This is a genomic window from Frankia sp. AgB1.9 (genome assembly GCF_016786355.1).
Taxonomy (GTDB): Bacteria; Actinomycetota; Actinomycetes; order Frankiales; family Frankiaceae; genus Pseudofrankia.
Genome location: NZ_JADWYX010000054.1, coordinates 2294 through 59477, shown reverse-complemented (window position 1 = coordinate 59477; position 57184 = coordinate 2294). Strand labels below are relative to the sequence as shown.

Genomic DNA, 57184 nt, shown 5'->3' with positions numbered 1-57184 from the left:
CTGCGCAAGGCCCTGGCCGGGAAGGAGCGGCTCGAGTTCTCCGGGTCGATCTACCAGGTTCCCTACACCGGCCCCGGGGGCCCCCCCCCCGGGGGCCCCCCGGGCCCCCCCCCCCCCGCCCCCCCCCCCCCCACGCAGGTTGCCCCACTCGGCGAGCTGGTCGAGCACACCCGGCATCGACTCGGCCGAGACGGCGCCCTGGACGTCCGCGCTGACGTCCTCGGGGCGCAGATGGACGATGAAGCGGTCGCGCGCACGGACGAAGGCGGTCAGCACGTCCCGATACAACGTGGCGTTGGGCGCGCTGAGATGCGCGAACGGCGCGGGCTCGGAGGACGGGTTCTGCGCGCCAGGGCCACCGGCAACCCGCCCACCAGGTTCGTCCTGGTCGACCATGGGACCAGTATCCCGACAACGTCCGACACTCGGTGGGCAGACCAGTCATCAGCCGGTCACCGCCTGCTGGGTGCGCGGGCGGCGCGCGGTCAACCCGTCACGTGGCGCGCGGTCGCTGACCGCGCGACGTCAAAGCCGGTTGAGGCGCTGACCCAGGTGCTGACAGCCGACCACACGTCCGCCATCGGGGCCGCCGTGGCGGCCTGACTGCGACGAGGCGAACGCGCCGACGCCCGGCCTCTCGAACCGACACCCGCACTGACGGCGCCCGCCCACCCCGGCTGCCCGGCCCGGCGGACCGTTCGTGCGGACGCACCGACCAGCCAGCCGGGCTGATCCGCTCGCGCGAGAACCTGCGCGTCCCGGGCCGCGGCCCCGGACGGCTACGCCGCGGCGGCGTAGCCGTCCGGGTGGTTATGTCCTCGCGGACAGCGACGGTGCCCCGGAGGTCGTCCTGGTCGCGGCCGGATCACGGTTCCCGGCGGTGCGTCGGAGTCGCGTTATCCGGGTGGGAACACGTTGGGGCCGAGTGCGAGCCAGTCTGTCCACTGGCCTGGCCGGTTGGGGTCGGGGAAGAATTTGGTCCAGACCTGGCTGCCGTGGTTGCCTGCGTGATCGTCGGCGGTGGGTAGTCCCATGACGTAGAGGCTTGTTTCGCCGGGGCCTGTGCTTAGTGCGGTGACGGTGGAGCTGGGTGGGAAGACGTTGGGTCCGAGTGCGAACCAGTCTGTCCACTGGCCTGGCCGGTTGGGGTCGGGGAAGAATTTGGTCCAGACCTGGCTGCCGTGGTTGCCTGCGCCGTCGTCGGCGGTGGGTAGTCCCGTCACATAGAGGCTCGTTTCGCCAGGACCCGTGCTCAACGCGGTAGCCGTCGAGCGCAGCGCCCTCAGCGGAAATGGGTTGTCGAGATTCCCGCCGGTGATGGTCGAGGTACCGGGGAAGTAGGTGTCGATCAGGTTCTTGAAAGCCGGAAAAGGATCAGCCGTGTCGCCGGTGAGGTTCCGGTAGACCCCACCGAGGGTCGGAGCCCCGGCCGCGACGATGGCCTCGACGGTGAAGCCGAGCTGGGAGAAGAGATAGTAGATGAAAAGCAGGCTGCAACCGGTCACCTCGTCGGGTCCGTCGTCCGAGCCGCTGATGTGGTTCACAAAATCGGCGCGGGCGCCTGCCAGCCACACATTGCTGTTGCTGTAGCCATCCGGCGTATCTCCGAGGCTGTTGGTGGCCAGGAACTGGGCGGCGAGGAAGCGGGAGAGCCCCTCGCCTTCACTCCCTTCGGTGTCTGACCCGAACCAGCCCCGCTGTTGAGCTCGCATGAACTGCTCGACCATCTCCGATACCAGAAGGTAACGGATCAGCGTGGAGTCACCCCCGCCGGGTTTTATGGTGATGGTAAGATCCTTGCCGGAGAGGCTCCAGCCCGCGCCGCCGTCGTTCTGGGTGACGTTGACCGGTATCGGTGTGATGACGTCGAGCTCGATGTCGCGGAACCACTTGCTCAGCTGGTCGAAGTCGCGTTCGCAGGCGTCCACGACCTCCTTCGTCCGTGCCGGTTCGAGCCCGCCCTGGAGCGAATCGTCGTACTGAAACCGATAGTGGATGGTCTGGCCGCTGTTCGGCAGATCCTTCGAGGTTAGTGTCATTTATTCCACTTCTTTCGAAGACAGAAACGGCCCGCCCTGAAGGGGGCAGGTCGCCTCTCGGCGCCAAGGGAATGGACACCTTGGTTGGGGTGTCTAAGGCCGTATTGCTGGCCCGGTAGACAACTATCACGCCGGTCTGCCAGGCGGGCGCGTCACCGCCGAACGCGGGCCGGAGTCGTTTTTCTGACAGGCAAGGCGTATCCGAGACCAGCGGTCGTCATCAGGCGTTGGGCGTCCGCGCCTGACGATGGTCAGGCGCTGGGGACCGGGAGGACGAGCCGGGAGCCGCCGAGCTGGACGACGCGCGGTGACGGTCGAAGGGCGATGCTCGTGGCCGGGTCGGCTTCGGTGCCGAGATTGCGTTCCCAATGTGGGAAGGACCCACCCGCGACGAGAAGTCGAATGCGGCTGCCCGCGGCGAACCGATGGTCCATCGGGTCGAGCGTCACGCGAACCGTTCCGGTCGTCTCGCCGGGGGAGAGCCGGACGAACCCGTCGCTGACGTTGCGCGAGCGGCCCTTGCGGTCGACCTCGCTCACCCGGACGAACAGGTCCGCGTGCGGATTGTCGCAGGCGTGCGTCAGCTCGACGACCGGAAGGCCCGCCACCGCCAGCGGCTCGGTCAGGGCGGGACCGGTGAAGGTGAGCACGTCGGCGCGCCGGCCGAGCTCGGTGTCGTCCTGGTAGCCGGCGGAGCGAGGCGAGCTGCCCCGGCCGCCGCGGGTCGGCGTCGGGTCCGCCGGATCGTAGGTGAACGACGCCGTGGCGCCGTCGCCGGCCGCGTGGCTGCCGAGGCTCCCGTCGGGCTGGGGGTACAGGACGTGGTCCCGCGCGGGCGGCGGCCAGGCGGGCAGGTCGCGCCACTGCCCGCTTCCGGTGGTGACGACGTGTACCGGCTGCGGCCGGCCGCGCGGGGCGTCCTTGGCGAGGTGCTCGGCCAGCCAGTCGAGGGACTCGGGCTGCACGATCCGGGAGCCGCGGGTCGCGATCCCGAGGTGCGTCCACGGCCCGACGGTGAGCGCGACGTCGAGGCCCCGGCGACGCAGATGCTCGTACTGCTCGATGGTCTGCTGGAGGAACATGTCCTGCCAGCCGGTCTGCAGCAGCACGGGTACCTGGACGCGGTCGAGGGCGGCGGACAGCCGCATCGGAGCCCAGAACGGGTCGTCCAGGTCGCGGCGGGCCGCCCAGTCCTGGAACCAGGGCGCACGTCCGTCGCAGATCTCGTCCGAGCAGCTCGCCACCGGGAGCCGAGCCACCGCCTCGGTCGCCCGCCGGTCCGCCGTCGCCCGCCGTCGCAGCGACGTGACGTAGCCCTTCTCCTCCTGGTGCGCGACGCTGTCGCTCCAGCTCAGGAAGTCGAACAGGGTGAAGGCGCCGCCCAGGTACGCCACCCGGCTGAAGTCGTGCGGCGCGACCTGGATCAGGGCGGCCGCGAGCTCCGGGGGCGGGTCCATGAGCAGCGCCCACTGGGTGAAGCCGAGGTAGGAGCCGCCCGCGGTCGCGAACCGGCCGCCGAACCAGGGCTGCTCCCGCAGCCAGGCGACCGTGTCGGCCGCGTCGTCGATCTCCGTGATCATCGGGTCGAACGTGCCGCCGGACCCGAACGTGCCCCGGCAGCGGACCAGCAGCACGTCGAAGCCGCGCGACGCGTAGAGCCCACCGGTCAGGGCGGTCACCACGGCGCCGAAGCCATACGGGCCACGGACGAGGACGGTGCCGCGGCTCGTGCCGACGGGCGCGAGGTGGTCGGCCAGCAGCACGACACCGTCCCGCATCGGGATTCGCAGTTCGCTGGTGACGCGGTAGTCGGTCGTGACCGCTTGTGGCCCCTTTAATCGGCCGTGGGTCAGGCTGTCGAGGAGCCGCTGGCCTCGGGAGCGGCGCCGGGACTGCGCGGCCGTGGCCGCGGGCCTGGTCTTCGGCATGGCGGGCTCCTCAGGCGTGCCGTCCGCGACGGACCAGAGAGGTCCGGGCGTCCGCGGAGCCTAGAAGCGATCAGCTTCGATCGGGAAGAGCTGAATTCCGCTGAGTGAAATCCCGGCCGCGACCCAGCAGCGCCAGGGAACGTGGCCGGTCAGCCGCGTGGGACGGTCAGGCGGAAGGTCGCGCCCCCGCCGGGCGTCGGTTCGTGGGCCACGCTGCCGCCATGGGCGGCGGCGACGGCGGCGACGATGGACAGGCCCAGCCCGGAGCCACCGGCATCGCGGGATCGCCCCGCGTCGGCCCGGTAGAAGCGTTCGAAGACGTGGTCCGCGGCCTCCTGCGGGATTCCGGGGCCATGATCGATGACCGCGATGACGACCTCGCCGAGACCGGCGGTCGACGCGTCCGGATGGTTGCCGCCCGCTGCCGTCGGTCCGGGGTCCGCGGCGGTGGCGGTCTGGTCCGCCGACGTGGTCCTCACGGGCTGCCGGGCAGGCTCGACGGTGATGATCGCTACGGAGACGGGCGTGTCCGCCGGCGTGTGCACGAGCGCGTTGCGGACGAGGTTGCCGATCGCCTGGCGCAGCCCACTCCGATCGCCCGTGATCTCCAGGAACGGTGGGATGTCCACCAGGACAGAGCGGTTCGGGGCGACCGCCCGGGCGTCAGTGACGACATCGCGAACCATCGCCGCGAGGTCGACGGGCTCCCGTTCGGTCGCCGGCCCCTGGTCCAGCCGCGCCAGCAGCAGCAGATCGTCGACCAGTTCGGACATGCGCGCGGACTCGCCCTCGATGCGGCGCATCACCATGGCCAGATCCTCGGGCCGGTTGGCGGCGCCACGGTGGAACATCTCGGCGTAGCCGCGGATCGAGGTCAGCGGGGTGCGCAGCTCATGGCTGGCGTCCGCGACGAAGCGGCGCAGGTGCTGCTCGGAGGCCTCCCGCGCCCGGAAGGCGGCCTCGATCTGGCTGAGCATCGCGTTGAAGGCCAGGCCCAGCCGCCCGACCTCGGTGCGCCGGTTCGTATCGGTGACCCGCTTCGTCAGGTCGCCCCAGGCGATCTCGTCCGCTGTCTGCTCGATACGAGTGAGCGGTCGCAGCCCCAGCCTGATGATGACGTAGGCCACTGCCGCCAGGGCCGCCATGATGACGGAGCTCGCGATGATCTCGATTCTGGCGACCCGATCCAGCGTGGCGTCCATCTCCGTGAAGGGGACCGCGACGACAAGCACGTCTCCGCTGGTGAAGCGTTCGGCCAGCACCCGGAAGCGGTCGTCCTGGCCGTCGGCCGCCGGAACGGTCCACAGCGCGACGGTCGCCAGATTCGGGTGAACCTCGGCGGTGGCGAGCTGACCCGCCGTGACGAGCGGCCGCTCGGTCGGCGTGTGTTCACCGCCCGGTCCAGGGCTGGATTCAAGCAGCCGGTGTCCTGCGTGGTCATACAGCGCGCCGTAGGTCCCCACGAGGTAGGAGCTACCGAACCGCGGGTTCTGGTCGTCGGCGTCCGAATGACCATTCGAGCTGGTGCCGCGGCTGGGACCGTCATTGTCGCCGTACGGCGTACCGCGCAGCAGCGTCTGTTCCATCACCGGATGGGCGTCGCGCACCTGCTGGTCCAGCCGGCCCATCAGGTACGACCTCAGCGCGTCGTGCGTGCCGACGGCTCCCAGGGACAGGCCAACCGCGAGCAGCCCGATCAGGGCCAGGAGCAGGCGAGCACGCAGCGACACGACGGTTGTCCCAGCTCAGCGCGGCAGGCGGAGCACGTAGCCGACCCCGCGCACGGTGTGGATCAACGGCGGGTCGACGTTGTCGGTCTTGCGGCGTAGATAGCTGATGTAGGTCTCCAGGACGCCGCCGTCGCCGCCGAAGTCGTGGCCCCAGACGTGGTCGAGGAGCTGGGCCCGGGTCAGCACGGTGCGTGCATTGGTCATCAGGTAATGGAGCAGGCGGTATTCGGTGACGGTCAGCTCGATCATCCGTCCCGCTCGACGGACCTCCCGCGTTCGTGGGTCGAGCTCCAGGTCGGCGAAACGCAGCGGAGCCGGACCTTCGTCGCAGACCGCCCCGGTTCCGGTCCGCCGAAGGATGGCACGGACCCGCGCGACCAGCTCGGACACGGCGAACGGCTTGGTCACGTAGTCGTCGCCACCGAGCGTCAGACCCCGGACCTTGTCCTGGGTGGTGTCACGAGCGGTGAGAAACAACGTCGGAACGTCATGGCCGGCACTCCGCAGCCGCTCGCAGACCGCGAAGCCGTCAATGTCGGCGAGCATGACGTCGAGTACCAGAAGGTCCGGCGGAGCGAGCGCGACCTTGGTCAACGCGGCCTGGCCCGACTGCACGGTGTCCACCTTGAATCCCTCATATCGAAGGGCCATCGCGACAAGATCGGTGATGGCCTCCTCGTCGTCGACGACCAGAACCCGTGCTCGCTCGTCCGCCGCGTCCCCCGGCGAAGCCGGAGTGGTCGGCGAAATGTCCGTCACCCGCGCCATCACCTGCCCAGTGTCGCTCCCGCACCTGACGACGGGCGGTGCTCAGCGGGGGCCTCGGCGAAGCTGGCCACGACGAGGCCGTCCGCGTGCCGCCTGAAGCCGGCCGAGTAGGTCAGCTTCCCCGAGTCCTCGACGGCAAGCCACTCCCATCCGTCGCGGGCAAGGTCCCTGAGCAGGCCCGTCGCGTCCCTCCCCGCGGCGACGGCCGCGGTGGCGTAGGCGTCGGCCACAGCCAGGTCCGGCCCCACGACGGTGACCGAGGCGAGACCCGAAGCGGCCGCGCCGGTGCGCGGGTTCACGATGTGATCTCCCTGCTCCGCGGTGCCGGACGTGGCGACGGCCAGCTCCGTTCCTTCGACGACGGCCACGAACCGCCCGCGGTGGAGGGGGTCCGCGATGCCGACTCGCCACGGTCTCCTCGGGCCCGGCCGCCCCCGGACCCGGAGGTCGCCCGCCGCGTTGACGCAGTGGGTCGTCAGGCCGGCAGCCGTCAGCGCGGCTGACGCCGTGTCCGCGGCCCAGCCCTTGACGAGGCCCGTCGGATCGAGCGTGCCGTCGGCGCGCCACCCAGGGTCGAAGTAGCCGCTGGTCCGGTCCCGGCAGGTGGCAGCGAGCCGAAACACCTCCTGGACCTGCCTCGGGCAGTCGTCGAGGCTGATCTCGTCGCGCCGAAGCCTCGACACCCAGGACGTCGGCTTGAAGGTGCTGAAGTCCTCGTCCGCCCGGTGCAGCGCGCCGACCGCGGCCGCCATGGCCACGTCCACGGCGGCCGGCCCTCGCACCCGTGCCCAGGTCCGGCCCGAGGACGCCGGCCCCACCGGGAAGCGGACGTCGATGCTGACGAGCGTCCCCATCACGGGCTCGGCTCGGACCAGGCCCAGCCGCTCCTCGTCGACGGGCCCCGCTGTCGGGTGGCCGCTCACGGCTAGAGCCCGGCCTTGTCGATGGCGGACTGCACCGACCACGCGTACCCGCTGCTGGTGAAGGAGGCACCGGACACGGCGTCGATCTTGGCGCTCTGCGCGGAGAGCACCTCCTGGCGCAGGATCGGCACCGCCTGGTCGTTGATCTCGATGTCGCGCCTTTCCCGGTTCGGCACCTGTAGGGCGATGACATCGGTGATGGTCCGCCCGGAGAGCACCAGCTCGACCTGCACCGCTCCATATCGGGTGTCCTCCACGTCTCCGACGACCGTCCGCTTGCCGGCCGATCCCGAGGAGCCCGCGCCGGACGACGCGCTCATCGTGGCCGACCCTGCTGCGGGCGTGGCGGTGCTGGCGGACGTGGACGTCGGACCCGTGGTGGCCGCTGCGACGGGACTCGGGCTGCCGCTCGGCGCCGGTTGCCCCGCCCGCGTCGTGGCGGCCGGCATGGAGACCGCCGCGGCGCTCTGCTCGCCGTGCCCTGCCGCGGCCTTTCCCGCCACGACCACGACGACGGCACCCAGCAGACTGGCAAGACCAAGGCGAGCCCGGTGGGCCTTCCCGGCGTTGAGGTTCATACGAGGTCGCGGCGTCAGGTCCGGCCATTGGTGGCCGGCATGAGGCGCCGCTCACCTCCTTCCGACAGATGAAGAAGATCGATCCGACCAGCCGACAGCGACGGGCACGAACGAGATTCCAGGAGGGCGGTTGTCACCGAAGGGAGAAGTCCTCCGTGTGGATCTGCTCGTCCGGCAGGCCGAGAAGCCGAAGCGAGCGGACCAGTCCCCGGGTCAGACCGGCCGGGCCGCAGATGAAGACGTCCCGTTCGATGACGTCGGGCACCGACGCCTCGACCAGATCGGCGGCAAGAGGGTCGTAGCCGAGGTCCTTCCGGGAGCCGACGACGCCGTGCACGAGCAGGCGTCGTTCCTGGGCCATCTTCCTGAGCTCGGGCCAGAGCGCGAGGTCCCGTACGTCACGCGCCCGGTGGACGACGATGACGTCGTCGCCACGGGCGGCGAGTTCCTCGGCGAGCGCCCGCACCGGCCCGATCCCGCTGCCGCCGGCGATGAGAAGCGCCTTGCCGCGAGTCGCCCGCTCGGCGGTGAAATGGCCGAACGGACCCTCGGCGACGACAAACGTGCCAGGGCGAAGCTGGGCGATCGAGGCGGAATGGTCGCCGGCAGCCTTGACCGTGATCCGTACCTGGCGCGCCCGCGGCGGGGCGGACAGGGAATACGGATGGGCCGTCAGCCAGTGGCCCGGCGCGAGGAACCGCCAGAGCAGGAACTGGCCCGACTGGACTCCCAGCCGGTCCAGGTGCCGCCCCCGAATCCAGACCGAGACGACGCCGGGCGCCTCCTCGACCACCCGCTCCACCCGCATCCCGTGGCGGGCGATCTTGGCGAGTGGCAGGGCGAGCCGCCAGATCACCAGGCAGGCCGCGACCGCGACGTACATGAGCTGCCACAGCGTGCGGTTCACCGGATGACCGACGAACTCCGCGCCGTTCGCCGTCTGGTGGCCATAAACCAACAGGACCGATGCGTACACCGTCAGGTGGAGCAGGTACCAGACCTCGTAGGAGACACGTGGGCGCAGGCGCCGGGCGCTGGCCACCCCGACGGCGACGAAGAGCAGGGTGCCGATCGTCGCCTTCCACATGTCCGGGTAGGTCGTGAGGACGGTGACCAGCTCGGAGACCGGCTGGTGATGGTCCGTCAGCCCGTAGCCCCAGACGATCAACAGCACGTGGCTGACCATCAGCACGACGATGTTCGTTCCCAGGCCCCGGTGCCAGCCGGCCAGCCGGTCCAGCCCGACGGCCCGTTCAAGAACTGGCACGCGCGCCATGAGCAGCAGCTCGACCAGCATCAGATAGGCCGCGAGCAGGCCGCAGACCCGGCCGAGGTCGGTCAGGATCGCGGCGCCGCCGTGCACGCTGCTCGCCGCGGTGCCCGTCCACCACAGCGCCACGACGACAAGCCCCCAGGCCACGAGTCCCGCCCGCACCGCGAGCCGCCCTCGCCAGCCCGCCGACCGCCGGGCAACCCAGACCGACGGCGCCCCGCCGGTCCCGCCCAGGGCTGGACGACCTTCCGGCCGTCGCGACGGCCTGGTCGCCGCCGCGGCGTCGACACGTTGGCTCGGCATCGTCGGTGAGGGCATCGTCGGCGAGGGCATCGTCGGCGACCGATCGGCCGACCGACCGCGGGTCGGCCCGGACGTCGTCGTTCTCCCGGAAGGCGTCATCGTCTCGTCCGGCGGGACCCGGCTGGCGCTCATGACACCGACGATGGCGGCGGAAGCTGGGAATTCCCTGGGAAGAATCTAGGAGAAGGCCGGGAGTCACCGCTCGCTCGGGCCGATCGGACCCCTGGTGGGCGGGACGAACGCTCCGTCACGGGTGGCCGGGTGACAGAGGTTCACCGACTGGCCGCGGTGGGACATTCATACCGAGTCGATCTCCGTTAGCTGTCGACGGCAGCCGCGATCGACGACGCCGCGTCCCCGCGTCGAGGCGACGACGAGAGAAACGGCGGATACCGGACGGACCTGGAGTGTGGGACATGGACAGCTCGGTGCGCATTCTCGTCGGGGTCGACGGATCTGCCGGCTCTGAGGCCGCGTTGCGGTGGGCGCTTCGGGAGGCGGGGCTGTGGGCCTCCGGCGCGGCAGGGAGCCCGGCGCCGACGGTGACGGCGCTGCTGGCCTGGAGCGGCGACGGCCTGCCCGCCGGAGTGCTGGACGCGGCGACGCGAGCTGACCGGGACGGGCTCGCCGAGGCAGCCGGGGAGATGCTGGAGCGCAGCATCAAGCGGGTTGACGCGCCGACGGCCGGGATCGAGCTGCGCCGGCTCGTCGTCCGGGGCGACCCGGTGCCGGCGGTGACGGCGGCGGCCCGGAACTATGACCTGCTGGTCGTCGGCGAACGCGGCCACGGCCCCGTCCACCGGCTGACCGCCGGCTCCGTCAGCCAGGGCATCGTGCACCACGCGCCGGTTCCCGTCGTCGTCGTCCGCTCCCGCGCCGCGGCCGTCGAGCCCGACGGCCGTCCGGTCGTCGTCGGTATCGACGGGTCGGATCTCTCGCTGGCCGCGCTGCGCTGGGCGGCACACGCCGCGGCGATCCGCGGCGTGCCACTGCGGGTGGTGAATGCCTGGGGTGGCTACGACCCGATGTACGCCGAGGTGCTCGTCGACGCGCAGGGCGCCCTGGCCCGCCAGGCGGCCGGCATCCTCGACCAGGCGGTCAAGCAGGGCCTGGCGGGGGCGCCGGACGTCACGGTCGACACCGTCGTCTCGCCCGACTCGGCGGTGCGCGCCCTGACCCGGGAGGCGCGCGAGGCCCAGCTACTCGTCGTGGGCACCCGAGGGCACGGCGGTTTCGCGCGGCTGTTGCTCGGCTCCGTGAGCCACCAGTGCGTCCTGCACGCGGCCAGCGACGTCGCCGTTGTGCGCCCCGAGAAGGTCCCCGTCCGTTCCGAAACCGACGAGCGCGTCGTGGCCGAGGGCATCGGGTCGCTCGCGGTGGTCGACGCCGGCACCCCCTGACTCCTCCGTCCCGCCGATGAGGCCAACCCGGCGTCGGCCTGTGGCGGATGTCCTCGAACACCTCATCGGCGGCGACCGCGGCACGACCTGCTGCGGTCGCAGCCCAAAGCACCCTCCGGGCGCGGACTTTCGCCCGTCGGTGACGATGACGGACATGCGCATGGTCGCCCATTCCGCCCTCGGTGCCGTCGTCGCCTCGTCTCTGGCAGGCAGGGCGGGCGGCCGGCTGCCGGTCGTGGTTGCCTCGGGCAACTGGGCGACTCCGACGGTCGCCCTGGGAGCAGTCGACGCCGTCGTGCCGTCCTACCGGCTGTTCGTGCTCAACGGTCAGCCGGGACTGCCAGCCCGGTCCGGGGTCATCCCGGTGACGCCGTTCGTAGGACCGGGCATGCGCGGCCAGCCGGACCTGGAATACGTGCCTGCCCGGCTGAGTCTGGTACCTCGGCTGCTGGCCGGGCCGTACCGGCCGGACGTGGTCGTCGTACACACCAGCCCGCCGGTCGAGGGGAAGGTGTCGCTCGGCACGGAGGTCAACATCCTGCCGGCCGCGATCGAAGCGGCACGCAGAGCCGGCGGGATAGTCGTCGCGCAGGTGAACGCCCGCATGCCCTACACCCTGGGTGACGGCGAGCTGCCGGTCGACGCGGTCGACGTCGCCATCGAGGTCGACCTTCCGCTGCCGAGCCCTCCGGCCGCGCGGCCGGACGCCACCACGAGCGCCCGCGGGGAACGCGTCGCCGGCCTCGTGCACGACGGTGCCACCGTGCAGTTGGGAATCGGCGCGGTTCCCAACGCCACGGCGGCGGCGCTGACCGGTCGCCGCGGCCTGCGAGTGTGGACCGAGACCTTCTCGGACGGCGTGCTCGGCCTGGAGCGGTCGGGCGCTCTGGCGGCAACGAGCAACCTCGTCACCAGCTTCGTCCTGGGCTCACAGGAGCTTTACAGCTGGCTACACCGCAACCCGCGCGTCCGGATGCTCCGCACGGAAACGGTCAACGATCCCGCCATGATCGCGCGGCAGCCCGGCATGACGTCGATCAACACCGCGTTGCAGGTCGACCTGCACGCCCAGGCCAACGCCTCCTACGTCCGCGGGCGTGTCTGGTCAGGCTTCGGAGGACAGCCGGACTTCGTCGCGGGATCGCTGCATGCTCCACGCGGATGCGCGGTGATCGCGCTGCCGAGCTGGCATGCGAAGTCGGACACGTCGACGGTGGTGCCCGCGCTGGCGGAACCTACTACGAGCTTTCAACACAGCTACGTCGTCAGCGAGCACGGGACAGCCCCGCTATGGGGAGCCAGCCACCGCCAGCAGGCCGAAGCGATTGTCAGCCACGTCGCCCACCCCAAGGCGCGGGCGGAGCTGGCTGGCGCGCTGGCCAGCGCGCCCTAGAGCCCGGCGGCACACACCACGGGACTCCAGTTGCCCCGTCGGGTCTCGCCATCGCCGGGTCGGTCAGTACCACCGGTGTAGTGGCCGAACGGGCGGAGTACCGCTGCCGTGGTAGCGGCAGTTGACGGCGTCAGGCGAATGCGGAGATCCACCCTTCGGAGGAGATTACGAGCGAAGCGGGACGCGCCGACGAACCGGGCGCTGACGAAGGTGGGGTGAGCGGCGCACGATGATCGCGGACAGCGATACGACCGGGCAGCGGGGGAGCCTGACGGGCGTGGGTTCGGCGACAGCTCCCTCGTTCACCGCGGGCGAGCCGCTGGCGCCGTATGAGCCGACCTCCGTCGGACCCTACGTCCTCCTCGGCAGGCTGGGCGCGGGCGGTATGGGCACGGTCTATTTCGCGCAGGGTCCCGGCGGCCGCCCGGTCGCGGTGAAGGTTATTCGGGCCGACCTCGCCAGCGACCAGGAGTTCCGGCGCCGGTTCCGGCAGGAGGTCGACGCGGCGCGCAGCGTCGCGCCCTTCTGCACGGCCGAGGTTCTCGACGCCGACCCGGAGGCCGCCGCGCCGTACATGGTGACCGAGTTCATCGCCGGCGAGCGGCTGGACGAGGCCGTCGCGAGCAGGGGAGCGCTCGGCTCGTCCACGCTTACCGGCCTTGCTATCGGGGTGGCGACCGCGTTGGTCGCCATCCACCGGGCCGGGCTGGTGCACCGGGATCTCAAGCCGGGCAATGTGATTCTCTCGCTGTCCGGTCCTCGGGTCATCGACTTCGGGATCGCTCAGGTGCTGGACGGTGCGTTCGCGCGGCCGACCGGCTGGGGATTCGGCTCGGCGGGCTGGATGGCGCCCGAGCAGCTGACCGGCCAGCCCATCGGGCCGGCGACCGACGTCTTCGCCTGGGGAATGCTCGTCGCCTACGCGGGCACCGGGCGCCACCCGTTCGGCGGTGAGACCGACCCCGATCTCGCGCACCGGATCACCGGTCTCGACGCGGATCTGGTGGGGCTTCCCCGCGAGCTGGCGGACCTCGTTCGCGCTGCTCTGTCGAAGGATCCGGCGAGCCGCCCGGCGGCGCGGGAGCTGCTGCTGGACCTGGTCGAACGCCAGCCGGGCGCCGGGAGGACCGCGCCGGTCGCCCAGGCGCTCGGTCTTGCCGAGAGCCCGCCGAGCCCGCCACCGACTCTGCCGACTCCGCCGTCGACGAAGGCCGTTCGACGGAGGTTCGGCGGACCCAGATCCTGGCGGCCCGCTGTACTCGCCGTGGGTCTGCTGCTGGCCGCACTCCTGACGATCTGGTCGGTGACGGCGTTGCGCGGCGAGGCGCCGCCGCCAGCGGCAACCGGCGCTTCGACGCCCGCCGTGTCTACCGACGCGTCGACGTCGACCGCGTCACCGACCCGCAGTGCCGCTCCGAGCGTCTCGCCGACCGCGGGCGGTTTTCGGGACGGGTCGCTGCGGTTTGTGGTCGACGACGTCGAGTGCGGCGTCGAACAACTCGGACCAGGCTTTCTGGCCCTGCGCCCGGGCGGCCAGTTCTGCCTCGTGACCATGACGGTCCGCAACACGGGCTCGACGGCGCGCCAGCTGGAGAGCACCAGCCAGTACGCCTACGACTCGGCGGGCGGTCTCCACTCGGCCGACTACCTCGCCCGTTTCTACCTGATCGACGACACGATCTGGCAGCAGGTGGGCCCTGGCTCATCGGTCCACGGCCGCCTGGTCTTCGACATCCCGACGGGAAGGACGCTGAAGAACCTCCAGCTGCACGACAGCGCGAGCAGCGGCGGCGTCTCGATACCGCTGTGACATCGGCCTGAAACCGACCTCCGGGGCCTGATCGAGCGCAGCCTCCGGCCGCCTGCCCGTTCCGAACCTCGCCCATGATCGCCGTTTTGGCCCTCGAATGGTCGCGAGAAGGCCCGATTCACGACCACGTGAGGGCCAAAACAGCGATCACTCCGCCGGGCGGTTCCGTCAGGCGACGACCCCGCGCACCTTCAGGTCCACGATGGCGTCCCAGTCCAGGCCGAGGCCGGTGAGGATCTCCTCGCCGTGCTCGTTGAACTCCGGTGCGCGGCGCGGGACCGCCGGCTGGCTGTCGTACTGCACGGGCACGGCCACAAGATGGAACGGCGTGCCGTCCGCGGCCTGGCATTCCTGCAGGTAGCCGTTCGCGACGGTCTGCGGATCCTCGGCCGCCTCCAGCGTGTGCTGGACGGCCGCCCATTGGCCGGTGAACGGCTCCAGGCGCTGGCGCCACTGGTCGAGGGTCGCCTCTGCGAAGACCTGCTCGAGAATCGCGACGGCCTCGGTCGTGTGGGTGATCAGTGCCTCGTGGCTGGCGAAGCGCGGGTCGGCCGTGAGCTCGGGCCTGCCGATGATCTCGCAGAGCGGCGCCCAGTACGCGCCGGCCTGCAGGCAGGTGAGCATGAGCTGGCGGCCGTCCTGGGTCTCGTACGTCCGGACCAGCGGATTGTTGGTGATCTGGTCCGCGGGTGGCACCGTCCACGGTGTCTTCATCAGCAGCGACAGCGCGATGGCCTGGCCCATCGCCCACAGCCCGGTCCCGAGCAGGGAGATGTCGACGGTCGTCGGCTCGCCGGTGCGTTCCCGGTGGAAAAGCGCCCCCATGATGCCGCCGGCGATGGTCATACCGCCGAGCGAGTCGCCGTAGCCGGGGCCGGGCGGGTTCGGCACGAGGTCGTACTCGGGCCGCCTGACACCCAGGGCGGTGCCGGAGCGGGCCCAGAACGCGAGCGAGTCGTAGGACCCCTTGTCGGCGTCCGGCCCGCGTTCTCCCTGCCCCGTCCCGGAGACATAGATGATTTTCGGGTTGGCCTTCCGGATCTGGTCGACGTCGAAGCGGAGCTTCGCGCGGACCCGGGGCAGCTTGTTGGTCAGGAACACGTCCGAGGCCGCTGCCAGCTTGTAGAGGATCTCCTGGCCGTCGGCCGATGTCAGGTCGAGGCCCAGGCTGCGCTTTCCACGGTTGGAGTGTTCGAGCAGCGCGTGGACGGAGCCCGTGGTCGCCATCATCCCGGTGGACGCCAGGCCGCGCATCGCGTCACCGCGTTCTACGTGCTCGATCTTGATCACGTCCGCGCCGAGGTCGGCGAGCACGGCGGACGCGGCCGGGACGAAGGTGTGCTCGGCGACCTCGAGAATGCGGACACCGTGCAGGATCGCGGTCATTTGCTCACCGTGGCCGGCAGGCGGTCCCAGCCGCGGGTGGTCGAGGTGTGGGCGAGTTTCGCGTGGGCCCAGTCGATCTCCCAGTCGGTCCACCGCTTCAGGATCTCGTCGAGCGCCACCCGGCCCTCCAGCCGGGCGAGCGCCGCACCGAGGCAGAAATGGATGCCATAGCCGAAGCTCAGGTGACGGTCGATCCTGCGGTGGATGTCGAACCGGTCGGCGTCGGGGAAGTGCCGGTCGTCGCGGTTCGCGGACGCGTTGAGAAGGGTCATGACGCTGCCGGCCGGAACGGTCTCGCCGTAGAGCTCGACGTCGCGCGCCACGTACCGGGCCTGGATCGGCGAGGGCGCCTCGTACCGCAGGATCTCCTCGACGGCGTTCGGGACCAGCGACCGGTCCGCCGCGAGCTCCCGGCGCTGGTCCGGGTGCTCGGCGAGCAGCTTGCCGGTCCAGCCGATCAGGCGAGTGGTCGTCTCGTTCCCCGCGCCGGAAAGCAGCGTGACGTAGGTGAGGACCTCCTCGCGGGACAGCCTTCGCACGGTCCCGGTCTCGTCGGTGAACTCGGCGGCGAGCAGTTCGGTCATCAGGTCGTCGGACGGGTTGTTCGCGCGCCAGTCGATGTAGTCGGCGAACATCGAGCCGTCCATGAACCCGTCCTGGTAGAACTCCTCGGACGACTCCAGGTTCAGGCCCTTGTCGAGCTGGTCGCGGATGGCCTCCTGGTCGCTTTCCGGAATGCCGAGCAGGAAGCCGATGGTGCGCATCGGCATCTCGGCACCCAGCTGCCGGACGAAGTCCAGCTCACCGGACCCCACGAGGGGGTCCAGGCACCGCGCGGTGAACTCGCGGACCTTCGATTCCAGGGCGAGCATCTTCTTCGGCGTGAAGACGCGGGCGAGCAGCGCGCGGTGCAGGTCGTGGCGCGGCGGGTCCTCGAAGAGGATGACGCCCGGGGGAACCTCGATGTTGGCCTTGATGATCTCAAGGACGGAACCCCTGCCGGACTGGTACGTCTCCCAGTCGGTAAGAGCCGGCGAGACGTCCTCATAGCGGCTCAGGGCGAAGAACTCGTGCCGCTCGTTGTAGTACAGCGGCTTCTCGTCCCGTAACCGCCGCCAGACCGGGTAGGGGTCGCTGTCGATCTCGAAGTCGAACGGGTCGTAGTACACGTCGCTGTCGCTGGTGACTGTCACCGGACCTGCCTTCTCGTTCACGCCTTCGGCCACGCGACGGCCTTGGTCTCCAGGTACTGCTCGAATCCGTACGCGCCGTTCTGGCGGCCCAGGCCGCTGTGCTTGTAGCCGCCGAACGGAACGTCGGGGCCGAACGCGTAGCCGCCGTTGACGTTCACGGCGCCGGCCCGGATCCGCCGGGCGACGTTCAGGGACCGTTCGAGCGAGCCGGAGGTCACCGCTCCGGCGAGCCCGTACCTGCTCTCGTTGGCGATGCGGACCGCGTCGTCGTCGTCCTCGAACGGAATCACGACGAGGACCGGCCCGAAGATCTCCTCCTGCGCGATCGCCATCGTGTTGTCGACGTCCGTGAACAGCGTCGGCTCGACGTACCAGCCCCTGGGCAGGTGGTCGGGGCGGCCACCGCCGAGCGCCAGCGTGGCGCCCTCGTCGACGCCGGTGCGGATGAGCCCTTGCACCCGGTCGCGCTGTTTCGCCGAGACCAGCGGGCCCATCAGGACGTCGGGGCGCTGCGGGTCGCCGTAGGGCACGTTCGCCAGGGCCGCCGCCACGATCTCGACGCCCTCGTCGTAACGCGACCTGGGCAGCAGCAGCCTGGTGGGGATGGCGCAGCCCTGGCCGGCGTGGAAGCAGACGGTCAGGCCGGCCATCGCCGCCGACGACAGGTCGGCGTCGTCCAGGAAGATCGTGGCGGACTTGCCGCCGAGCTCCAGGAACAGCCGCTTCATCGTCGCCGCGCCCTTCTCGGCGATGCGCTTGCCGACCGCGGTCGAGCCGGTGAACGAGATGAGGTCGACCTTCGGGGAGAGCGTCAGCTCCTCACCGACGAGATGGTCGGACGACGTCACCACGTTCAGGACGCCGGCGGGAATGTCCGTTCGTTCGGCGACGAGCCGGCCGAGTCGGGTCGCGTTCCAGGGTGTGTCGGGCGCCGGCTTGAGGACGACGGTGTTTCCGGTCGCCAGCGCCTGGCCCAGCTTGTTGAGGATCACCTCGAACGGGAAGTTCCACGGCGTGATCGCTCCGACGACGCCGACGGCCTCCTTCCAGACCTGCCGGGTGCCGGGCTGGCCCATGGGGTCGGTGGCCTCGGGGAGTTCGGCCGTCCAGGCGAACTCGTCGATGTACTTGGCCGGCCAGCGGATCGAGTCCGCCAGCGGATCGTCCAGCTGCGGGCCCTGGGTCAACATCCGGGGCGCGCCGGCCTCCAGGATCAGCTCCTCCCGGAGGGCCTCACGTTCCGTCTCCAGGGCCTCCTGAAGCTGCTCCAGACACCGCGTGCGGAAACGGTGGTTGGTCGACCAGTCGGTCTCGTCGAAAGCCCGCCGGGCCGCGTCGATCGCGCGGTGCATGTCGCCTGCCGCCGCGTCGGCGACATCGCCGAGGACTTCCTCGGTGGCCGGGTTGATGTTCGCGAACGTCTTTCCCGAGGCGGCGAGGGTGAGCTCGCCGTCGATGAGCATCCTGCGCTCGCCTTGCGCCATTCCTGGACGTCCCTTCGTCGCTGGGGTTTCGTCACGCTGTCAGGTGTGGTCAGGAGGCGCCGTAGCGGCTCATCACGTCCGCTCCCCAGGCCTCGAACGTGCGCGGCAGCTCGCCCGTGGGGGCGGTGGGAATGACGGTGAGGTTCTCGTACTGGTATCCGCGCGGCAGGGTGATCGCGGCGACCATCGCGTCGGCGACCATGTCGGGCGTCATCGTGCCGCCGTGCCGCAGCAGGCCCCGGCGGAACCACAGCTCGAAGGCGGGCATCGCCCGGCCGCTCGCGTCCTCGACGGTGTTGAAGTCCGTGCCCAGAGTGTCGCCACAGCGCAGCGCCGTGACCCGGATTCCGGTGCCCTCGAGCTCCAAGCGCAGGATGCGGGCGGCATGCTCCACCCCCGCGTTCGCCGCGGCGTACGGCAGGTGGTGCAGCCACTGCGTGCCCGCGCTCAACGACGTGATGAAAAGGATGTCGCCGGGCTTCTCGGCCGCGAGCAGCGCGCGGACACCCCGGCGGGCCATGTAGAGCCCGCCGACGAGCTTCGTCGTGATCTCGGTGTGGATCTGCTCGGGAGAAAAGCTCTCCAGCGGTCCATAGCGGCCCGTGGCCGCGTTGTTGATGACCGCGGTGACAGTCCCGAACCTGTCCTCGGCCGCGTCGAAGAAACCGTCCACGGACTCCGCGTCGGTGACGTCGAGCGGGTGCGCGAGGCACTCGCCGCCGGCCTTCTCTACGAGCGCCACCGTCTCGGCGAGCTTCTCGGCCCGGCGACCGCCGACGACGACGCGCCAACCTAACTCGCCGAATTTCTGCGCCGTCGCCTGCCCGATTCCGGTTCCCGCGCCGGAGATGGCGACGACGCCGGCGGGTTGCTCCCTGGGCTCGCTCACTGACTGCTCCCTACTGCTACGCAACGTGGGTGAAGAAGGGGGTTGCTGCGCCGCCGAGATCGGGCCGGCGAGGCGCGCGACACGCGCGCGCGGCAGGCTCGCCGGCCCGATCTCGGCTTGGGGGCGGTCAGGAGGCCGCGGCGACCGTCTTGCCGGGGACCAGATCTCCGCACATGGGGGTGGCGCCCGGGACCAGCTTGAAGGTCGATCCCTCAAGCTTCGTGATCCAGCTGCAGTTGTTGGCGCCGCCGACGATGTTCTCGCGGTCGTTGATGTCGACCTTGTGGCCGCCGAACAGGCCCATGGCGTCCCAGTCGTGGATGCCGGACAGGGCGGTGATCAGCGACGACTGGGACGGGTTCGCGCCGGCCGCCTTCAGCGCGCGGACGAGCAGGCCGGTGGACACATAGCCGTTGTACGAGGCGTAGGTGGCCGCGGTGGTGACGCCGCCGGCCTTCAGGTCGGACTCGAAGGCCTTGGTCGCGGCCGTCTGCATCTCGATGGGCTCGTAGTAGAGGGTGAAGTAGACCCCCTGCGCCTCGTTGAGCGCGCCCTGGCCGGCCTGGAGCAGGTCACCGCCGTAGCCGGTGGGCAGCAGCGCCGCCTTGAGGCTCACGCCCTGGTCGCGCAGGCCGCTGATCAGCGCGAAGGCCGTGTCCGGGTCGACCGTCGGGTACAGGCCGTCGATCCCGGCGGACTTCATCGCCAGCACCTCGGGCCCGACATTGGTGCTGCCGAACGCGAACTTGGCGTTCAGGTACCCGACCTTGAGCCCGGCCACCTCCGCCGAGAGGGCTCCCGAGCCGGCGGCCTCCGAGGACACCGGCGAGGACCCGTAGCCCAGCGCGGCCAGGTTGGAGACGCCCAGCAGCTTGAAGATCTTGCCGTACGTCGTGGCGACCTTCGTCTGCTGCAGCGGGCCGGTCACCGAGAACATGTTCTTGCTCGCGGCCCACTCGGGACCGTCCTGGCTGATGCCGATGACCGGGACGTTGTGCGCGGTCAGGTAGTTCGACGCGGTGAACATCAGCGCCGACTCGCCGAGGACGGCGAGCACGTGGTCCTGGGTGACGAGCTTCTGCGCGGCCGTCAGCGCGGTCGTCGGGTTGGACGCCGTGTCCGCGACGACGTACTTGATCGTGTAGCCGTTGCGGGAGGCGTAGACCGTCCCGGCCTTGACGCCCTCGACGAAGGTCTTGTTGCCCGACGCCGCCGGTCCCGTGACGTCGGTCAGCACGCCGACGGTGATCGTCTTGTTCGCGGCTCCCGCGGTCGAGGCCGCGCCACTCGGCTGGGACGAGCCGCCGCAGCCGGCGGCTAAGAGCATCGCGGCGGCGCAGGTGACGCCGGCTAACCAGCTGGTTCGCTTCCGAATCATCGTGTCTCCGTAGCTTTCGTTGTTGCTGAGGCCGCACGCCGTCGGCGTCGCCGGCTATCTCGAATCAGGTGCTGGCTCGGGCGTCACGCCGCCGGGCGGGGCGGCGTTGCACGTCCACCACCTGCGTCTCCTCCATGTGGGCCAGCGAGGTGTCGCGACGATAAAATAGATGGAGTGTCCAGTCAATGCCTGCACTGTCGCGTTGCCGGTCAGACCGTCGGCGCGCGGGACATGGACCCCCGGGGCGTCACCGGGCGCGACGACATCGGCCGCAGGGGTCGCCGAAGCCACCCGTCCGAGCGGGGATCCGTGATCCCTCGGACGGGTGCGGTCGGTTGGGAAGGCAGCTCTAGAGCAAGGCTGGCGCGACGGTGGACCTTGGGTCGGCCGTCGCCAAGCGGGAAGTCAGACCGCCACGGTGGCGGCTACGCGTGCTGCGAGCCCGCGTCTCGGATCACGGAGATCCAGGCGGAGGTCAGCACGGCGATCATCCGCTCGGGGTCCTCGAGCTGGCCCCGGACGTAGCGTTCGAAGAAGCGCCGCAGCGTCGTGAGCAGGATGTCGGCGGTGAGCTCGGCGTCGTCCGGCCGCAGGTCCTCGCGCGCCGCGAGCAGCGCCTCCGAAAGAATGCGGACCTGCTGCTCGTAGCCCTGCTCGACCACGACGCGGATGTCCTGGTCGATGGCCGCGCCGTCCCACAGCGGCGCGACGAGATGACGAGCCCGCGGCCAGACCTCCACCTGCCGGTGGAACCAGCCCTGCATGGCGGCCGGCGTGGGATCGCGCGCGATGGTCCCCAGCTCGCCGAACATGCCGTCGAAGATGGCCAGGGTCCGCTCGTTCAGCTCGACGAGGATGTCCGCCTTCGTGCGGAAGTGCAGGTAGAACGTGGCCCGGGTGGCGCCGGCGCGGGAGACGATGTCGTCGACCGTGGTCCGCGCGTAGCCCCGCTCGGCGAACTCCAGGACGGCCGAGTCGATGAACCTGGCACGGGTGAACGCGCGCTGAGCGGCTCGTAGACCGCCTTTGCGAGCAGGGCGTGCGTCGGCTGGCGCCGCGGTGTCATCCGCCGATGCGTCCGGATCCGCTGGCCGATCGTCAGCCGGCGGACGTGCGGAGGTCGACCTGGGCATCGCACACCTCCGCCTCGTCGCTGTCTGCTGACTGGACACCATATTTATCATCCGGACAGCCTGCCGCCTCCCGCCGGTGCGATCCGGACCCGGCGACGACTCCCAGCCCACGTCGGTCGGAGGCGGCCCGATCGGCCTGTCGCCTCGGCCACGCAGACCGGACGAGCGGGTCGGTCTCGCACCGGTCTCTTCGTCCGCCTACGGACGCTTGCGCGCGCTAGTCGGCGATGGTAGCTTCCGTCCAGCGTGCTAGCACGTGATAGTGCGCCGGGCCGAACCTACATCCCTACCACCGCGACAGGAGAGCCGGTGATTCGTCGTTCCTTCAACGAGGGCTGGCTTTTCCGCCCCAAGGCTGATGCTTTCCTGGACATTCTTGGCCGGGCCGACGCGCCCTGGGAGCCGGTCACGCTGCCGCATGACGCGATGGTGGCGCAGGAACGCGACGGGTCCGACGCGACCTCGAGCCAGCGCGGGTACTTTCCGGCCGGGGCCTACGAGTACCGGAAGACCTTCTTCGTCCCGGAAAGCTACCGTGACCAACGGGTCCTGGTCGAGTTCGAAGGGGTATACCGCTACGCCCGGGTCTTTGTGAACGGTGATTTCGCGGGCTGGTGCGCGAACGGCTACACCAATTTCCACGTCCAGCTCGACCGTTTCCTCAGGTATGGCGCGGACAACGAGATCCGGGTCGAGGCGCGCAGCCAGGAGGACACCCGCTGGTACTCCGGCGGTGGGATCTACCGGAACGTCAAGCTGATCGTGGGCGGGCTCGTCCACGTAGCGGCCGACGGGGTGCGGATCACGACCCCGGAGATCGACGCCGAGCTGGCGGTGGTCTCGGTGGCCACCGAGATCCGGAACGTGTCGGCCGCCGGCCGCACCGTCGAGGTCACCACCGAGATCGTGGACGCCGACGGCGCGGTGGTCGCGAGGAGCGTCGCCCCGGTGACGGTCCACGCCGGCGAGCCGGCGGTGCTGCGCCAGCGCCTGGCGGTCACCCGGCCGCGGCTGTGGGATGTCGACAGCCCCACCTTGTACTCCTGCCGGACCTCGGTGGCCGCGGGGGACGAGGTTCTGGACACGGAGACCAGCCGGTTCGGGATCCGCACGGTGAGCGTGGACCCGGTCCGCGGCCTGCGGATCAACGGGACCACGGTCAAGCTGCGCGGCGCCTGCATCCACCACGACAACGGGGTGATCGGCGCCGCGACGGTGGACCGGGCCGAGCGCCGCCGAGTGGAGATCCTCAGACAGGCCGGATTCAACGCGATCCGCAGCTCCCACAACCCGGCCAGCAAGGCACTGCTCGACGCGTGCGACGAGCTGGGCGTCCTCGTCGTCGACGAGCTGTTCGACGCGTGGACCCGGTCGAAGGTGGGGCTCGACTATTCGGTCGACTTCGCCGAGTGGTGGGAGTCCGACGTCGAGGCGATGGTCGCGAAGGACTTCAACCATCCCAGCGTCATCCTCTACTCGATCGGCAACGAGATTCCCGAGGTCGGCACGCCGGCCGGCGCCGCGCTCGGCCGCACGATCGCGGAGAAGGTGCGGGCGCTGGACGACACCCGGTTGGTCACCAACGCCGTGAACGCGTTGCTGGCGACCGGACCGGACCTGTTCGCCTCCCTGGGCGACAAAGCACGGTCCGGCGCGGACGACGGGGCGGAACAGGGCGGCGACGTCAATGACGCGATGACCCGCTTCCGGGAGTTCCTGCCCATTCTCATGACCTTTGAGATCGTGGGCACGAAGACCGCGGAGGCGATGGCCTACCTGGACGTCGCCGGCTACAACTATCTGGACTCCCGGTACGAGATGGACCGGGCCCTGTTCCCGAACCGGGTGATCCTCGGTACCGAGACCTACCCGTCGGACATCGACAAGAACTGGCGGCTGGTCACCGACCACAGCCACGTGATCGGCGACTTCACCTGGACCGGCTGGGACTATCTCGGCGAACCGGGAACAGGCCGGATCAGCTACGAGGGCGACGTCGAATCGACGGGCGCCCTCAACCACCAGGGAGGTTTTCCCTGGCTGGCGGCCTGGTGCGGCGACGTCGACATCACCGGCCACCGGCGGCCCGCGTCCTACTACCGGGAGATCGTGTTCGGGCTGCGGGCCGAGCCCTACCTCGCGGTACACCGGCCCGACCGCCACGGCCAGCCGGTCCGGGTGGCGATGCCGTGGTCGTGGAGCGACTCGATCTCCAGCTGGAGCTGGTCGGGCCACGAGAACCGCCCGATCCGGGTGGACGTCTACGCGGCCGGCGACGAGGTCGAGCTCCTCGTCAACGGACAGTCGATCGGCCGGGCACCGGCGGGGGAGAAGAACCGGTTCACCGCCACCTTCGACACCGTCTACGAGGCGGGCGAGATCGTCGCCGTCGCCTACACCGATGGCGCGGAGACCGGCCGTACCTCGCTGCGTTCGGCGGCAGGTGAGGCCCGCCTGCACGTCGCCGTCGACCGGGGCCTGATCGCCGCCGACGACGCGGATCTCGCGTACGTCACCGTGACCCTGGTCGACGCGTCGGGCCACCTGTTCAACACCGCGGACCGTCCCGTATCGGTGGCCGTGGCCGGGCCCGGTTCGCTGCTCGGCTTCGGCAGCGCCGATCCCCGGCCGACGGAGAACTTCTTCGACACCGCTCGCACGACCTTCGACGGCCGGGCCCTGGCCGTCATCCGGCCGACCGGGCCCGGCGCGATCACCGTGTCGGTCACCGCCGAGGGGTGCGAGCCCGCCACCGTCCGCATCGAGGCGCAGGCCGCGTCGCTCGTGCCCGGATTACCCCAATCGTGAGGAATCGACGATGACGTCTGACGCCCCACCCGCAGAAACCGACGCGCCCGCGCGGGCGACGTCGGTGGCCGGGATCGCGGCCGAGATGATCGACGCCGAGGCGGAACGGCGGGCCCTCCAGGCGAAGGACGAGCAGGAGACGCTGTTCGCCGACGATCTGCTGCCCGGTGTCGGCGGCGACGGGAAGCGCCTCTCACTGCGGCAGGGCCTGGCCGCCGGCGGGTCGGTGACCTTCCTGACGCTGATGACCCTCGGCGCCCTGGACGAGCTCGAGTCGGCCACGCTGCAGACGCTCGCGCCGAACATCCGCGACTCGTTCCACCTCAGCGACGGCGCCATCACGGTCATCTCGGCCGCTTCGGGCGCCTTCCTGGTGCTCGGCGCCCTGCCGATGGGGTGGGCGGCGGACCGGTTCCGCCGCAGCAGGGTGATCGGCTGGGCCGGCGTGGCCTTCTCGGCGATGGTGTTCGCCTCGGGCCTCGCGGGCAGCGCGTTCCTGTTCTTCCTGGCCCGGTTCGGGGTCGGGATCGCCAAGTCGAGCAACCAGGCGGTCCACGGCTCGCTGCTGGCCGACACCTACCCGATCGGCGTGCGCGGGCGGATCGCCTCGACGAACTACGGGGCGGCCAGAGCCGCGGGAGCGCTGAGCCCGGCGGTGGTCGGCGGTATCGCCGCGCTGGCCGGCGGCGCGGACGGCTGGCGCTGGCCCTACCTGCTGCTCGGCTTCCCGGCGCTGGCCGTGGCGATCTTCGCGTTCCGGCTGCCCGAGCCGGCGCGGGGCCAGCACGAGATGCAGTCCGTGCTCGGTGAGGTGCTCGAGGACGCCAAGCCGCTGCCGATCTCGATCGAGGCGGCGTTCGCGCGCCTCATGCGGATCCGCACGATCAAGACGTCGATCCTGGCCTTCTCCGCCCTGGGGTTCAGCCTGTTCTCCAGCGGCGTCCTGCAGAACCTGTGGGCCGACGACCACTTCCACATGTCGACGTTCCAGCGCGGTGTGTGGGGGTCCGTCGGCGGTGCGTCGATCCTGCTGGCGTTGCCGTTCGTGGGGCCGCGCTACGACGACCTCTACCACCGCAAGCCCGACCAGGCGTTGCGGCTGCTGGGCCTGTTCATCCTGCCCACCGCGGTGCTGCTGCCGATCCAGTGGTTCATGCCCAACGGGATCCTGTTCATGGTCGCCGGCATCCCGGGCGTCATGGCGTCGTCGGTGGCGTTCTCGATGATCAGCCCGGTGCTGCAGTCGGTGACGCCCTACCGGCTGCGCGGGCTCGGCCTGGCGCTCTCCGCGATCTACGTGTTCTTCATCGGGGCCACCGGCGGCGCGCTGCTGTCCGGCCTGATCAGCAACGCCTACGACCCGCGGGTCGCGGTCCTGGTCATCGGTATCCCGGCCTCCGCGATCGGGGGCTGGCTCATGATCCGCGGTGCCTCGTTCATCAAGAACGACCTCTCGCTGGTCGTGGCGGACCTGCGGGAGGAGCTGGAGGAGCGCGACCGGCAGGTGGCGGACCCGGAGAACATCCCGCTGCTCCAGGTCAACAACATCGACTTCTCCTACGGCCATGTCCAGGTGCTCTTCGGCGTCGCCTTCGAGGTCAGGCGCGGCGAGACCCTCGCGTTGCTCGGCACGAACGGCGCCGGCAAGTCGACCATCCTCAAGGTCATCGCCGGCCTCGGAACCCCGTCGCGGGGCGTCGTGCGGATGAATGGCCGGACGATGACCTACGTGTCGCCGGAACAGCGCGGCCGGTACGGCATCCACCTGCTGCCCGGCGGCAAGGGCGTGTTCGCCTCGATGTCGATCCGGGACAACCTGGAGATGGCAGCGTTCCGGATGCGCAACGACGTCGCCGACCGCGATCGCCGCTTCGCGTACGTGCTGGACCTGTTCCCGGACCTGGCCGCACGGCAGAACCAGCGGGCCGGGTCCCTGTCCGGCGGGCAGCAGCAGATGCTCGCCCTCGCCATGGTCCTGCTGCAGGACCCCGAGGTCCTCCTGATCGACGAGCTGTCGCTGGGCCTCGCACCGGTGGTGGTCCAGGACCTGCTGGCCATCGTCGAGCGGCTCAAGCGCGACGGAATGACGATCATCATCGTCGAACAGTCCCTCAACATCGCCCTCGCGATCGCCGACCGGGCCGTGTTCCTGGAGAAGGGCCAGGTCCGCTTCACCGGGCCGGCCCGTGAGCTGGCCGAACGCGACGACCTGGCACGGGCCGTGTTCCTGGGCCGGGAAGGCGGCTGACCCATGGTCATGCCCACCACACAGCTGTGGTTCGACGGACTCGTGACCGGCCTGGTGATCGGCCTGCTGGCCGTCGGCATCGTGCTGGTCCACCGCTCGACCCGCGTCATCAACTTCGCGGTCGCGAACATGGGCCTGATCGGCTCGGTCCTGTTCGCCCTGCTCGTCGTCCGCTGGCACGTCCCCTACTGGATCGGCCTGGTCATCGCCCTGGCCATCGGCGCGGTCTTCGGCGCGATCGTCGACCTCGTCGTCATCCGGCGGCTGTTCAGCGCCCCGCGCGTGATCGTCCTGGTCGCGACGGTCGGCGTGGCGCAGCTCGCCCAGACGGTCGTCCTGGCGCTGCCCAAGATGGACGACAACGTCACCGACTCCTACCCGGTGCCGTGGGGCGGGACCTGGTCCCCGCTGCACGGCCTGCGGATCACCGGAGCCTCGCTGAGCGTCGTGGTCGCGGTGCCGCTGGTCGCGCTCGCGCTGGGGCTGTTCCTGAGCCGGACCGCGCTGGGTAAGGCGGTGGCGGCGTCGGCGGACAACCCGGAGCTGGCTCGCCTGCAGGGCATCAGCCCGAAGGCCGTCTCCACCGCGGTCTGGGCGGCGGCCGGGCTGATCGGCACGCTGTGCCTGGTCCTGATCTCCGCGCAGAACCAGTCGCTCACCCAGCTCACGACGCTCGGGCCCACGACCCTGCTGCGTGCCCTGGCCGCCGCGGTGATCGCCCGGATGACCTCGCTGCGGGCCGCCCTGGCCGCCGGGGTGTTCCTCGGCCTTTTGCAGACCGTCATCCAGTTCAACTGGCTGGACACCCCGGGCCTCACCGAGGCGATCATCCTGCTGCTCGTGCTGGCCGCGGTGTTCCTGGCCAGCCGGGGCCGCGACGTCGAGGCGTCGTCGTTCTCGTTCGCGCCGAAGGTCCGGCCCATTCCGGACCGGCTGCGCGGGACCTGGTGGGTCCGGTACGCCGAGCGCACCCCGCTGCTGCTGTTCGGCCTGCTCGCCGTCGTCCTGCCGTTGCTGGTGACCCAGCCGTCCCGGCAGCTGCTCTACACGGTGATCCTCGGCTACGCGATCTGCGGCGCCTCGGTCACCGTCCTCACCGGCTGGGCGGGCCAGCTGTCGCTGGGGCAGATGGCGTTCGCCGGGATCGGCGCGCTCGTCGCCGCAGCCCTCGACCGGGGCACCCAGCTGACGTTCGGGTCGACCACCGTGTCGCTCAACGCGCTGCCGTTCCCGGCGGCCGTCGCGATCGCCGCCCTCGTCGCCGCGGTGGTCGCCGGCGTCGTCGGGGTCGGCGCGTTACGGGTGCGCGGCCTGCTGCTGGCGGTCTCGACGTTCGCGTTCGCCGTCGCCGCCGACCAGTACCTCTACCGCCTGTCGTTCCTGCACGACACCGACGCGACCACGGCGACGTTTCCCCGCACCACGGTGTTCGGCATCGACGTCTCCGGGCAGCGGGCCTACTACTACCTCGTCCTGGTCGTCACGGTGGTCGTGCTCGCCGTGGTCGCCCGGCTGCGCCGCTCGGGCGTGGGGCGCACGACGATCGGCGTCCGGGACAACCCGGCGACCGCCGCGGCCTACACGGTCAACGCGACCCGGGTGAAGCTGCGGGCGTTCGCGCTGGCCGGTGGGATCGCCGGCGTCGGGGGAGCGCTGCTCGCCGCCGCGGGCCAGTCGGTTCCGTACGCCGACAAGTACTTCCTGTCCGCCGACTCGCTGGTCATCGTCTCCGTCGTCGTCATCGGGGGTCTGGGCTCCGTCACCGGACCGGTCCTCGGCGCGCTGTGGGTGATCGGCCTGCCGAGCTTCTTCCCGGGTAACAAGGTCGTCCCGCTGCTGACGTCCAGCCTGGGCCTGCTCGTCCTGCTGCTGTACTTCCCGGGCGGGCTGGTCCAGATCGGGTACAGCGCCCGCGACGCCCTGCTGTCCTGGGCCGACCGGCGCCTCGGCGGCACGCCTGCCCCGAAGGTGACCACCGCGGCCCCGCCCGTGCTGACCCGGTCCGCGCGGCCGGCCGCGGCCGTCGACACGCCTATCCTGCGGGCCGCCGACGTGCGGGTCCGCTTCTTCGGGCGCACGGTCGTCGACTCGGTCTCCCTGCAGGTGAACCCGGGCGAGATCGTCGGGCTCATCGGCGCCAACGGGGCCGGGAAGTCGACGCTGATGAACGCCATCGGCGGCTACGTCCCCTCGACGGGCACGGTCGAGCTGCTCGGCCGCGACCTGTCCGGCGACAGCGCGGCCGCGCGGGCCAGGGCCGGCCTCGGCCGGACCTTCCAGGCCGCGACGCTCTTCCCCGAGCTGACCGTCCGCGAGACCGTCCAGGTCGCCCTGGAGGCACGCGGCCGCACGGGGCTGCTCGCCACGGCGCTGCACCTGCCGCACACGTTCACCCGTGAGCGGGCCAAGCGCTCGGACGCCGACGAGCTGATCGGCTTCCTCGGCCTCGGCCGCTACGCCGACGCGTTCATCGGCGACCTGTCGACCGGCACCCGGCGCATCGTGGAGCTCGCCGGCCTGCTCGCGCTCGACGCCCGGCTGCTCTGCCTCGACGAGCCCACCGCCGGGGTGGCCCAACGGGAGACCGAGGCGTTCGGGCCGCTCATCCAGGAGATCCGCCGCGAGCTCGACGCCTCGATGATCGTCATCGAGCACGACATGCCGCTGATCATGAGCATCTCGGACCGCGTCTACTGCCTGGAGACCGGCGGGGTCATCGCCGAGGGCGAACCCGGCGAGGTCCGCAACAACCCCAGGGTCGTCGCGAGCTACCTCGGCACCGACGAGCGCGCCATCACCCGTAGCGGTGCCGCCCCGGCGGCCGCGGCCGACCCGACGGGCGAACAAGACGACCAGACGCAGCCGCCGGCCACGCCCGAAAGCGCGCCCAGCGTTCCCGCCTGAGCCGCCGCGCCGCCGTCCGTTTTCACGCATCCGCCCACGCCTGTCGATCAGGAGCAGAACATGTCCCCACGCCGTGCCCGACGCTTGGCGGCGTTGGTCGCGACAGTGACCGCGGTCGCTGTCGCCGGCTGTAGCACCACCTCGACGAAGAACACCCCGGCCCCACCGGCCCCCTCCGCCACGTTGCGGGCGGCGCCGGCTCCGGCGATCTCACCCGGTGTGACCGCGGACAGCATCAAGATCGGGTTTGTCTATCCCGACCTGTCCGTCGTCAAGCAGTACGTGAACGTCGACCACGGTGACTACCAGGCCGTCTTCACGGCGCTGGTCGACAAGGTCAACGCCGCGGGCGGTATCGACGGGCGGAAGATCGTGCCGGTGTTCGGCGCGGTCAACGTGATCTCGCCGGCGGGCGCCAGCGACACCTGCGTGAAGCTGACGCAGGACGAGAAGGTCTTCGCTGTGATCGGCAGCCTGAACGCCGACGACGCACTGTGCTACGTCCAGACGCACAAGACTCTGACCGTCGGCGGGGACCTGAACGCGCCACGTTATCTGAAGGCGCAGGCTCCGTGGTTCTCCGACGCGCGCGGCGGTGACGCGGTCGGCGACGGCCTGAAGCTGTTCGACAACGGCAGCCTGAAGGACAAGAAGGTCGCGGTCATCGGGTACACCGCCGACCAGTACACGATGAACAGCATCGTGGCGCCGGGGCTGAAGAAGCTCGGCGTGACGCCGGTGGCGACCGCGGTGATGGACGCTCCGATCACCGATGCCGCGGCTGTCGCCCAGCAGACCGGTGTGTTCGTCCAGAAGTTCCAGTCGGTCGGTGCCAACGCCGTGATCGTCGTCGGTGGGGCGTCGGGGTCGTTCCCGGCGCAGCTGGAGAAGACCTCCTACCGGCCCCAGCTGCTGTTCAGCGACGTGAACCAGGCCAGCTCCTACTCGCTGTCGTCGGGCAAGCACGACTTCACGACGCTGACCAACGCCGAGGCGCTCGCCCTGGGCAGCGACTGGAACAACCCTCCGAACCAGGCCTGCATCGACACCGTCGAGGCGGCCATCCCTTCGCTGAAGGGAAAGCTGGTCGACCCGAGCACTGTCGCCACCGGGCAGCCCACGCTGGGCACGTCGGAGAGCGTCGCGTGTCGCTACCTTGACCTGTTCACCGCCATCGCCAAGAAGGCCGGCAAGAACCTCACCTACGCGAGCTTCCAGCAGGCCGGCTCCTCGCTTGGCGTGATCCAGCTGCCCACGTATACCGACAAGGCGAACTACACCGCAGGTAACCCCGGTGGAGCGATCCCGCTGCGGGCCTGGAAGTACAACCCGGCAAAGGCGAGCTGGGAGCAGATCGCCAACTGACGGTCGGCTGTAAACCGCGAACAGGGTTCCTCGCTGGCCGGTCCGGGCGGAAAACTGCTCGGGCCGGCCTCAGGACGTCATGACGCGCTGCCTGGAGGGCGACATGGACAACGCCGAGACGGCGAGTCTCTCGCGCGAGGAGAAGGTGTCGCTGCTGTCCGGCCAGGACCTGTGGCGGACGAAGGCCATACCCGGGGCGAACATTCCGTCCATCACGCTGGCCGATGGCCCGCACGGGTTGCGTTACCAGGACGCGACGGGTGACCACCTGGGCCTGACCGGCTCCCGGCCGGCCACGTGCTTCCCGCCGGCGGTCGCGGTCGGCTCCAGCTGGGACCCAGCGGTCGCGCGCGCGGTCGGCGCCGCCCTGGCTGTGGAGGCCGCCGCGCTGGGGGTCGACGTCGTCCTCGGCCCGGGCGTGAACGTCAAACGCAGCCCGCTGTGCGGTCGGAACTTCGAGTACTACTCGGAGGACCCGCTGCTGTCCGGCGTCCTCGGCGCGGCCCACGTCCGGGGCCTGGAGGACAACGGCGTCGGCTCCTCGTTGAAGCACTTCGCCGCGAACAACCAGGAGACCGACCGCATGAGCGTCAGCGCGGAGGTCGACGAGCGGACGCTACGTGAGATCTACCTGCCGGCCTTCGAGCGGGTGGTCACCGAGGCCCGGCCGGCCACCGTCATGTGCGCATACAACAAGCTCAACGGCACGTTCGCCTCCGAGCACCCGTGGCTGCTGACCAGGGTGCTGAGGGAGGAGTGGGGTTTCGAGGGCGTCGTGGTGTCGGACTGGGGAGCCGTGCACGACCGGGTCGCGGCCCTCGCCGCCGGGCTGGACCTGCAGATGCCCTTCGACGGAGGCGCCGGCGACGAGTCGGTGCTCGACGCGCTGCACCGGGGCGAGCTTGACGACGACACGGTCGACGCGTCCGTCGGACGCCTGCTGAGCCTGGTACGACGGCGTGCGCGGCCGGCGGCCCCTGTCGACTGGGACGCTCACCACGCGCTGGCCCGGAGCCTGGGCCCGCGGTGCATGGTGCTGCTGAAGAACGATGGTGGCGTCCTGCCGCTGCCGGGCGGGGAGACCGTCGCCGTCGTCGGCGCGTTCGCGACGCGGCCTCGGTTCCAGGGTGGCGGGAGCTCCAAGGTCGCGCCGACCCGGGTCGATTTCCCGCTGGACGAGATCACGGCGGCGGCCGTGGCGCGCGGTGGCCGGGTCGTCCACGCGCCCGGCTTCCCGGTGTCCGCCGCCGAAGCGGACACGGCGGCCCGCGATGAGGCGGTCGCGCTGGCCGGCGCCGCTGACGTGACGGTCGTGTTCGCCGGGCTGCCCGACGGCGCGGAGTCCGAGGGGTACGACCGCCAGTCGCTGGAGCTTCCGGCCGCCCAGGTGGAGCTGATCCGCGCCGTCGCCGCGGCCGCCCGGCGGACCGTGGTCGTCCTCGCGCACGGCGGCGTGGTCAGCCTCGAAGGCTGGCACGAGCACGTCGACGCCGTTCTCGACACGTTCCTGCTCGGGCAGGCCGGCGGCGGCGCGATCGCGGATGTGCTGTTCGGGGTGGCGGAGCCGTCGGGGCGGCTCGCGGAATCGATCCCGCGGCGCCTGCAGGACACGGCTGCTTTCCTGAACTTCCCCGGTGAGCTGGGCTCGGTTCGCTACGGCGAGGGGGTGATGGTCGGCTATCGCTACCACGTGACCGCGGAGATCCCGGCACGCTATCCGTTCGGGCATGGCCTCGGCTACGGACGGGTCGAGGCCAGCGACCTGCGGGTACAGCCCGTAGGTGCGGATGGGGCCCGCGTCGAGGTCGAGCTTCGCAACGTCGGCGATCGGGAGACCAGCCACGTCGTTCAGCTGTACGTCGCCACACAGGCCGGCCCGGTACGGCGGGCGAGCCGAGAGCTGCGGGCGTTCGAGAAGGTTCGACTCGCCCCCGGGCAGACCGCGACGGTTTCCTTCGACCTCGACCGACGCGCTTTCGCCTACTGGGACGTCCGGCACGGACGGTGGGTCGTCGCCGCCGGCGAGTACGGGATACAGATTGGCCGCGACGCCGAGAACGTGCTCCTGGAACAGTCCCTCACGCTGGCCGGGGACCACATCATCCCGGTGCTGTCCATCGATTCTCTGATCGGGGACTGGTTCTCCCATCCTGTCGTCGGCCCGTCGATGGAAAAGGCTCTCAGGACGGCGCTCGCCCCGCTCGCGGCCGACTTCGCCGGGACCGAGCCGCCCGAGGCGCTGGACGGGGAGGCGGACCCGCTTCGCGCCATCCCGCTGCGGCAGCTGCTCGACCTGCTGAGCAGCGCACTGCCCGCGGGCGGACTGGACGACGTCCGACGCATCGCCGTGCGCCACCTGGCAGCCGCGTTCGCGGAGGCCTGAACCAGCCGCCGGCCCGACAGGCGGTCGCGGCTATTGAACATGTCCCGGAGACACGTCACTAGCAGGTGCTAGTAATAGTCGATGTACGCTAGCATCCGTAACTAGTGCGCACAAGCCCGGACCGGTTCGGGCGCGAAGTGACGGGAAGGACGTGGCCGGTGGCCGTGCAGAGACCGACCACCAGTCGGCGGGTGACCGCCCTGGACGTGGCCCGAGAGGCCGGGGTTTCCCGGGCAACGGTTGGCTTCGTCCTGAACGACACACCCAACCAGACGATCTCCGAGGGCACTCGCGACCGCGTGTTCCGGGCCGCGGAGCTTCTCGGTTATCGCCCGAACAGCGCGGCCCGGGCGCTCGCCAGCGGCCGCAGCCGCATCATTCTGCTCGTGCTGCCCGACTGGCCCGCGGAATACCGGCTGCGGGACTATCTGGACGAGGTCTCGCTCGTGCTGGACAAGGCCGGGTACTCGCTCGTGACGTACACCCGCCAGCCCTCTCAGTCGGCCCGGCCGCTCTGGGAGTCGCTGAACGCGGACCTCGTCGTCGGCATGGCCAGTTTCAGCGCACCCGACGTCGCGTCGATGCTGGCCTGCGGAGTCCGGGCGATCCATCCGGATCCGGACTACCCGTACCGTCCGGACGTCTCGTTGGCATTCAGCGCCGGGCCGGAACTGCAGGTCGAGCACCTGCATGAGCGGGGCCATCGCCGCCTCGTGTACGCCGCGTTCACCGAGCCATACGCGTCCTCGATGGTCGTCGCCCGGCACGCGGCGGCGAACGAACGAGCCCGCGCGCTGGGCCTGCCCGACCTCGACCTGCGGCGTATCGACTACCGCGAGGGCGCGCCTCAGGAGGTGGTCCGCGAGTGGCTCGACGCGGGTATCACCGGGGTGGTCGCGTTCAACGACGACGTGGCGGCCGCGGTCGTCGGCACGGCGGTGCGCGCCGGGCTGAAACTGCCCGCGGATCTCGCGGTCATCGGCCACGACGACTCACCGATCGCGGCCATGTTCGTGCCCTCGCTCTCCACGGTCAGAATCGACACCGCGGCGCTCGGACGTCGGTTCGGCGAGTTCGTGCTGCACCGCGTCGACGACCGTCCGCTCCCCACTCCGCACGTCTCGGAGAAACCCGTCCTCGTCCAGCGGGAGACCAGCTAAGCCAGCGGCGCATCTGCCGTGGCTGGCCTCGTCCCGAGACCGGCAAGATCGCTGTTTCCGCCCTCGCGTGGCTGGAACCGCGGCGGTTTTGCAACCACGCGAGGGCCAAAACGATGATCAAGCCAGCGGGTCGCCTCTGCGGGTCCGGCGCTGGTGGAGGCTGCCGAGCGCCGCGGGTCAGGTGAGGCGGTTGGCGCGGGCCACGTCGCCGAGCCAGCGCGCGGACGGCTTCACGGTGCGGGCGAACGTGGTCCGGTCGACGGCGATGAGCCCGAAGGTCATCGCGAACCCGGACGTCCACTCGAAGTTGTCGAGCAGCGTCCAGTGCAGATAGCCGCGGACGTCGATGCCGTCCGTGACGCATTCGGCCAGTCCTTCGAGGGCGCCCGCCGTGTAGGCGATCCGGGCGGTGTCGTCGGCGGTGGCCATGCCGTTCTCGGTGACCAGGATGGGCACCTGGGCGTGGCCGGCCGCGAGCCGGACCGTGTGCCCGAGTGCCTGCGGGTAGATCTCCCAGCCGGTCTGCGTCGTCGGTACCCCGTCCGGCACGGGCAGCAGGCCGGCGGGCCCGATGCGTTCCCTGGTGTACGTCTGCACGCCTACGAAGTCGTCATCACGGGACACGTCGAGCCAGTCGAGCTCGGTGGCCTGGCGGACGGCCGCGCACCGGTCCTCGCCGCCATCCACGGGCTGCAGGTCGATGAGGGCGAGGGTCCAGCCGACGGCGGGGTTGCCGGGCCCGGACTTGATGGCCTCGACCGCCTTGCGGTGCGCGGCCGCCATCACCTCGACGCTCGGGGCGGGCCAGCTTCCAGTCGCCTTGGGCCGCTCGGCCGGCGCGGCCGTGCCGTCGGACAGGCCGAGGCCGTCCTCGCGGGCCGCGGCCGGGACGAGGCCGAGGTGGACCATCATCGAGACGACGTTCGGCTCGTTGAAGGTGCAGATCCAGGGCACCAGGTCGCCGATATGCTCGGTGACCCGGGCGGCGTACCGCGCGAACCGGTCGACGGCGGCGGCGCCGCTCCAGCCGCCGGCCGCGGCGAACCACCGGGGCGTCGTGAAGTGGTTGTAGGTGACGACGGGCGTCACCCCGCGGTCCAGGCAGGTACCGACCATGCGCCGGTAGTGGTCGAGCGCGGCGCGGGAGAAGTACCCCTCCTCGGGCTCGATCCGGGACCATTCGACGCCGAAGCGGTAGGTGTTGAGGCCGAGGTCGGCGAGCGTGGCGATGTCCTCGGGATAGCGGTGGTAGTGGTCGCAGGCGTCACCCGAGGGCTCGGCGAAATGGGAGCCCGGGGCCCATTCGGCCGCCCACAGGTCGGCGTTGACGTTGCCGCCCTCCACCTGATGCGCCGCCGTGGCGGCACCCCAGAGGAATCCGTCCGGGAACGTGGTCATGGTGGGTTCTCCTGCCTCAAGAGCTAGCCCGTGCCAGATCGCGCGGAACGCTACTCGCGGTCGCTAGCGCGCGCAAGCAGGTCGATTCCGGGCGGACCTGGCTCGCTTGATCACTGTTTTTGCCCTCCCGTGGTCCTGACCAGGGCGTTTCCGCAACCACTGGAGGGTGGAAACGGAGATCAAGCCAACGGATCGACCTTCGCGGGTGCGGCGCTAGGTCGACTCGCGCTGGATGAGGGTGACGTTGGCGGGTGGATCGCCCGCGGGCAGCGGGCGGCCGTTGACCCTGCTGAGCGCGAGCGCGGCGAAGTGGCGACCGAGGGCCGCGCTGTCGAAGTGGATGGACGACAGTGCCGGGACCATGATCGTCGCGATCGGGCTGTCGTCGTGGCCGACCACTGCGAGGTCCTCGGGCACGCGCAGGCCCAGTCGCAGCGCGGCGCCGACGACGGCGGCCGCGACGTCGTCGTTGTACGCCGCGATCCCGGTGAGCCCGCCTTCGTGCCACCCGCGGACGACCTCGTCGGTGGCTCGGTCCCGGTAGTCGAGGCACCGGAGGTCCAGGGCTGGTAGGCCCAGCGCTGCCGCGTGGGTGCAGGCGGCGCCATGACGAGCGGTCACGAGCGAGGAGAGCCGAGGCTCGTCGAACACGGCGTAGCCAAGGCGCTCGTGGCCGCGCTCGCGCAGGTGCTCGACCTGAAGTCGAGGTCCGTCGATCGAGGCCAGGGAGGTGTCCGGTTCCGCGGGGCGAAACAAGGTCTGATCGGGAAGGATGCGCTTGACCCCGCAGGCGCGCAGCGACGCGAGGTCGTCGGGCGTGAACGGCGCGATGCCGACGACCAGGTCGGGGGTCACGGTCTCCCAGAGCCGCCGGGTCGGCCCATGCGGATGGCGGAAGTGGGTCACCAGCGAGTACCCGGCCTCGTCGAGAGCCAACGAGGCCTCGTCGAGGAACGCGCGGAACCGGAACTCGATCGGCCAGTCCGGCACGACGAGCACGACGATCCGGCTGCGGCCGCTGGCCAGGACCTGCGCGGCGCCGTTCGGCCGGTAGCCGAGGCGAACCGACGCCTCGATCACCCGCGCGCGGGTGCGCTCCGAGATGGTCTGGCCCGGGGTCTGGTTCAGGACGAAACCGACGGTGGCGCGGGAGACGCCGGCCGCCTTGGCCACGTCGCTGGCGGTGACCCGTCTTCTTGCCGTCGCGTCTGACACAGACACCGTCTCACCTCGTTGGGGCCAGCCCGCGGCTGCTTGCGCGCTCTAGCGCAAGAATGGTAGCTTGCGTCGACCGAGTCTAGCGCGCGCTAGTGATGAGAGTTTCGAGGTCGGTGTGACGCGTCCGGGTCTGGTGCCTGGATCGGTGCGCCCCCGGTAATTCGCCACGGTGAGCCCGGTGCCGGACCGGCGCGTGTGTATTCACAATTCTCCGGCCGGTGGCCGGGTCCTGGGAAAGACGACCGCTCGCGAAGAGTGAAAGGCGTGGACGGCTTTCACGCGACCAGGCCGCCGCGGATCGACCTTGGGGCTCGCGGACTCGGGCACCCTGATCGAAAGGAACGGCGATGACCTCCGAGACGGCGGCAAGCCCCGAGAGCCGAGCCGACGACCTCCTGCGGACGATGACAATCGAGGAGAAGGCCCAGCAGGTCACCGGGCTGCTCTCGGCCGGGCTGCTGGGCCTGAACGGCGTGATCGAGGCCGTGGCCGGCCGGGTGATGGGCGACGGGATCGGCCAGATCGGGATGCTGGGCATGTTCGGCCAGCGGCCGCCGCAGCTGGCCCGGATGGCCAACCAGATCCAGCGGTACCTGGTGACCCAGACCCGGCTCGGTATTCCGGCGATGCTCCACATCGAGGCGCTGAACGGCCCGCTGGCCGCCGGTTTCCCGGTCTACCCGACGGCGATCGGCCTGGCCGCGACCTGGAATCCCGACGGCGTGGAGCAGATGGCGGCGATCACCGGCCGCCAGGTCAGGGCCGTCGGCCACGGCCAGGTGTTCTCCCCGGTGATGGACGTGGCCCGCGACGCCCGCTGGGGGCGGGTGCACGAGACCTACGGCGAGGAGCCGTACCTGGTCAGCGCGATGAGTGTCGCGTTCACCCGCGGCCTGCAGGGCGCCGGGCCGCGCGACGGCGTGATCGCGACGGGAAAGCACTTCCTGGGCTACGGGGTGTCCGAGGCGGGCCAGAACATGGCGAAGACCGTCCTGGGGCGGCGCGAGCTGTACGAGGTGTACGCGCGTCCGTTCGAGGCGGCGATCCAGCTGGCCGGGCTGCGGTCGGTGATGAACTCCTACAGCTCGATCGACGGGGTGCCGGTCGGCGCGAGCCGGGAGATCCTGACCGACCTGCTGCGCGGGCGGCTGGGCTTCACCGGGACCGTCGTCTCCGACTACGACACCGTCGGCCATCTGTTCTCCCGGGTCGGCGTGGCCCGGGACGCGACCGACGCGGGGCGCCTGGCACTGGCCGCCGGGATCGACGTGGAGCTGCCGAACCCGTTCGGCTACGGGCAGACGCTGGCCGAGGCGGTCCGCAAGGGCGTCGTCCCCGTGGAACAGCTCGACCAGGCGGTGTGGCGGGTCCTGCGGGACAAGTTCGCGGCCGGCCTGTTCGACGCGCCCTACGTCGACGAGGACCCGGTCGTGCTCAGCGCCCTCGCCGGCGAGGGCGGCGAGCCGGGCGGCCTCGCGCACCGGCTGGCCCAGCAGTCGGTCACGCTGCTGACCAACGACGGGCTGCTGCCGTTGTCCCGGGACCTGACCCGGATCGCGGTGGTCGGGCCGCACGCCGACGGGCTCTCGGTCGCGTTCCCGCCCTACACGATTCCCGCCGCGCTGGACATGCTCGGCGCCCGCATCCGAGGCGAACGGGCCAACATCCCCGGAACCGAGGGCATGACGATCGAGACGACGCCCGAGGCGGTCGAGCTGATGCGCCGCGACCTTTCCGGCGTGCTCTCCCAGCCGGTCGAGGACTACATCCGCGAGAACTACGGCTCGGTGTCGCTCGCCGACGCCGTCCGCGCGGCCGTCCCCGGTGCCGAGGTTGTTGTGGCCGCCGGCTGTGGGGTCCTGGACGAGGAGCCCGCCGACATCGCCGCTGCGGTCGCCGCGGCCCGGGACGCCGAGGTGGTGATCCTCGCCCTCGGCGGGCGGGCCGGCTGGTTCGTCCCCCGGATCACCGAGGGCGAGGGCTGCGACACGGCCGACATCGACCTGCCGGCCAACCAGGTCGCCCTGGTGCGGGCCGTGGTGGGCACCGGGACACCGGCCGTCGGCGTCGTCTACACGGGCCGGCCGATGGCGCTGACCGCGATCGCGGACGAGCTGCCCGCGATCGTGTACGGCTACTACGGCGGCCAGCACGCGTCGACGGCGATGGCCGAGGTCCTGTTCGGCGACGTCAACCCGGCGGGAAAGCTGCCGGTCTCGATCCCGCGCCACTCCGGCCAGGTCCCGGTCTACTCCGGCCAGCCGACCGGCACCGGCTACCGGCGCACCGACCGCGACGCCCACCAGGACTACCTCGACCTCCCCTCGCGGCCCCTGTTCCCGCTCGGCCACGGGCTGAGCTACACGGCGTTCGAGTACTCCGACCTCGTCGTCAGCCCAGGTGAGGTCGACGCCGCGGGCGCGGTGACCCTCACGCTGACCCTGCGCAACAGCGGCGACCGGTCCGGCACCGAGGTCGTGCAGTTCTACCTGTCGGACCGGGCCACCGGGGTGACCCGGCCGGCCCAGGAGCTGGTCGGCTTCGCCCGCGTCGACCTCGGGCCGGGGGAGGCCGTCGAGGTCGACTGCACTGTCGAGCTGGCTCAGCTCGCCTATCTCGGCCTCGACGGGCGTCTTCAGGTGGAGCCGGGCCCGATCGAGGTCCTGGTCGGGGCGTCGTCGGACGACATCCGGCTGCGCGGCCAGTTCGAGGTGGTGGGGGAGACGGCGGTCCTCGAACACCGCAGCGCGTTCCTCTCGGCGGCCACGGTCCGTCAGCTGGCGGCCGTGCCCGAACCGGTCTCGCCGTGAGCGTGGGCGAACCGCCGAGGTAACCAGGCCAGCGGCGCGCCGGTGTGGGCAAGGTTGAGGCCCCTTCCGCACCCACACCGCGCGCGCCGCGACGCGCTCAGCCGGTGCTGCCGTCGGCGCAGACGCGGTCGCGGACGACCTGGAACGCCGTGCCGTCGGGTGCCACCTGGACGAACGCGTAACAGGAAAGTGGCTTGCCCGAGTCGTCGCGCAGGTCGATGGGCGCGATCAGGCCGCCGGCGTCGTAGGAGGAGACGCCGCGCAGCGCCTTGATGAAGCCCGCTCGGGTGGGGCAGGGCCCGGCGAGGTCGAGTCCGCGCAGGAACATGTCCGCGCTGATGTAGGTGAACACGGCGAACTGCTGGTCCGGGTCACCTGATTCCGGGGCGTAGGTCACCATCGCGTGCTGGTACTGCTGGATCGCCGGTCCGCCCGCCTCGAACGGGCGGAAGAAGACCGGCATCGACACGCCAGCCAGCGCCTTGCCGTGCGCACTGGCGATCACGCTTCGGTCGTAGCCGGTGAGAACCACGCTTACGGCGAGATGGGCGCCCGCGACGCGGGTCGCCTGGACGACCTGCGCGAAGTCGTCCGGCGCGGTGATGCCCAGCAGCGCGTCGGCGCCGAAACTGTTTATCTTGTTGGCCACCTGGGCCGGGTTACCGGTGGTGGCCACGTAGGAGAACGTCTGGACCGCGCTCGCCCCGGCCGCGCGCAGGCTCTGCTCGTACATCACGGTGTTCTCGGAGGTCAGGGCCGACGGGTCGCCGATGATGATGGCGACCCTGGTGCCGTGGGCGGCCCGGACATACCTGCCGACCACCGCCGGGGACGCCGAGTAGATGAAGGAGAACATGTTGTCGTGGCCGGCCCAGGTCGGCTCGATGGCGGTTCCGGTGACCGGCACCTCCTGTTTGGTCAGGGCGGTCATCGAGTCGCCCAGCGAGGCGCTCGCCGACACCAGGCCGAAGACGTTCCGCTGCTGGACCAGACTGTCGATCGCGACCGCGGCGCCGGACGCGGTGCCCTGGTCGTCGCCCCATTCGTAGGTGATCCGCCGCCCGTGCACACCGCCCTGCTCGTTCGCGAGGCCGATTCTGGCGTCGAGTCCGGCACGGGCCGCCGAGAGCGCCGTGCTCGACGGTCCGGTGGCGGGATACACGAACCCGAGCTTGATCTGGTTCGACGTGACCCCGGGCGAGTCGCAGGCCGTGTTCCCGCTGTTTCCGCTGCTCCCGCCGGGTGCCGACGAGCAGCTGGTCGCCAGCGCGAGCGTGACGGCGGCCGCGATCCCGCCAGATAACCTTCGTCTGTGCGCGCCCATATCTTTCCCTTGAAAGGTCTGGCGATGTGGCGGGCCGGTGCCGGCGCCACCGTTACCCGCTAGTAAGAACTTGCTGGTCGCAGGCAGCTAGCGCATGCTAGTGATGGCGGACGCTATCAGCGCGCCGCTAGCGCGCACAAGCCCGTGAACGGCCTCAGGACGTCGCCGTCGTGGCGTCCGCGAACTGGGCCGCGTACAGCCGGGCGTAGGCGCCGCCCGCGTGGACGAGTCGTTCGTGCGATCCCTGTTCGACGATGGCGCCGTTCTCCATGACGATGATCGTGTCGGCGTCCCGGATCGTGGACAGCCGGTGCGCGATGACGAAGGCGGTGCGCCCCGCGCGCAGCGAGGCGGTCGCGTGCTGGATGAGGACCTCGGTACGCGTGTCGACCGAGCTGGTCGCCTCGTCGAGGACCAGGATCGGCGGTTCGGTCAGAAAGGCGCGCGCGATCGTGAGCAGCTGCTTCTCGCCCGCGCTCAGGCTGGTGCCGTCGTCGTCGAGGACCGCGTCGTAGCCGTCCGGCAGGGTGCGGATGAACCGGTCGGCGAGGGCGGACGTCGCCGCGGCGACGACCTGCTCGCGGGTGGCGCCCGGCACTCCGTAGGCGATGTTGTCGGCGATGGTGCCGCCGAACAGCCAGGTGTCCTGCAGGACCATGCCGACGCGGGACCGCGCCTGCGCGCGGGTGAGCGTGGCGATGTCGACCCCGTCAAGCGTGATGCGCCCCGCCGCGAGCTCGTAGAAGCGCAGAAGCAGGTTGACCAGGGTGGTCTTGCCGGCGCCGGTCGGTCCGACGATGGCGACCGTGTGGCCCGGCTCGGCGACCAGTGAGAGCTCCTCGATGAGCGGCCGGTCAGGGTGGTAGCGGAAGGTGACGCCCTCGAAGGCCACCCGGCCGGTGGCCGGGACCGGCAGAAATCCGGGCGTCACCGGGTCCGGGACCTGCTCGGGGGCGTCGAGGAACTCGTAGACGCGCTCGGCGGAGGCGACGCCGGACTGGACCATGCCGGCCATGCTCGCCAGGTAGACCAATGGCTGGCTGTACTGCCGGGAGTACTGGATGAACGCCTGGACGTCGCCGACGCTCAGCGCGCCGGCGGCTATCCGTACACCGCCGACGACCGCGACGAGGACGTAGTTGAGGTTGCTGAGGAACGTCATCGCCGGCTGGAGCGTGCTCGACATCGCCTGTGACCGCAGGGTCGTCTGGGCGAGCAGCTCGTTGTCCGCCGCGAAACGGTCGGCGGCCTCCTGCTCGCGCCCGAAGGCCTTGACGACCCCGTGGCCGCTGTACATCTCCTCGATCTGCCCGTTGAGCCGGCCGGTCTGCTTCCACTGCTCCAGGTAGAGCGGCTGCGAACGCCGGCCGACCCGCGCCACGACGACGAGCGACAGCGGGACGGTGACCAGGGAGATCACCGCGAGCAGCGGGGAGACCCAGAACATGGCGGCCAGCATTCCGGCGATGCTGAACAGCGGGATGACGAGCTGGCTGAGGGTCTGCTGGAGGCTCTGGCTGAGGTTGTCGATGTCGTTCGTGACGCGGCTGAGGATGTCGCCGCGCCGGTGCCGGTCGAAGTACGCCACCGGCAGGCGGAAGATCTTCGCCTCGACGTCCTGGCGCAGCCGTTGGATGGCGCGCTGCACGGCGAGGTTCGCCAGCCACCCCTGGACGAACGCGCACAGGCCGGCCGCCAGGTACAGCAGCGTCGCGACCAGCAGAACCCTGCCGACGGCGTCGAAGTCGATGCCCCGGCCCGGGACGAAGTCCACGGTGCTCAGCGTCTGGGCCTCGGTTCCGTGCCCGTGCGCGCGCAGGTCGCGCAGTACCTCGGCGCGGGTGGTGTGGGCGTCGAGGGCGTGCCCGAAGGCGCCGGCCAGGACGAGGTTGGTCGCGCGGCCCAGCAGCCACGGCCCGATCGTGGTGAGGATGACGCTCGCGAGACCGAAGACGACCGTTCCCGTCAGCGGCGCCCACTGGTGCCGGCTCATCCGCCAGAGCCGGCCGACCGTGGCGCGGGTGTTCGAGGAGCGGTCGGGCCGGCCCGCGGCGTCGACGGCGGCGCCGGGGGAGCGGCGGGTGCGGCGGAGCCTGCTCATGCGGCTTCCGCCTCGGTGAGCTGGGAGAGCACGATCTCGCGGTAGGTGCCGTTGCCGGCGAACAGCTCGTCGTGTCCGCCGGTGCCGACCACCCGTCCCTCGTCGAGCACGACGATCCAATCGGCGTCGCGGATCGTGCTGACGCGCTGGGCCACGACGATGACCGCCGCGGCCGCGGTCTGGGTGGCGAGCGCGGCCCGCAGCCGGGCGTCGGTCGCGTAGTCCAGGGCCGAGAAGGAGTCGTCGAACAGGTACACGTCGGGCCGGACGACCAGGGCGCGCGCGATCGCGAGCCGCTGGCGCTGGCCGCCGGAGAAGCTGGCGCCTCCCTGGGCCACCGGGGCGTCGAGGCCCTCGGGGAGGGCCTCGACGAACGCGCGGGCCTGGGCGATGTCGAGGGCGTGCCACAGCTCGTCGTCGGTGGCGTCGGGATCGCCGTAGCGAAGGTTCGAGGCGATGGTCCCGGAGAACAGGTAGGGCCGCTGGGGGACGTAGCCGATGGTCCTGCTCAGCAGTGCCCGGTCGAGCGACCGCACGTCGACGCCGCCGACCAGCACGACACCCTCGGAGGGATCGACAAGCCGGGGCACGAGGCTGAGAAGGGTGCTCTTGCCGCTGCCGGTGCTGCCGATGATCGCGACGGTCTCGCCGCGGTCCGCGACCAGGCTGACGCCTCGCAGGACGGGAGCCTCGGCGCCCGGGTAGCGGAATCCCACGTCGCGCAGCTCCACTCGCGCGGGCGCGATGAGCTTCGGCGCGGCCGTCTTCGGCGGGAGCACGCTGCTCTCGGTGTCGAGGACCTCGCTGATGCGTCCGGCGCAGACCTGTGCGCGGGGGAGCATCCGCAGCAGGTAGGTCACCATCGTCGCCGCGCCGAGGATCTGCAGCACGTAGCCGAGGAACGCGGACAGGGCGCCGACCCCGATGGCGGAGGACTCGACGCGGTGCGCGCCGAACCAGACGACGGCGACCCCGGCGACGCTGGCGACGGCGGTGACGAGCGGGAACAGCAGCGCCATCAGCCGGCCGACGCCCACCGACACGTCGGTCAGCAGGGTGTTCGACGCCGCGAACCGCTCCTGTTCGCGATCCTCCTGGACGAAGGCCCGGATCACCCGCAGCCCGATGATCTGCTCGCGCAGGATTCGGTTCACCGAGTCCGTCGTGTTCTGCAGGGTCACCGACAGCGGTGTCATCCGGCGCAGGACCGCCCAGGCGAGACCGCCCAGCAGGGGCGCGACCACGACGAGAAGCAGCGACAGCGGCGCGTCCTGGCCGAGCGCGAACACGACCCCGCCGACGCACATCAGCGGCGCGGTCACCATGAACATGAGCGTGATCTGGGCGAGCATCTGGATCTGCTGGACGTCGTTGGTGGTCCGCACGACCAGTGACGCCGGCGTGAACTGGTTCAGCTCGCGGGCGGAGAACGCCTGTACCCGGCGGAACAGCGCCGCTCGCAGGTCGCGGGCCAGGAAGGCGGAGATCCGGGACGCGACCCGGGCGGCGCCGATGGCGCAGGCCAGCTGGGCGAGCGAGACGCCGATCATGACAGCGCCGACCCGCCAGATGTAGCCGGTGTCGCCGGGCAGGACGCCCCTGTCGATCACGTCGGCGCTCAGGTCGGGAAGATAGAGGGCGCCGGCACACTGCACGGTCTGGAGGACGGTCACGAGGGCGACGTCACGGCGATAGGAGCGCGCGTAGGGAACGAGCAGGCGGATCAGCACACGGCCCTCCACGTTCGGGTCTGGCGCGCGGCGCGCGGGTCTGGCGCACGGCGAGGTTCGGCTGCACGGCGAGGTTCGGCTGCACGGCGAGGTTCGGCTGCACAGCGAGGTTCGGCGGGGCGGCCTGGCACACTGGCTCAGGGCCACAGCTCCATCAAGATAGATGTATCGCGCTTGATGTAAGGATGCCATGGATGGGTTCGAGCTGTTCCAGTTGGGTCGCCGGCTGATGAAGCTTGGCGAGCAGTCGATCCCCGAGGTCGGCATCCTGCGCCTGTCCGGCCCGACCCGGGCGATCGTGTTCGACGTCTTCGAGAACCCCGGCAGCTCGATCTCCGAGATCACCGCCCGCGTCGAGTTCCCGCAGAGCCAGGTCTCGGCGTGCGTGGCCCGCCTGCGCGAGGCCGAGGTGTTCGAGACCGTGAGCGACCCCGCGGACCGGCGCAGGACCCTCGTACGTCCCACGGCCAGCGCGCTGAACCGGTCGCGGGACCGCCCCACCGCGGTGATCGACCAGGCCATCGCCGAGCGGATCGGCACCAGCGACCCGGCCGAGGTCCAGCGCGTCAAGGACGCGCTCGACGCTCTGGCGACGCTGCTGCGAACGGACCGGAGCGACGCGGACGAGGCCGCCTCGAGCGGGCGGAACGGCTGCTGACGCGCGTCCGCCTCGGCTGGACGGCGGGCCTGCTGACGGGCGTCCGCGTCTGTCAAAGAGCCGTCTAGTGCCGCCTCCGGCAACGTTCGCCCGTTTGGCGTTCCATGATCGCTGTTTCGGCCCTCTGGTGGTCGTTACCGGGTCTGTTTCGTAGCCACCAGAGGGCGAAAACGGCGATCAAGGTGGCGGGCTGACCTTGGCGGGAAGGGCACGAGCGGGCTGACCCGGGCGTCGCGGAGCCCCGCGCGCCGCGGTATGCGCTGGCCATGGCGGGAGGCCGGTGTCGGCCGCGCGCCGGCGACCCGAAGCGGGCTTGTGCGCGCTAGCGACGCGGTGCTAGCCTACGCCCCGACAGCTAGCGCACGCTAGTGGCCTGGAGCACGGCACGCTGCGCCTGTGGCGCGTCACTCCCTGCGCAACACCCTCGGGCCGCCGGACGGCCGTCGCTGCCCACGGCCTGCCCCGCGTCAATGCGGCCGCTCTTCGCATCGCGGCTTCCCACGACCCGGTCCGACGAACCCGACAATGGAGCTGGACATGGACTTACGCCGTACTGGACGGCTGGCGATATTAGCCGTCGCCGCCGCGACCGCGCTGGCCGTGGCGGGCTGTAGCACCACCTCGAAGAAGGACGCCCCCGTCCCGGCCCCGACCGCGACCCTGAAGGCGGCACCGGCGCCGGCGATCTCGCCGGGCGTGACCGCGGACAGCATCAAGATCGGGTTTGTCTATCCCGACCTGTCCGTCGTCAAGCAGTACGTGAACGTCGACCACGGTGACTACCAGGCCGTGTTCACGGCGCTGGTCGACAAGGTCAACGCCGCGGGCGGTATCAACGGCCGGAAGATCGTGCCGGTGTTCGGCGCGGTCAACGTCATCTCGCCGGCCGGCGCGCAGGACACCTGCGTTCATCTGACCCAGGACGAGAAGGTCTTCGCCGTCATCGGCAGCCTCAACGCGGACGACGCGCTCTGCTACGTCCAGATCCACAAGACCCTGACCGTCGGCGGCGACCTCAACGCCTCCCGCTACCTCAAGGCGCAGGCTCCGTGGTTCTCCGACCTGCGCGGCGGTGACGCGGCCGGGGACGGCCTGAAGCTGTTCGACAACGGTGGCCTGAAGAGCAAGAAGGTCGCCGTCATCGGCTACAAGGCCGACCAGTACACGATGAACAGCGTCGTGGCGCCGGCGCTGAAGAAGCTCGGCGTGACGCCGGTCGCGACCGCGGTGATGGACGCTCCGATCACGGACCCCGCCGCCGTCGCCCAGCAGACCGGTGTGTTCGTCCAGAAGTTCCAGTCCGTCGGCGCAGACGCGGTCATTGTCGTCGGTGGGGCCTCGGGCTCGTTCCCCGCTCAGTTGGAGAAGGCCACCTCCTACCGGCCCCAGCTGCTGTTCACCGACCAGGGGCAGGCCAGCGCCTACTCGCTCTCGTCGGGCAAGCACGACTTCAGCACGCTGAACAACGCGCAGGCCCTCGGAATCGCCTCCGACTGGAACAACGCGCCTAACCAGGCCTGCATCGCCACCGCCGAGGCGGCCATCCCGTCGCTGAAGGGCACGCTGCTCGACCCGACCACCATCCCCACGGGGAAGCCCACCTTCGGAACGTCCGAGAACGTGTCCTGCCGCTATCTGGACCTGTTCACGGCCATCGCCCAGAAGGCCGGCAAGAACCTGACCTACGCGAGTTTCCAGCAGGCCGCCTTCTCGCTCGGTTCCTTCGTGGTCCCCGGTGGTCTCGAAAAGGCGAACTACACGCCTGGCAACCCGGGCGGGGCTGTGCCGCTGCACCTGTTCAAGTACGACCCGACACTGCAGAAGTGGGCGTTGTCCACCAGCTGACCTATCCCGGTTCACTGGCGCCAGGCCTGGGGCACGGCCACCACCGCGCCCCAGCCTGGCGCCGTACGTACCGGTTGCCATCTCGGCGGTGCCTGCTGCCTGCTGGTGATCTCACCTTTGTCGGGTAGATCTCGAAACCACGCAGGAGGAGGTTGACCCTGTCCACGCGCGCAGCGGTGTCGACAACCGAATGGGCGGGCCGGGAGAAGACGAGCGCGCCGCGAAATCTCCGGGGCAAGGCGACCAAGGCCCGACTGATACAGGCCGCGAAAACCGTGTTCGAGGAGTGCGGCTTCCTCGATGCTAAGATCGCCGACATCGCGGACCGGGCCGGAGTCTCGTACGGATCCTTCTACCACTACTTCGACTCGAAGACGCAGATCCTCTGCGAGGTCGCGCGGGCGGTAGGCGGTCTGCTCCAGGAGCCGACCTGCGCCGCTACGTCCGAGCCGACCGGCCTCGCCTCGCCGGCCGAGCTGGTCAGGCAGCTGACCCGGCGGTACCTGACGGTCTACCGGGACGAGGCGCGCGTCATCGCCGCCATCGAGGTGATCTCTCGATACGAGCCGGAGCTGGCCGCTATCACGTTCGAATATCTTGAGGCCGACCGGGCCCGGATCGCCCGGGCGGTTCGCCGGACCCAGACCCACCGCTGCACGGCCGCCGACGTCGATACCGAGGTCGCGCTCCTGGCGATGAGCGCGATGATGAACCGCTTCGCCGAGATGTGGTTCGTGCAGAAGCTTCTGGAGATCGACTTCGACGACGGAGTCGAACAGCTGGCCCGCCTTTGTCTGAACGCTCTCCAGATTGCCTGCTCGGTGGAGCCGGGCGACAGAATCGGTCACGAGCAAGTCATTGTCCGGCCCTGACGGCTCTTGCTGACGCGTGCCGGGCCCGGGCCCGTCGGGCGCTGGCCCAGGCCCGGCACGTCGTTCGTCGGCGGACGACGAGCCCGTCAGCTCAGGAAAGCCCGGACCTGGCTCGCCACGGTGGCGTCGTCATGTAGTCGGGTGTGCGCCAGGCATCCGGCCGCCGTGTTGGTCGCGCCGGAGAGCAGGACGCTGGAGTCGGGGTTGATCACCTCGTCGCAGGACGACCACCAGGTGCCGTACTTGACCGCGCCAGGCGTCTCGTCGCCCGCGTTCAGGCTGGTCAGGAAGGACGAGCCGGAAAGCATCTGCGAGCACGACGTGTAGAGCAGCGCGCACAGGTTCGCCGTGCTGGTCCCGTGGTTGGGACCGCCGAGCGACACCCAGTCGTCGACGTACGCGGTCCCGCCGAGTGACTTCAGGTAGTAGCGGGAGGAAAGCGCGCCCATCGAGTGGCTGACGATGTCGACCTTGCTCGCCCCGGTGCTCGCGAGGACGCTGGTCACCTTGGCCGCGAGCTGGCTCGCCGTGGTGACGTTCGACTGGTGTGAGTCGTAGGTGAACACCACCAGCTGAGACGCGGACCATCCGTTGGCTTCGAAGTTCGCCACCATGTCTGTCCACGTCGACGTCGAGCCGTTGAACCCGTAGACGAAAATGACCGGGTCATGCGTCGCGGCGCTGGCGGTTCCCGTCGTGCCGATCAGTACGGCACCGAAGGCGACGAAGAACGCTGTCAGCGCCCTGACTACCTTGATCACTGATGCTCCTGCGGATGAGCGGGTTAGGGCTCGGAAAGAATTTCACCGTCTCGACGATCGGTGGAGGGACTCCGCGCCACGTTCACGCTCGATTACTGGTATCGCCAGACCGGCTTAAGCAGGTCGTCGCCGAGAGCGCCGCCGGTATGAGGTCGGGAAATCCAACCTGAATGGTCGGCGGGCCGCGGTCGGCGAGGTTACGGCGTTTGCCTGGATCGGTGCCTCGGCGTTGAACGGGTTGGTCGGCCTGCATCGGAGCAACCGATGGTCAGGCGACGGCCTCCTCGCCGAGGAGGGTGGTCCGGTGCATCAGGCGGCGGGACGCGGCGGTGTAGGGCTGGGCTCGGTGCAGGATGCCGGTGTTGTCCCAGATGACCAGGTCACCGCGTGACCACTGGTGGCGTAGCGAGAACCGGGGCTGGGTGGCCCAGCCGAGGAGTCGGTCCAGCAGCGCGCGGCCTTCCTCGGCCGGCAGGCCGACGATGTAGTCCGCCGTCGTACCGACGAGCAGGGACTTGCGGCCGTTGCGCCGGGTCCAGACCAGTGGATGCTCCCGGGACGGGACCTTCTCCCAGCTGGCGCGCACCCTGTCGGAGGCATCGGGATTGATGAGCCGCTGGGTGGCCGCGAAGCTGTGGACCACGCGCAGGTTGGCGAACCGGGCCTTGTCGTCGTCGGACAGCGAGTCGTAGGCGGCGTAGAGGTTCGCGAACTCGGTGTCGCCGCCCTCGGTCGCGACCTCCAGCGCGGTGAGCAGGGTCGCCTTCTGCGGCACCAGGTCGTTCGCGCCGTCGATGTGCCAGTAGAAGGTGCCCGTCCGGTAGGCCGCCAGGGCGCTCTGGGCCGGGTCGAGGGAGATCGCGGAGACCTCGGGGAACTCTGCCTCACCGCCCATCGGCGCGACGACGACCTCACCGAGCAGCCGGCTGAGCGCGACCAGGTCGGCGTCGCCGATGTGCGCCTCGCGGTAGACGACGACGCCGTGCTCGTCGAGGTACTTGCGGGTGTCGGCGGCGACGGTCGGGTCCGCCAGCTGGCTGCCGGCGAGGCCCGTGACCTTCACCCCGACCTCGGGGCTGATCGGGCTGACGGTGACGGTGACGGACATCGTTGGCTCCCGTCGGATCGGGTCGGGTGGGGCGGAGCGCCTAGGTGGTCGGCGACTGTCGACGCGCGATGGCGTCGCGCAGGTCGTCGTCGATGTCGATGGCGCAGGAGGCGAACAGGTAGGCGAGCGTCTCGTAGGCGCCGACCGTGAAGATCACGTCGAGGAGCTGCCGGACGTCGAGCTTGTCGGCGAGCACGGCCCAGGTCTCGTCACCGATCTTGCCGACGCCGATCAGCTCGTCGCAGGCGCGCAGCAGCGCCGCGTCGAGTGGGTCCCACAGCGGGGCGTCGGGGCCGAGCGCGATCCGCTGGATCTCCTCGTCGGACAGGCCCTCGTCGCGCGCGATGAAGGTGTGCTGCAGCCATTCGTAGCCCGTCTTCCGCAGGGCCGCGACGCGCAGCACGATCAGTTCTCGTTGCCGGCCGGTCAGCGTGGTGGTCGACATGAGGTGACCGTTGAACGTGTAGAACGCCCGCGACAGCGTCGTGTGGTGGGCGAACGTCCCGAGTGTGTTCAGCGCCTTCGAACGGCCCTCGGTGGTCAGCTTTCTGGGGGTGCCCGGAGGTTCGAGGGCGGCCAGGATCTGCCGCATCTCCTTGGGCCACTCCCTGGGCGGGAGCGGTTCGATGCGTGCCACAGAGAAGTCCCCGTTCAATCATGGTCGGCCTGTTGAGGCATTGCGAGGAGGGCGATCCGGTCAGTCCGTCAGCGGCGCGATCTCGCGCCCGCGGGGGAGTGGCCGGCCGCCTACGGTTGGCCGCCCGGGTCGGCGATCCGCGGGGACGTGTGCTCGGCGCGGTGGTAGTCGTCGTGCCAGCCGTCGGTCCCGAGCAGGTGCAGCTTCCGTTCGTGCAGCTTCCAGCCGTCGGCGGTCCGTACGGCGACGTCGTGGTAGTAGCCCCAGACCTGGGGAGTCTTCCCGACCTGTGTGCGGTGCCAGGCGTACATCGAGGTCCGGACGGTCGCCCGGTCGTCGGTGTCGAACACGATCAGAACATTGGCGTTGTGGTGGCTCGTCGCGGCGAACCCGTGGTCGACGCCGTCGCGGATCGCGCTGTCGAGCAGTTTCCGGTACGCGACGCGCCCGCGGATGACCGGTGCGGACCCGGGGCCGTAGTCGATGACGCAGTCGTCGGTGAACAGCGCGGCGAGTTCGTCGTTCAGCTTGTGGTCGACACAGTAGGAGTAGCGGTGGACGAGATCGACGATGGCGTCCTTGTCGAGCAGCCGTCGCAGCGCCCCGCGGTCGTCCCCGACACCGTCGTCGGCGGTGCTCATACGGCGACCGGGAGTTCGAGCCCGAACAGCTTGGCGGTGGTGCCGCCGAGGATCGCCGCCCGGTCCTGCGCGCTGACGCCCCGGAACTGCTCGGCGACCGCTTCCCGGGTGCGTCGGAAGGTTCCTTCCGGGTGCGGATAGTCGACGCCCCACACGAGGGTGGACAGGCCGGTGATGTGCCGGCAGGCCAGCGCGATCGGGTCCTCCTGGAACGACACGTGGATCTGGCGCTGGACGTATTCGCTGGGCCGCAGCGGGTAGGGCCACCGCTCGTTGAGCTTGAACACCTGGGCCATACCGGGCTGGTCGTCCTCAGGTCGGTCGTTGTCCCAGAGGCCGACCCAGAAGTCGCGGTCCTGGCCGACTCCCAGCGTCCACGCCTTGTCCATCGCGGCCATGAACGACACGAGCCAGTTCGCGTTGAACTCGACCAGCACGAAATGCAGGTCCCCGAACCGTTCGGTGACGCCGCCGCCCACCAGGGAGGCGATGATCTGCTGGGGCGCCAGCGACTGCTGGGTCGCGGCGAACACGATCCGGTCGACGACGAGGTTGTCGGTCAGCGGCTGGCTCTGTGCCTGGACGGTGAGCATGAGGCCCCGCAGCGTTGGTGACGCGGCCCGGCTGACCTTCACCCCACCGGTCGCGACATGGAACACCACGACCATGCCGTTCGCCTGGGCCGCCGCCCACACCCGGTCGAGCTCCCGCGAGTGATACGGAATCGGGGACACGGCCGGCAGCAGGATCGCCCGCAGGCCGAGCCCGGCGGCGCGCTCGATCTCAGCCACCGCGTCGTCGACATCGGTCATCGGAATCGGCGCGGTCGGCGCGATCCGCGCGCGGTGCGGGCTGAACGTCTCGGCGACGTAGTCGTTGTACACGCGGGCGTGCGCCATCGACAGTTCGTGGTCATCCGAGTAAAGGCCGAAGAACGACAGGTTCGGGTGCATCACCTGCGCCCGTACGCCCTCGCTGTCCATGTCGTCGAGGATCCGGTCCGGGCGCCCGGTGTTCGGCGAGCCGTCGAAATGCGGGTAGGCGGAGTTCGTCCAGCCCTCGAACCCGGGCGTGTGCAGCTTCCGGAAGTCGGTCCGTCCGTCCTCGCCCAGCGGCGCGATCTTCAGATCCTCCTCCCAGACGGCCCGGTCCCGTAGGTGCTTCGGGAGTCGGGTCAGGAAGAGATCGGGAGGCTCGACGATGTGCCCGTCCACAGAGACGAGGAGTTCTTCCGTCACGGCGGTTCCCTACGCTTTCACCCGGCGGCCTGAAACTCGGTGTCACGTTAGCGACCGAGGTTCCAGGGTGCAAGCCGGGCTCAGTCGATGGGTACGATCGGTCGGTGAACGTAGCGACACGGACGTCCGCGCGAGAGGTAGCCCGCGGCGCGGTGCGGGCGATGCTGGCCGAGGTGGCGCTGGAGCTGTTCCGCCGCGACGGCTTCGACAAGGTCACGATCAACGACATCGCCGCGGCCGCCGGCGTCTCCCGCAGCACCGTCCTGCGCTACTTCGGCACCAAGGAGGACGCGGTCCTCGGCGCCCTCGACGCCCACGGCGAGCAGGTGGCGGACGCCCTGCGTGCCCGGCCGTCCGACGAGGACGACTGGACCGCGCTGCGCCGCGCGCTCGACATCGTCGTCGACATCTACCGCCAGGACCCCGACGCCGCCCTCACGACGACTCGGCTCGTCCTGGCCACCCCCGCGCTGCACACCCGCCAGTGGGAGAAGCAGCACGGCTGGCGTCCCGCCCTGGCGCGGGCACTCGCCGAACGCGGCGCGTCCCCGCAGCCGGAGATCACGCATACCGTACGGGCCGCCGCCGCCCTGGACTGCCTGAACATCGCCATCGCACACTGGGCGAGATCCGACAACACCCTCAACCTCGCCGACCTCCTGGACGAGGCGTTCGCGGCTCTGGGGGTGTGACCCGTTCGCGCGCCGCGCCCCCGGGGCGGCTCGGACAACATCCACGCAGGTTCAGGCGAAGGCCAGCCTGGTCGTGTCGGCCCGAGTACCTGCGCCTGTCACGCCAAGTAGCGGAATTCGGTCGGTAGAGGCGCGGGCGCTCGCCAAGGGGCTTGGATGTTATCCTTGTGATCGCTCCGGCTCGTCCTCGGCTCTGGACACGGCATTCCCCGAGGACCCTCTGACAAGGGCCGAGAAGTGTTTGCAGCGCCTACATTCCCGGCGGGCCTCGGGCACCGATGTCATCGGTGTTCTACTCGGCAATCGAGACGGGCCTGGTCCGATCGACCCTCATGCTGCTCTGTACGCGCCCATGGTCCGATCCGTCAATTCCTTTCAACCCAGAAGGCTGGACAATCAATGTTCATATGGCCCCGGATGACCACCGGACCCGAACGTCTCATGTTGGAGAGCTGGCTTGACCGTAACCGGCAAGCGCTCATCGACACCGCGCGAGGGCTGTCCGAGGCCGACGCACGGCGGCGCCTGGTCGTCTCACTGACCACACCGATCGGGCTGATCAAACACGCCGCCACCGCCGAGCGCATCTGGTTCCAACGCACCCTGCTCGGCCTGGACGAGTCCGCATGCGACGGCTACGCCACCGGTGACGACGGCAGTTTCGTTGTCGCCGACGGCGAGACGCTGGCCGACGTGATCGCCGAGTTCGAGCGTGCCAGCGAGCGTTCCCGCTTGATCGCCGCCGACTTCGAACTCGACGACACCAGGGCGCACCCCCGCGCTGGCGATGTCAGCCTGCGGTCTGTCTACCTGCTCCTGATCGAGGACTTCGCCCGTCACGCCGGCCACGGTGACATTCTCCGAGAACAAATCACCGCCGCACGATAGGCGTTGGCAGGATTGCGCAAGATCTGGTCGCAACCACGCGTCGGTCCGGGTGGTCGTTCGTCGGGTGGGCGCCAGAGTTCGTTGTCTACTCGGTTGCCTATGCCGTTGTAGGACTCCGCGTTCCCCGTACGGCGGAGCGGCCGCCGTACGCCGGCGGGCGCCGTCAACAAAGCCTCGCCGTGACGAACCCTGCTGGTGCGGCTCGGGCCAGAAGTACAAGCGCTGCCACCTCCGGCCCAATGCCTAGTGCCGCGACCGCCAACGTCTGCCCGTCACCTTGATCGCTGTTTCATGTCGCTGATCCATTCGACAGGGCCGCACGCCAGACCCGGCACACCAGCCGCGACCACCACCGGGAGACACGACCATGTTCGACAGCGACGATCAGCCCCGCCAGGGCCCATCCGGGCTGACCCGCTACAACGCCACGAAGCCCACCGCCGCCGACCTCCCCGTCGAGCCGACGTTCCACCGCTCCCCGTACAGCAACGGCGCCGGCGGCATGTGCGTCGAGGTCGCCTTCCTCACCGACGGCCCGGCCAAGGGCGGCGTCGTTCTCCGGGACAGCACCCACCCCGACGGCCCCACCCTCGGCTTCTCCGAACAGGAGTACCTCGCGTTCGTCTTCGCCATAGACGACGGCCACCTACGCCGCGCCTAAACCGCCGACACCCCGCCCAACCCACCGACTGACGCCGACCGCCCGCGAGCACCGTCCACCAGCGCTCGCAACCAACCAACCACGGCAGCGGCCCGACAGCTTGAAAGGGATCCCGGGTACACAGCCAATCGGTCTACCCGGGGTCCCGCCGTCGGTACCCCCCACCAACCCGAGGACGAACCACCTTGACCCGGCACACCGCCAAGCCCAGCTACGACGCCCCGCTGTGCAGGATCAGGCCGAGCCGCTACCACCTACTACGCCACGACGTCACCTGGCTCACCTCAAGCTTCAGCGACGGTGCCCCCGGCCACCGCGTCCAGGCCGCCCACGTCACCGACGGCACGATCGTCGGTGTACTCCTCCGCGACAGCGTCGAGCGCTACAGTCCGTTCCTATCAATCTCCGCCCATGAATGGCGCGCCTTCTGCCGAGGCATCGTCGCTCACGAGTTCGACCCACCAGCGACCCTCCGACCGTAACCACCGGCCAGCGCCACCCGGCCCGCCTTCCGCTCGATAACTCGGCCCTTCTCGCGCACCATCAAGGCGAGCGGGCCGACAGACGTTCACGGATGCTCGGTTCGGCCCCGATCTCGATGGTCCGATCACCGGCACCGCGTGGGCGGGTGCTCGGCAACAGCGCCTTGATCCGTACCCATGCGATGCCGGGGATCTCATACCGACCCGCCATCGACTATGAAACTATCCAGAAACCTTGATTGCGGGGAGCGGCCTAGCCTAGCCGAAGTGCCAGTAGGTGCCCGTATCGGCGCAGGACCGGTCGTAGGCCAAGATGTCATGTATCGATGACACGGGTACGCCGAGGCACAGACCATCAGATTGGTTGCGCCACTGCGTCGATCCGTTAGGCCCTGACACCGGGGTCCAATGCACAAAAATCGAACTTCCGCAATTCCCCTGGTAGACGCCCCCCGGGGTTGGGTCCGAGGCGGACGTTACTGCCACACAAAACTGAGTATTGACGTCCCTGATCTGAGCGAACCCACTGCCATATATGGTCTGAAACTTCTGCGTGGAGGACCCGTTGCACGGCCGAGTCGTCATCGCCCCCCCAACGCTTAGCGAAACCTTATACACGTCGAGGCACTGGCCGCTGACATCGCTGATCAGCGACCACTGTACGGGGTTAGGCGGCGGATCATCCGGTGGCGGAACCGGGATGGCGCTGGCCTGGCCTGCGAACACGACCCCGGCGGCCAGCAAACCCGCCATCGCCGCTACCAGCGCCGCGAGCCGCCCGGTAACCTTTCGGCGCCGTCGTTCCCCGGTCGGCCTCGATTTTCTCCAGGTCTTCATCCCGAGATACCTCCTTCATTTCAATCCTCACCAGGGAGCCCGAGCCCCACACGCCGCCTCAAACATCACGGCTGGCTCAGGCGGGACGCAGAATAACTCACTGCTGTAGGACCGCCACGCGACGAGGCTGTCGCTGCGGTCGCCATCCAGCCAGCGAACGTGCCCCGCCGCAAACAATGTTGGCACACCGTCGCCCCGCCGTACATGCCCGTCGATATCGATGTCATGTCGGCCCGCAGACACAACCTTTAAAATCTCCTTACCATGCGGGCTCTGGCAGAACGACCCGGCCGATGGATTCGGAAAACCGAGAAACGCTGAAGACCCATCGCGTAACACCGTCCAGCGTCCGGTGATCAGCTCTGGTCCTGGGGCAGAGACCGATCGCGGCAGGGCCGGGGTGCGGGTCGAGGCGGCCTGGCCGGCAGGACCCACGCGGCGAAACCGTCACAAGACGCCGTGAGCTACGCACGGAAGAGCAAAGACCACCCGGGCTCCGCTCCCACGCCCCGGCCCTCCCACCTCAAGCAGGAGATGCAGGCCACCCGGCCGACCAGAACTGAAGCCCGCGCAGGCGCCAAGCGGCAGGTAAAACCGAGAGGTAAAGCATCACCTGGGACTGGACAACACGACTCAGCAGTGATCGTCGCGAACTTTCTGTAGGGCTTTTAACCCCAAACCTGCAGGCAGACGTGCCGCGCGCACTTCCGCGCTCCGGACATGGCGACGGGGGGGGGGGCCGCCCCCCCGCGCCCCCCCCCCCCGAGCGGCCCCGGGGGGGGGGGGGGGCCCGGGGGCCCCGCCCGG

At 70.2% G+C, this 57184-nt stretch carries 44 protein-coding genes; 18 read left to right on the top strand and 26 right to left on the bottom strand.

The window, feature by feature from the left end; genetic code table 11:
• The 8 genes from I6A60_RS21960 to I6A60_RS21925 form a co-directional block, all read right to left on the bottom strand.
• The coding region (locus tag I6A60_RS21960) for a DUF2397 family protein (protein ID WP_203055677.1) at positions 1-396 on the bottom strand (396 nt) is incomplete at its 3' end.
• 500 nt (positions 397-896) lie between these two features.
• Positions 897-2039 (bottom strand): hypothetical protein, encoded by a 1143-nt coding sequence (locus tag I6A60_RS21955; RefSeq protein WP_203014337.1) that lies wholly within the window; start codon positions 2037-2039, stop codon positions 897-899.
• 251 nt (positions 2040-2290) lie between these two features.
• Positions 2291-3967, bottom strand: coding sequence for a CocE/NonD family hydrolase (locus I6A60_RS21950; protein WP_203014347.1), 1677 nt, complete (start codon positions 3965-3967; stop codon positions 2291-2293).
• Between the two features lie 149 nt (positions 3968-4116).
• On the bottom strand, positions 4117-5697 hold the full coding sequence (locus I6A60_RS21945; protein WP_203014350.1) for a cell wall metabolism sensor histidine kinase WalK: 1581 nt from the start codon (positions 5695-5697) through the stop codon (positions 4117-4119).
• Positions 5698-5712: 15 nt separating this feature from the next.
• Positions 5713-6465 carry a response regulator transcription factor gene (locus I6A60_RS21940; RefSeq protein ID WP_203014353.1) on the bottom strand — a complete coding sequence of 251 codons (753 nt, stop codon included), beginning with the start codon at positions 6463-6465 and terminating at the stop codon, positions 5713-5715.
• Complete coding sequence (locus I6A60_RS21935) at positions 6465-7319, bottom strand: FAD:protein FMN transferase (protein WP_203014381.1); 855 nt, start codon at positions 7317-7319, stop codon at positions 6465-6467. The genes I6A60_RS21940 and I6A60_RS21935 overlap by 1 nt, the downstream gene beginning before the upstream one ends.
• A 71-nt stretch (positions 7320-7390) precedes the next feature.
• Complete coding sequence (locus I6A60_RS41910; RefSeq protein WP_238435944.1) at positions 7391-7708, bottom strand: FMN-binding protein; 318 nt, start codon at positions 7706-7708, stop codon at positions 7391-7393.
• 391 nt (positions 7709-8099) lie between these two features.
• Positions 8100-9542, bottom strand: coding sequence for a ferric reductase-like transmembrane domain-containing protein (locus I6A60_RS21925; RefSeq protein ID WP_203014359.1), 1443 nt, complete (start codon positions 9540-9542; stop codon positions 8100-8102).
• 416 nt (positions 9543-9958) lie between these two features.
• Between I6A60_RS21925 and I6A60_RS21920 the strand changes: the two genes are divergently transcribed.
• The 3 genes from I6A60_RS21920 (at position 9959) to I6A60_RS21910 (ending at position 14145) form a co-directional block, all read left to right on the top strand.
• Positions 9959-10942, top strand: a complete 984-nt coding sequence (locus I6A60_RS21920; protein ID WP_203014362.1) for a universal stress protein — start codon at positions 9959-9961, stop codon at positions 10940-10942.
• Between the two features lie 154 nt (positions 10943-11096).
• Entirely contained in the window at positions 11097-12335 is a 1239-nt protein-coding gene (locus tag I6A60_RS21915) for an acetyl-CoA hydrolase/transferase family protein (RefSeq protein WP_203055676.1), read from the top strand.
• Between the two features lie 229 nt (positions 12336-12564).
• Positions 12565-14145, top strand: coding sequence for a serine/threonine-protein kinase (locus tag I6A60_RS21910; protein ID WP_203014368.1), 1581 nt, complete (start codon positions 12565-12567; stop codon positions 14143-14145).
• A 168-nt stretch (positions 14146-14313) separates the two neighbouring features.
• On the opposite strand, the gene I6A60_RS21905 is transcribed toward I6A60_RS21910, so the two are convergent.
• The 6 genes from I6A60_RS21905 to I6A60_RS21880 all read right to left on the bottom strand — a co-directional run bounded on the left by I6A60_RS21905 (position 14314) and on the right by I6A60_RS21880 (position 21608).
• The gene (locus I6A60_RS21905; RefSeq protein WP_203014370.1) at positions 14314-15531 is read right to left on the bottom strand and encodes a CaiB/BaiF CoA-transferase family protein; all 1218 of its coding nucleotides are present in this window, start codon (positions 15529-15531) and stop codon (positions 14314-14316) included.
• Positions 15528-16724 (bottom strand): cytochrome P450, encoded by a 1197-nt coding sequence (locus I6A60_RS21900; RefSeq protein ID WP_203014372.1) that lies wholly within the window; start codon positions 16722-16724, stop codon positions 15528-15530. Before I6A60_RS21900 ends, I6A60_RS21905 begins: the two co-directional genes overlap by 4 nt.
• A 17-nt stretch (positions 16725-16741) precedes the next feature.
• Positions 16742-18208, bottom strand: a complete 1467-nt coding sequence (locus tag I6A60_RS21895) for an aldehyde dehydrogenase family protein (RefSeq protein ID WP_203014374.1) — start codon at positions 18206-18208, stop codon at positions 16742-16744.
• 49 nt (positions 18209-18257) lie between these two features.
• Positions 18258-19097, bottom strand: coding sequence for an SDR family oxidoreductase (locus tag I6A60_RS21890; RefSeq protein ID WP_203014376.1), 840 nt, complete (start codon positions 19095-19097; stop codon positions 18258-18260).
• Positions 19098-19224: 127 nt separating this feature from the next.
• A complete protein-coding gene (locus I6A60_RS21885) occupies positions 19225-20475 on the bottom strand; it encodes an ABC transporter substrate-binding protein (protein ID WP_203042667.1) in 1251 nt (416 codons plus the stop codon).
• Positions 20476-20900: 425 nt separating this feature from the next.
• On the bottom strand, positions 20901-21608 hold the full coding sequence (locus I6A60_RS21880; RefSeq protein WP_203024571.1) for a TetR/AcrR family transcriptional regulator: 708 nt from the start codon (positions 21606-21608) through the stop codon (positions 20901-20903).
• Between the two features lie 309 nt (positions 21609-21917).
• Here I6A60_RS21880 and I6A60_RS21875 point away from each other — a divergent pair, with 309 nt between their 5' ends.
• From I6A60_RS21875 to I6A60_RS21865, 3 genes are read left to right on the top strand one after another with little or no spacing between them, the layout of a single operon-like run.
• Complete coding sequence (locus I6A60_RS21875; RefSeq protein ID WP_203024572.1) at positions 21918-24416, top strand: glycoside hydrolase family 2 TIM barrel-domain containing protein; 2499 nt, start codon at positions 21918-21920, stop codon at positions 24414-24416.
• 10 nt (positions 24417-24426) lie between these two features.
• Positions 24427-26664, top strand: coding sequence for an ATP-binding protein (locus I6A60_RS21870; protein ID WP_203024573.1), 2238 nt, complete (start codon positions 24427-24429; stop codon positions 26662-26664).
• A 3-nt stretch (positions 26665-26667) separates the two neighbouring features.
• Entirely contained in the window at positions 26668-29568 is a 2901-nt protein-coding gene (locus I6A60_RS21865; protein WP_203024574.1) for an ATP-binding cassette domain-containing protein, read from the top strand.
• Between the two features lie 47 nt (positions 29569-29615).
• Here the strand turns inward: I6A60_RS21865 and I6A60_RS41905 are convergent, their stop codons facing one another.
• Positions 29616-29804, bottom strand: coding sequence for a hypothetical protein (locus I6A60_RS41905; protein ID WP_238435959.1), 189 nt, complete (start codon positions 29802-29804; stop codon positions 29616-29618).
• Between I6A60_RS41905 and I6A60_RS21860 the strand changes: the two genes are divergently transcribed.
• From I6A60_RS21860 to I6A60_RS21850, 3 genes are all read left to right on the top strand, one after another.
• Positions 29788-30933, top strand: coding sequence for an ABC transporter substrate-binding protein (locus I6A60_RS21860; RefSeq protein WP_307873801.1), 1146 nt, complete (start codon positions 29788-29790; stop codon positions 30931-30933). The two genes, I6A60_RS41905 and I6A60_RS21860, sit on opposite strands and share 17 nt — an antisense overlap.
• A gap of 79 nt (positions 30934-31012) precedes the next feature.
• On the top strand, positions 31013-33316 hold the full coding sequence (locus I6A60_RS21855) for a glycoside hydrolase family 3 C-terminal domain-containing protein (RefSeq protein WP_238435942.1): 2304 nt from the start codon (positions 31013-31015) through the stop codon (positions 33314-33316).
• Positions 33317-33474: 158 nt separating this feature from the next.
• A complete protein-coding gene (locus I6A60_RS21850) occupies positions 33475-34476 on the top strand; it encodes a LacI family DNA-binding transcriptional regulator (RefSeq protein ID WP_203024576.1) in 1002 nt (333 codons plus the stop codon).
• A gap of 177 nt (positions 34477-34653) precedes the next feature.
• Here I6A60_RS21850 and I6A60_RS21845 read toward each other — a convergent pair whose 3' ends face one another.
• Together I6A60_RS21845 and I6A60_RS21840 are read right to left on the bottom strand one after the other, a co-directional pair.
• Positions 34654-35874 carry a glycoside hydrolase family 1 protein gene (locus I6A60_RS21845; protein WP_203024577.1) on the bottom strand — a complete coding sequence of 407 codons (1221 nt, stop codon included), beginning with the start codon at positions 35872-35874 and terminating at the stop codon, positions 34654-34656.
• A gap of 213 nt (positions 35875-36087) precedes the next feature.
• Complete coding sequence (locus I6A60_RS21840) at positions 36088-37095, bottom strand: LacI family DNA-binding transcriptional regulator (RefSeq protein WP_203024578.1); 1008 nt, start codon at positions 37093-37095, stop codon at positions 36088-36090.
• A 344-nt stretch (positions 37096-37439) separates the two neighbouring features.
• On the opposite strand from I6A60_RS21840, the gene I6A60_RS21835 reads away from it, so the two are divergent.
• Complete coding sequence (locus I6A60_RS21835; protein ID WP_203024579.1) at positions 37440-39902, top strand: glycoside hydrolase family 3 N-terminal domain-containing protein; 2463 nt, start codon at positions 37440-37442, stop codon at positions 39900-39902.
• Positions 39903-39999: 97 nt separating this feature from the next.
• Here I6A60_RS21835 and I6A60_RS21830 read toward each other — a convergent pair whose 3' ends face one another.
• From I6A60_RS21830 to I6A60_RS21820, 3 genes are all read right to left on the bottom strand, one after another.
• Positions 40000-41226: an ABC transporter substrate-binding protein gene (locus I6A60_RS21830; protein WP_203024580.1), complete on the bottom strand. Its 1227-nt coding sequence runs from the start codon at positions 41224-41226 to the stop codon at positions 40000-40002.
• Between the two features lie 154 nt (positions 41227-41380).
• Positions 41381-43327: an ABC transporter ATP-binding protein gene (locus I6A60_RS21825; protein ID WP_203042668.1), complete on the bottom strand. Its 1947-nt coding sequence runs from the start codon at positions 43325-43327 to the stop codon at positions 41381-41383.
• Complete coding sequence (locus I6A60_RS21820) at positions 43324-45057, bottom strand: ABC transporter ATP-binding protein (protein WP_203055675.1); 1734 nt, start codon at positions 45055-45057, stop codon at positions 43324-43326. The genes I6A60_RS21825 and I6A60_RS21820 overlap by 4 nt, the downstream gene beginning before the upstream one ends.
• Before the next feature lie 190 nt (positions 45058-45247).
• On the opposite strand from I6A60_RS21820, the gene I6A60_RS21815 reads away from it, so the two are divergent.
• The 3 genes from I6A60_RS21815 (at position 45248) to I6A60_RS21805 (ending at position 48432) form a co-directional block, all read left to right on the top strand.
• Positions 45248-45715: a MarR family transcriptional regulator gene (locus I6A60_RS21815; protein ID WP_203011795.1), complete on the top strand. Its 468-nt coding sequence runs from the start codon at positions 45248-45250 to the stop codon at positions 45713-45715.
• Between the two features lie 537 nt (positions 45716-46252).
• A complete protein-coding gene (locus I6A60_RS21810; protein ID WP_203011793.1) occupies positions 46253-47560 on the top strand; it encodes an ABC transporter substrate-binding protein in 1308 nt (435 codons plus the stop codon).
• Positions 47561-47736: 176 nt separating this feature from the next.
• Positions 47737-48432: a TetR/AcrR family transcriptional regulator gene (locus tag I6A60_RS21805; RefSeq protein WP_307873800.1), complete on the top strand. Its 696-nt coding sequence runs from the start codon at positions 47737-47739 to the stop codon at positions 48430-48432.
• An 86-nt stretch (positions 48433-48518) separates the two neighbouring features.
• On the opposite strand, the gene I6A60_RS21800 is transcribed toward I6A60_RS21805, so the two are convergent.
• The 5 genes from I6A60_RS21800 to I6A60_RS21780 form a co-directional block, all read right to left on the bottom strand.
• A complete protein-coding gene (locus tag I6A60_RS21800; protein WP_203011791.1) occupies positions 48519-49193 on the bottom strand; it encodes a triacylglycerol lipase in 675 nt (224 codons plus the stop codon).
• A 268-nt stretch (positions 49194-49461) separates the two neighbouring features.
• Complete coding sequence (locus I6A60_RS21795; RefSeq protein WP_203042671.1) at positions 49462-50301, bottom strand: TauD/TfdA family dioxygenase; 840 nt, start codon at positions 50299-50301, stop codon at positions 49462-49464.
• Positions 50302-50341: 40 nt separating this feature from the next.
• Entirely contained in the window at positions 50342-50938 is a 597-nt protein-coding gene (locus I6A60_RS21790) for a carboxymuconolactone decarboxylase family protein (protein WP_203023618.1), read from the bottom strand.
• A 110-nt stretch (positions 50939-51048) separates the two neighbouring features.
• Positions 51049-51579 carry a nuclear transport factor 2 family protein gene (locus I6A60_RS21785; RefSeq protein WP_203023620.1) on the bottom strand — a complete coding sequence of 177 codons (531 nt, stop codon included), beginning with the start codon at positions 51577-51579 and terminating at the stop codon, positions 51049-51051.
• Positions 51576-52817: an amidohydrolase family protein gene (locus I6A60_RS21780; RefSeq protein ID WP_203023622.1), complete on the bottom strand. Its 1242-nt coding sequence runs from the start codon at positions 52815-52817 to the stop codon at positions 51576-51578. Before I6A60_RS21780 ends, I6A60_RS21785 begins: the two co-directional genes overlap by 4 nt.
• Positions 52818-52978: 161 nt before the next feature.
• Between I6A60_RS21780 and I6A60_RS21775 the strand changes: the two genes are divergently transcribed.
• The 5 genes from I6A60_RS21775 to I6A60_RS21755 all read left to right on the top strand — a co-directional run bounded on the left by I6A60_RS21775 (position 52979) and on the right by I6A60_RS21755 (position 55540).
• Positions 52979-53509 (top strand): TetR family transcriptional regulator, encoded by a 531-nt coding sequence (locus I6A60_RS21775; protein WP_203023636.1) that lies wholly within the window; start codon positions 52979-52981, stop codon positions 53507-53509.
• Between the two features lie 399 nt (positions 53510-53908).
• On the top strand, positions 53909-54397 hold the full coding sequence (locus I6A60_RS21770) for a DinB family protein (protein WP_203023624.1): 489 nt from the start codon (positions 53909-53911) through the stop codon (positions 54395-54397).
• Positions 54360-54644, top strand: a complete 285-nt coding sequence (locus tag I6A60_RS44120) for an SEC-C metal-binding domain-containing protein (RefSeq protein WP_374487260.1) — start codon at positions 54360-54362, stop codon at positions 54642-54644. Before I6A60_RS21770 ends, I6A60_RS44120 begins: the two co-directional genes overlap by 38 nt.
• Positions 54645-54764: 120 nt before the next feature.
• Positions 54765-55058, top strand: a complete 294-nt coding sequence (locus I6A60_RS21760; protein WP_203023628.1) for a DUF397 domain-containing protein — start codon at positions 54765-54767, stop codon at positions 55056-55058.
• A gap of 185 nt (positions 55059-55243) precedes the next feature.
• Positions 55244-55540: a DUF397 domain-containing protein gene (locus I6A60_RS21755; protein ID WP_203023630.1), complete on the top strand. Its 297-nt coding sequence runs from the start codon at positions 55244-55246 to the stop codon at positions 55538-55540.
• Positions 55541-55798: 258 nt separating this feature from the next.
• On the opposite strand, the gene I6A60_RS44115 is transcribed toward I6A60_RS21755, so the two are convergent.
• Positions 55799-56293 carry an RICIN domain-containing protein gene (locus I6A60_RS44115; RefSeq protein WP_374487261.1) on the bottom strand — a complete coding sequence of 165 codons (495 nt, stop codon included), beginning with the start codon at positions 56291-56293 and terminating at the stop codon, positions 55799-55801.
• Positions 56294-57184: the final 891 nt, after the last annotated feature.

What these genes read in the sequence shown, in the direction of transcription:
- I6A60_RS41905 (WP_238435959.1), bottom strand. Translation starts at nt 29,804, where the DNA reads ATGCTGTCCGCGGTCACACCGGGTGAGATCGCCGGAGCCGGCGCCGCC.
- I6A60_RS21775 (WP_203023636.1), top strand. Translation starts at nt 52,979, where the DNA reads ATGCTGGCCGAGGTGGCGCTGGAGCTGTTCCGCCGCGACGGCTTCGAC.
- I6A60_RS21810 (WP_203011793.1), top strand. Translation starts at nt 46,253, where the DNA reads ATGGACTTACGCCGTACTGGACGGCTGGCGATATTAGCCGTCGCCGCC.
- I6A60_RS21885 (WP_203042667.1), bottom strand. Translation starts at nt 20,475, where the DNA reads ATGATTCGGAAGCGAACCAGCTGGTTAGCCGGCGTCACCTGCGCCGCC.
- I6A60_RS21915 (WP_203055676.1), top strand. Translation starts at nt 11,097, where the DNA reads ATGCGCATGGTCGCCCATTCCGCCCTCGGTGCCGTCGTCGCCTCGTCT.
- I6A60_RS21795 (WP_203042671.1), bottom strand. Translation starts at nt 50,301, where the DNA reads ATGTCCGTCACCGTCACCGTCAGCCCGATCAGCCCCGAGGTCGGGGTG.
- I6A60_RS21950 (WP_203014347.1), bottom strand. Translation starts at nt 3,967, where the DNA reads ATGCCGAAGACCAGGCCCGCGGCCACGGCCGCGCAGTCCCGGCGCCGC.
- I6A60_RS21785 (WP_203023620.1), bottom strand. Translation starts at nt 51,579, where the DNA reads ATGAGCACCGCCGACGACGGTGTCGGGGACGACCGCGGGGCGCTGCGA.
- I6A60_RS21935 (WP_203014381.1), bottom strand. Translation starts at nt 7,319, where the DNA reads ATGGGGACGCTCGTCAGCATCGACGTCCGCTTCCCGGTGGGGCCGGCG.
- I6A60_RS21905 (WP_203014370.1), bottom strand. Translation starts at nt 15,531, where the DNA reads ATGACCGCGATCCTGCACGGTGTCCGCATTCTCGAGGTCGCCGAGCAC.
- I6A60_RS21955 (WP_203014337.1), bottom strand. Translation starts at nt 2,039, where the DNA reads ATGACACTAACCTCGAAGGATCTGCCGAACAGCGGCCAGACCATCCAC.
- I6A60_RS21910 (WP_203014368.1), top strand. Translation starts at nt 12,565, where the DNA reads ATGATCGCGGACAGCGATACGACCGGGCAGCGGGGGAGCCTGACGGGC.
- I6A60_RS21830 (WP_203024580.1), bottom strand. Translation starts at nt 41,226, where the DNA reads ATGGGCGCGCACAGACGAAGGTTATCTGGCGGGATCGCGGCCGCCGTC.
- I6A60_RS21855 (WP_238435942.1), top strand. Translation starts at nt 31,013, where the DNA reads ATGACGCGCTGCCTGGAGGGCGACATGGACAACGCCGAGACGGCGAGT.
- I6A60_RS21940 (WP_203014353.1), bottom strand. Translation starts at nt 6,465, where the DNA reads ATGGCGCGGGTGACGGACATTTCGCCGACCACTCCGGCTTCGCCGGGG.
- I6A60_RS21760 (WP_203023628.1), top strand. Translation starts at nt 54,765, where the DNA reads ATGTTCGACAGCGACGATCAGCCCCGCCAGGGCCCATCCGGGCTGACC.
- I6A60_RS21925 (WP_203014359.1), bottom strand. Translation starts at nt 9,542, where the DNA reads ATGCCGAGCCAACGTGTCGACGCCGCGGCGGCGACCAGGCCGTCGCGA.
- I6A60_RS21825 (WP_203042668.1), bottom strand. Translation starts at nt 43,327, where the DNA reads ATGAGCAGGCTCCGCCGCACCCGCCGCTCCCCCGGCGCCGCCGTCGAC.
- I6A60_RS44115 (WP_374487261.1), bottom strand. Translation starts at nt 56,293, where the DNA reads ATGGCGGGTTTGCTGGCCGCCGGGGTCGTGTTCGCAGGCCAGGCCAGC.
- I6A60_RS41910 (WP_238435944.1), bottom strand. Translation starts at nt 7,708, where the DNA reads ATGAGCGCGTCGTCCGGCGCGGGCTCCTCGGGATCGGCCGGCAAGCGG.
- I6A60_RS21895 (WP_203014374.1), bottom strand. Translation starts at nt 18,208, where the DNA reads ATGGCGCAAGGCGAGCGCAGGATGCTCATCGACGGCGAGCTCACCCTC.
- I6A60_RS21880 (WP_203024571.1), bottom strand. Translation starts at nt 21,608, where the DNA reads ATGCCCAGGTCGACCTCCGCACGTCCGCCGGCTGACGATCGGCCAGCG.
- I6A60_RS21870 (WP_203024573.1), top strand. Translation starts at nt 24,427, where the DNA reads ATGACGTCTGACGCCCCACCCGCAGAAACCGACGCGCCCGCGCGGGCG.
- I6A60_RS21770 (WP_203023624.1), top strand. Translation starts at nt 53,909, where the DNA reads ATGTTCATATGGCCCCGGATGACCACCGGACCCGAACGTCTCATGTTG.
- I6A60_RS21920 (WP_203014362.1), top strand. Translation starts at nt 9,959, where the DNA reads ATGGACAGCTCGGTGCGCATTCTCGTCGGGGTCGACGGATCTGCCGGC.
- I6A60_RS21865 (WP_203024574.1), top strand. Translation starts at nt 26,668, where the DNA reads ATGGTCATGCCCACCACACAGCTGTGGTTCGACGGACTCGTGACCGGC.
- I6A60_RS21845 (WP_203024577.1), bottom strand. Translation starts at nt 35,874, where the DNA reads ATGACCACGTTCCCGGACGGATTCCTCTGGGGTGCCGCCACGGCGGCG.
- I6A60_RS21835 (WP_203024579.1), top strand. Translation starts at nt 37,440, where the DNA reads ATGACCTCCGAGACGGCGGCAAGCCCCGAGAGCCGAGCCGACGACCTC.
- I6A60_RS21815 (WP_203011795.1), top strand. Translation starts at nt 45,248, where the DNA reads ATGGATGGGTTCGAGCTGTTCCAGTTGGGTCGCCGGCTGATGAAGCTT.